This is a genomic window from Salipiger sp. PrR002 (genome assembly GCF_010500775.1).
Taxonomy (GTDB): Bacteria; Pseudomonadota; Alphaproteobacteria; order Rhodobacterales; family Rhodobacteraceae; genus Salipiger.
On the sequence record NZ_JAAGOU010000010.1, the window covers coordinates 112,599 to 168,962 of the forward strand.

Sequence of the window (56,364 nt, forward strand, 5' to 3'; positions counted from 1 at the left end):
CGATCTTGCCGAAGATCATTTCCAGAAATTCCATGCACTCCTCCTAGGTCTATGCGGTCAGTTTCACGCGGATTGGCGCGCACACTAGGCAGGCAAAAGCGGAATACCATTTCACTAGCTTGCGCCCCCCTGACGCGGGTTGATACGGGGGCGCATCAACTAGCGAAGGATGTGCGTATGTCGCGCGATCTGCCCCGGAACCTCAGGCTGCTTTGCAGTTACCATAAGTCGATTGCCGAGGTGTGCAGACAGCTTGGAGTGAATCGCTCGCAGTTCAACCGCTACCTTTCGGGCGAGACCTTTCCCTCGCTGCGGCTGATGCAGCGTATGTGCGATTTCTTTGGCGTGGACGAGAGCGAGCTGCTGCTGCCGCACGCCCAGTTCGCAGAGATGGTGCGCCTGCGCCCCGGCCATATCGCCGCCACGGTCGAGCGCAACGTGGTGGCCACCACGGCCAATGACATCAGGCTCGACTCGCAGCGCGCGCTGCAGGCCTACACGGGCACCTACCGGGTCTATTACAACTCGATGTCGCATCCGGGGCAGATCCTGCTCTCGGTCGGGCGCATCTACGCGACGCCCTTCGGGGTGAACGTGAAGACCATCGAGAACGTCGGCAAGCCGGGGCGGTCGAAATTCACCTGCAAGTACCAAGGCGCCTGCTTTGTGCTGGGCGACCGGATCTTCATGACGGTTATGGAGACGCTGACCCGCAACGAGGTGATGCAGATCATCCTCTATCCCAGCTACAACAACCGCATCCGCTATCTGACCGGCGTGGTCTCGGGCGTGGCGGCGCGGGCGCCGCGGCCTCCGGCGGCGACGCAGATCGTCTTTGAATACCTCGGCGACAAGGCGGACCTGCGGCGCGAGATCCGGCGCAGCGCACTTTACGCGCCCGACAGCCCCGACATCCCCGAAGAGGTGCGCGACATGCTGGGCTCGTGGGAGCAGCGCCGCGGCCCGCTGATCGAGGCGCCGCTGGCCTGAGGCCCAAGCGCCCTAAGGCTTAAGCCGTGCGCATCTCGCCACAGACCGGGGTTTCGAGGAAGGCGCGGCACTGGTCGAAACTGGCGTGCAGCGACAGCGCGTAGTGCAGCTTGGCATAGGCCATCTCGGGCGTCATGTCGCGCCCGTCGATCACGCCGCTCTCGCGCAGCACCCCGCCTGCCGCATAGGTGCCGAGGCTGATGCCGCCCTCGGGGCTCTGGCTGACCGCCACCACGGGCACCTGCCGCTGAGCCGCCAGCGCCAGCGCGGCGCGCAACTGCGGCGTGTCCGGCGCGGTGCCGGCGCCGTAGCAGCGCAGCACGATGCCATCGCATTGCTCTGCCGCGAAGCGCAGCACATCGGTGCAAGCGCCGGGCGCGATGGACAGCACGGCGACACGGTGTGGTAGCACCTCAACCGCCATGGGTTCCGCCGCCCGGGACAGCGGCGCTGCGGCACTCTCTGCCGCGACGAAGGCATCCAGCGCAGAGGAATGCGCCTTGCGCACGCGCGCGCCATGCAAAAGCCGTCCGGCGAATTGCACCCAGACACCCGGGGCCGCGCGCGTCGCGGCATTGAGCGCATCGGCAAGGTTGTCCCACCCGTCGCTGCCCTCCACCGTCAGCGGCAGCATCGACCCGGTCACGATCACCGGCTTTGTGAGCCCGCGCAGCGCGAGACACAGCGCAGCGGCACTGAAGGCCAGCGTGTCGGTGCCATGGGTCACGACGACGCCGTCAAACTCGGCCTGCGCGTCGGCCAAGAGGCGGCTGAGGCGGTTCCATTCGCGCGGCGTTGCCTCGGCGCTGTCGATCAGCCGATCGAGCTGGCGCAGCGTGACCTCCTGCGGAATGCGCCCCTCGGCTTGGAGCCGCTGCAGCGCGTCCTCGATCACCCCGGCCTGCGGCGCGAAGCCCTGCGGCGTCGCCGCCATGCCGATGGTGCCCCCGGTGTGAATCAGCAGAAGTCGCACGTGTCCCCTTTCGCGTTGCGCGGCGCGGCGGCCGCGGGCCTGTCTCTCGAATTTTCCGGCGCCGGGCCAGATGCCCCGGCAGAGCCGCCTGACGCGGACCATGCCCGGGGTCGCGTCAACCAGCGTCACCTTCGCCGCTACCATAGAGATTGCACGTTGCCACCGCATCCCGGCGCGGTAAACGCCGCCGCGAAGTCACCGGGAGGGAAGACGATGCGAACCGAATTCGATTCACTGGGCCACTATGAGGTGCCCGACGATGCGCTCTACGGCATTCACACCATGCGCGCCTATGACAACTTCCGGATCTCGGATGTGCCGGTTTCCGAGTTCCCCGAGCTTGTGCGCAGCCTTGCCATGGTCAAGAAAGCGGCGGCGGCGGCGAACCACCGTCTGGGCGTGCTGAGCGCCGAGAAGACCCATGCCATCGACGTCGCCTGCGACGCGCTTCTGGCGGGCGAGCACCACGAGCATTTCATCGTCGATATGATGCAGGGCGGCGCGGGCACTTCGACCAACATGAACGCCAATGAGGTGATCGCCAACCTCGGCCTGCGCCACATGGGCCATCCGCCGGGCAGCTACGCGCAACTGCACCCCAATGACGACGTGAACAAGTCGCAGTCCACCAATGACGCCTACCCCACCGCGCTTCGCCTTGCGGTGCTACAGCGGCTCGAGGGGCTCTCGGTCGAGCATCAGCGCCTGTGCGACGCCTTCGCCGCCAAGGCCGAAGAGTTCGACGCCATCCCCAAGCTGGGCCGCACCCAGTTGCAGGACGCGGTGCCGATGACACTCGGACAGGAATTCCGCTCTTTCGCCAACACTATCGAGGAAGATATCGAGCGGCTGCGCGACGTGTCGGACCTGCTGATGGAAGTGAACCTCGGCGGCACTGCCATCGGCACCGGGGTCAACGCGCCCTTGGGCTATGCCGCCGTGGCGGTGGAAGAGTTGCGCCGGGTCTCGGGGCTGCCGCTGCGGCAGGCGCGCGATCTGGTCGAAGCCTCGTCGGACCTCGGCGGCTTCGTGGCCTTCTCTGGCATCCTCAAGCGGGTGGCGGTGAAACTCTCGAAAATCTGCAACGACCTTCGTCTGCTCAGTTCGGGCCCGCGCTCGGGGTTTGGCGAGATCCGCCTGCCCGCGGTGCAGGCCGGCTCGTCGATCATGCCGGGCAAGGTAAACCCGGTGATCCCCGAGGTGGTCAATCAGGTGGCCTATCAGGTGATCGGCAACGATCTGACCGTGACCATGGCTGCCGAGGCGGGACAGCTGCAGCTCAACGCGATGGAGCCGGTGGCGATCCTCAACATTCTGCAGTCGATCCGTATCCTCAAGCGCGCCATGGCCTGCCTGACCGACCGCTGCGTGGTGGGCATCGAAGCCGACGAAGCGCGCTGCCGCGGCCTGCTGGAGAACAGCCTCGCCGTCGCGACCTCGCTGGTGCCGCAGATCGGCTATGAGAGCGCGGCGCGCGTCGCCAAACACGCGCTGAACAGCGGAATATCGGTACATGAAGCGCTGAGGGAACTGGGCATCGAGGCCGAGCCGCTGGCCTCCTGAGCCGACCTTCCGCCGATCCCAGAACGGGCGACCCTTTGGCCGCCCGCTCCAAAAGCGCGATCAGCCCGGCGCGTACCAGATCGGCGAGGTATAGGCGCGCTCGGTGGTGATCATCGGCACCTCTTCGGGCATCTCGACGCCAAAGCGTTTCGCCTCATAAGCGGTCCAGCGCGGCGTCGGGATCTCGATCACCCGCGCGTAGTAGAAGGCAGGCAACGCCGCATCGAACTCTGGATCCTGCCAGACGCCGATCAACTCGGGCGCGCCGATGGTGTTGGTCCAGCTCGCGTTGGCCACATCGACCGTATTGCCCACATCCGGCAACTTGCCGTTTTCGTCCGGCGCCCGGTCACCCGACCAGACCACGTCGAAGACCTTTTCATGGGTCTCGCCTTCGGCGTCGATCCAGCCTTTCACCACCTGAATGCGGTCAAGGTTGCCCGACAGCGGATCCTTCAGCGCAGCCATCAGAAAGCTGGGCGCGGCGCCATCCGGAGCAGACCCGAGATCGCCGCCCATGGGCACGCCCTTGGCATAGCCCGCGTCCGCCGGAAGGCGGCTGATCGTGTCGGCCTCGGAAAAGTCGTAGCCGCCGAAGAAGCGCACCGTCATGCGCGAACCGGTGGTCGCATAGGTCTCTTTGCGCATCATCGCGTCGAAGATCGCGGCGCGGGTGTTCTCGGAGGCCCAGACCGCGCCGAGGCCGCCCGCCGCCTGCTTCCAGCCGTAGATGGTCAGCGAGGGATCGGGCGCTTCGATCACCACATGCTCCCAGCGGTGCGGCTCGGGCTCGACGCCCGAATGCTTGCCAAAGAAGTTGTCCTCCTGCGCCGTGGCCATGCCGGTGTGCGAGTCCGTGGCGCCGACCATGCCGAACTTGAACGGGTTCACCCCTAGGTCGCGCTCGATGGCAAGCCCGCGCTTGAGCGCCTCGCGGGCGTATTCCCCGGCGAGCATGTCGGGCGTCTTCACCTCGGTGCCATTGAGGTTCGAGGCGTCCCAAGTATCGTGATCGGCGAACTCGTCATCCGGGCTGAGGAAAGGATGCGCCTCGCCGTCGCCCTTGATCTGGGTCGGCTCGTAAAGCGGCTCGAACCGCGCGCGCATCTGCGCGATCTCTTCGGTCAGGGCCGAGCCGTCATAGGCATTCATCGAGAACATCCGCCCGTTCGACAGGTTGCCATTGTGCGGGATGGCCAGCACCTCGGCGCCGCTGCGTGCCTCATAGTCGGCGAGATAGTTCCAGAGGTCTTCGGGGTTCTTGCTGTCATATTGCGAGAAGGGCCGGGTCTGGTTCGCGCGCGCCGCATCGTCGCGGAACAGCACGTTGCGGTGCAGGTTGTTGGCGCCCTCGGTGGTGTATTCATAGCCAATGATCGCCGAGAAGACGCCCGGCTCGTTGTAGCGGTCGGCGAGCGCGGTGTAATTCTCCCACGCGTGCTTGATGGCCTTGGGATTGTCGATCGGCGGCTCTTCCCCCGACAGCGAGGCGACGATCTCCATCGCGGTGTCGAAGGCTTTCTGCGCATCCCCGGCGGTCAGCGCCTCGTGCCAAAGCCGCCCCTGCTCGGTGGCGAGCACCTGCGCATCGCCCGACAGAAGCTGCGGCATCAGCCCGTACATCTCGGCGTGGTCGGAGATCACCAGCCAGTCGAGCGGACGCGACAGCTTGGCCCGCAGCCCGTGGGTGGTGGTCACCTCCTCACCGCGCGCGAAGCGATAGGCATCTTCCTGCGACAGCCGCGTCATGGTGCCCGCGTCGACCGAAACCATCGTGTGCAGGTGCGAGTCCCCCCAGAGCGGCATCTGCGGGAAGTTGCGCCCGGCGTAGGGCGAGAAGGCGTCGGGCGCGAGCACCACTTCGGTGTCCGCCTGCTCGGTGGAATACTCCTGCGCGGCGGCGCCCAAGGCCCCCAGACCGAGCGCGGCCGCGCTGAGCGTGAGCGCGGCGCGACTGGATAAGGTGTATATTTGATTAAAGAATATTGGCATTGAATGTTTCCTCCCCAAGACATTTTCTCAAAGGAAGCACCAAGAACCCCACACCGGGGTTTGTATCACATTTTCCCATGCCACGGGATGAATATGAGCGCGGGCGCGCCCGAGTTGGGGCCGAGACTTCCGGTCCCGGCCCTGCTCAAGCTTCGTCTTCGCTCAGCCCGCCAAAGGGCCGCCGTGCTTGTGACGCGCCGCTTGGCTTGTGCGTGGAAACCGTCAGTCGCAGCGCACCGACATGCCGCCGTCGACGACGATCTCGGTGCCGGTGACAAAGCGCGCCTCGTCGGAGGCGAGGAAGAGCGCCGCATTCGCCGTGTCGCGCCCGTCGCCCATCCAGCCCATCGGGATCCGCGCCAGCCGCTGCGCCAGCAGCGCGTCCACATCGCCGCCCGCGCGCTGGCCGGCCAGCCGCGCCTCGACCATCGGCGTGTGCAACTGCCCCGGCACCACCGTGTTCACCCGCACGCCCTTGGGCGCGTATTCCACCGCCGTGACCTTGCCGAACTGGATCACCGCCGCCTTCGACGAGGCATAGGCCACCTGCGCCGCACCGGTCCAACGGGTGCCCGAGGTCGAAGAGGTGTTGACGATCGCGCCTGAGCCCTGCGCCTCCATATGCGGCAGCACCGATTTGCAGGTCAGGAAGACGGACTTCAGGTTGAAATCCATCTGCCGATCCCAGTCGTCCTCGGAAAGCTGCGCCGCGCCGCCCTTGAACGAGCCGCCGACGTTGTTGACCAGAATGTCGACCCTGCCAAAGCGCGCGATGCAGGCCGCCACCATGGCCTCGACGCTGGCGCGGTCGGTGACGTCGCAGAGGTAGGGTTCCACTTCACCGCCCGCATCGCGGGTGCGGCTCAGGGTCTCTTCCATCGTGTCGGCGCGCAGATCGACGGCGAAGATCTTTGCGCCCTCCTCGGCAAAGCGCACGCAGGCGGCGCGGCCATTGCCCCAGCCCGGCCCGACACAGCCCGCGCCGGTGATGATGGCGACCTTGCCTTCGAGCCGCCGGGTCATGCGAGGTCTCCGAAGTCGTAGAGCCGTGCGGGGTTGTCCACGAGCAGACGCTGGAGCGCATCCGCCGTCGGGGCGATCACCTTCAGCGTATCGACCAGCACGCCATCGTCCGGCGGTGCGGCGCGGAAGTTCGGATGCGGCCAGTCGGTGCCCCAGATGGTGCGCTCGGGGTAGAGCGCGACCAGTCTGGCGGCAAAGGGCGTTGCGTCAGCATAGGGCGGTTCCTGAACCGAGCAGCGCTCGGATCCCGACACCTTGAGCCAGATATGCTCGTTCTCGCCCAGCCGGATGAGATCCTGAAACGGTGCCTGATCCATCCCGAGGCTGGCGTCGATGCGGCCCATGTGGTCAATCACCACTGGGCACGGCAGGTCGGCCAGCACTTGCGCAAGCTCGGCGATCAGCGTTGCCTCCATATGGATCAGCAGCTGCCAGCCGTGCTGCGCCAGCCGCGGTGCCAGCGCGCGCAACTGGTCGTGGGTGGCGCCGGGCGCGAGATGAGACATGTAGTTGAAGCGCACGCCGCGAAAGCCCTCCGCGTGCATCTCGGCGATCTGCGCATCGGTGATCTCGGGCGAGGCCAGCGCAATGCCGAGGTACCGCCCCGGTCGCGCTGCCATGGCGTCGGCCACCACCGAATTGTCATGGCCGTGACAGCCGGACTGGACGATCACGCAGCGGTCGATCCCCAGCATGTCATGCAGCGCGAAAAGCTCTTCCTTGGGCGCATCGCCGGGCTTGAAGCCGCTCTCGGGCGCATAGGGAAAACGGGAGGTGGGACCGAAGACATGCACATGGCAGTCGGTGGCGCCCTTGGGCAGGGTCAGCGTCGGGGCGCTGCGGTCCGGGTTCCAAGTGATCGGGGCGTCGTTCATGTCAGCTCCTTCGGCGCGTCTTGGGGCGGGGAGATGCGGAACACGTTGAGCGTGGCAGAGATCAGCGTGTAGTAGCCGATGACCCCCACCAGATCGACGAGCCGCTGCGTGCCGAGCACCGCTTCGGCTTCGGCGTAAAGCGCATCGGGCACGTTGTTGGTCGTCAGCACAGAGACGGCGACGAGGTGGGTCACGCGCTCTTCGGCGTCACCGTAGGGCGGCTCGGCGCCGGCGCGCAGCGCCTCGACCAGATCGGGCGAGAGACCGGCCTTGAGCGCCGGGGGCTTATGCGCGAACCACTCGTATTCGGCGCTCCAGTGACGGGCCATGGTGAGGATCGCCAGCTCGCTCAGCCGTGGCTCCAGCGCGCTGTCATAGCGGCAGTACCGCCCAAGCTCCTGCGCCTTGGCGGCCAGCTCGGGGCGGTGCAGCCAGACCGCGAGCGGCCCGCGCACGCCGCCGCGCGGGCCTGAGGCGATGGCCTCGTGGATCTCGCGCTGGCGGTCGGTGTAGGTTTCGGGATCGGGCGCCGCGAGGCGCTGTTTCGGCCAATCGGTCATTGCGGGGCCTCCGTTGCCTTGAATGCGGGTTCGGCGGCGGCGAAGCGCTCGAGCCAAGACGCCAGTTCGGGCCAACGGTCGCGCCACAGGACGGGCGCGCGCCAGTCGAGGTAGCCAAGCGCGCAGGCCAGCGAGATCGCCGCCGCGTCGGTACGGGCCGGGTCCGGCGGCAAGGCGGCGAGCGACGAAAGCCCGCGCTCGACCTTGCCACGCTGATGCGCCAGCCAGTCCTCCGAGATTTTCTCGGCGCTGCGGAAGCGCCCTTCGTAGACCATCAGCAGCGCCGCATCGGTGACGCCGTCGGCAAGGCACGCGCGGGTCAGGCAATGAAAGCGCGCCCGCCCCTCACGCGGGATGAGGCCGCGCCCCTCGGCGAGCGTGTCGAAGAACTCGAGGATCACCCGGCTGTCGTAGAGCGTCTCGCCATCGGTCATCAGGCAGGGCATCTTGCCCAGCGGATTCTGCTGGCGCAGGTCGTCGGCAGGGTCGCGGGTGTCGGCGGCGACCAGTTCGATCCGGTCCGAAAGCCCCAGCACCTGCGCCGCCATCCGCACCTTGCGCCCATAGGGAGAGGTCAGCGTGGTGCGCAGGATCGCCCGGCCGCCCTCCCCCGCGCCGCACAGCGCGAGGGGTTTGTCGAGGGTCATGCTCATAGCATCGTCTCCGGCAGGAAGAGCGCGATTTGCGGCACCAGACACAGCAGCACCAGCATCGCAAAGCCCGCCAGCACGAAGGGCAGCAGCCCTTTGAACACCTGCTCCAGCGACACCCGCCCGTTCGAGGCCGATTGCACCACGAAGCAGTTGATCCCCACCGGCGGCGTCACCGCGCCGATCTCGACCAGCAGCACCACGAAGATGCCGAACCAGATCGGATCGAAGCCGAGGTTCATCATCACCGGGTGGGTGATCGGCAGGGTGATGGCGAGCAGTGCGGGCGCGTCCATCATCATCCCCAGCGCGAGGTAGATCAGCGAGACCAGCAGCACGATCACCCAGCGGTTCACGTCGAGCCCGGTCAGATAGCCGCCCACCGCATTCGCGACGCCCGAGAGCGCAAGGAACTTCGAGAAGACCAGCGCGCAGATCAGGATGCCGAAGATCATCGCCGAGGTCTGGATCGTTTCCAGCAGCGTCTTGCGCAGCTCCACGCCCTTGATCCCCCGGTGCCGGATGATCGCCAGCAGGAAGGTGGCAAAGGCGCCGATGCCGCCCGCCTCGGTCGGGGTGAAGATGCCGACGTAAAGGCCCACCACGATCAGCAGGATGATCAGCACCAGCGGACCGGCCAGCTTCAGCGAGGCGAATTTCTCGCGCAGGGTGAAGCTGTAGCTCTCTTGCGGTGCCAGCGACGGGTTGCGCAGCACGGTCAGCCAGATTGCGAGGCAGAGCACGATGGCGAAGACGATGCCGGGGATGAAGCCCGCGATCAGCAGCGCGCCGATCGAACTGTCGGTGAGGATGCCATAGACCACCACCAGCGCCGAGGGTGGGATCATCACCGCCAATGTGCCCGCGATGGCAATCGAGGCCGAGGCGAGGCTCTTGTCGTAGCCCCGGTCAAGCATCTGCGGCAGCGCCAGCTTGGTGAAGACGGTCGCCGTGCCCACCGAGGAGCCCGAGGCCGCGCCGAAGGCCGCAGCGCCAAGCGTCGTCGAGATCGCCAGACCGCCGCGCAGGTTGCCGAGCCATTTGGTGGTGGCCTCGAAAAGGTCCTCGCCGAGGCCCGCGCGCATGGCGAAAAAGCCCATGAGCAGGAACAGCGGGATGACCGAGAAGTGGAAGCTGTGGGTGGTGTCGAAGAAGACGGTGCCAAGGATCGCCGTCGCGGCCTTGAAGCCGACGAGCGAGGCAAGGCCGAAAGCGCCCACGAGGCCCAGCACCACCATCACGTTGATGCCCAGCAGGATGCCGCCGAACAGTCCGGCCACGCCAATCCCGCCAATCAGGAGCGAGCTCATTCCATCACCTCATCAGAGTCATCGTCGAGAGTTCCGCCAAGCGCCACCCAGATCCCGTCGAGCAAGTACTGGATCGCCAGCAGGCCAAGGCCAAAGCAGATCGCGAATTTGATCGGCCAGATCGGGAAGCGGATCGAGCCGCGTTCAAGCTCGCCAATGGCGAAGCTCTTGGCCGCCATCAGCCAGCCCGCGTAGGCGGCCCATGCGAACAGCACAAAGCCCGCCAGCATCGCCAGCACCTTTGCAGCGCGCGCGAGGCCGTGCGGCAGGCGCTGGGTCAGCAGCACCACCTTGATGTGGCCGCCATGCATCTGGGTCAGCGCCAGCGACAGGAAGATGATCAGCGGCAGCGCGCTTTCGGTCAGCTCCAGCGTGCCGGTGACCGGCTGGTTGAAGACGTAGCGCATCACCACATTGGCCACGACGAGCAGCATGACCGCGAAGATCAGCACGCCCGAGGCGAGGCCGCATAGCGACAGGAATGCGCCGTAGCGACGGCGCAGGGTTTCTAGCGTTTGCATCTTTCGGGACTCTTTCGAGGGAGAGGTCCCGCGCCGGGGGTACGCTTTGGCGCGGGACCGGTCACGTCCGGATCAGGACGGTGTGTCGAAGTCGAAGCTCTTGGCGATCTCGTCAGCCGGAACGCCGAGGCCGTTCGCCTTGTCGATCCATTCCTGACGCACGTCCTGCACGCCAGCGTCGTCCAGAACGCCCAGCAGTTCTTCTTGCGGGAAGGGGATCACCTCGACGCCCAACTCGCCTGTCCAAAGCTCGCGCACGCGCGCCGCGTCTTCGTCGAGCACGCGGGCGTATTCCACGAGGTAGTCCTTGCCGAGCTGGTCGATGACAGCCTTGGTCTCGTCGTCCATCCCGTTGTAGCTGTCGAGGTTCATCGCCAGCAGGTGGCCAAAGGAGGCGCCCAGCGGGATCTCGATGTAGTATTTGGCAACCTCGTCGTACTTCCAACCGCGCGCCAGCGCCGGGCCGATGGGGGTGCAGTCGATGATCGAGCGCTGCAGAGCCTCATAGGCCTCGGAGGTGGCGATCGACACCGGCGACGCGCCGAGCGCCTCGATCAGCTTGGGATAGGCAAAGCCATAAGAACGGATACGCAGGCCCTTCATGTCCGCCGCGCTCTTTACCGGCTTGGTGCAGAGCAGGCCGTAATCCTCGAGCGGACGGAAGCCGAAGGCGTGCAGGTTCTGGCTTTCCAGCTCTTCGCTGAACTGCGGATAGGTGGCGTGCATCTCTTCCATGAACTGCCCCACTTCGAGGGTGTTCATCGGCTGCGGGATGAAGAAGCCGACCGCGTTGTTGAGCGGCATGAGATCGGGGAAATAGGGGGTGATGATGTCGCCGAAATCACCGACGCCCGCGGCCAGCGCCTCGGGGATCTCGCGGGTCTTGGCGACCGATCCGCCCCAGAACACCTCGATGCTGTGCGTGCCGCCGGTGCGCTCGGCGAACTGATCAACGAGCCACTGCGTGGTGATCGCCTGCGCGTCGCCCGCGCCCTGCGGCTTGAAGGTGATCCATTTGTAGGTGTCCGCCTGTGCCATGCTGGCAAGGCCGGTTGCCGTCGCGAGCGCAAGCGCCGACGACCGCAGGAATGCGTTCAGAGACATGTGTCCTCCCAAGGTTGCGGACCCTCCTCCGGGCCCGTCTGAGGCGATAGTCGGGGATCGCCAGAGATAATTCAAATACTGTAATATGATCGACGCGATACCTTTTAGGTATTGCTCAGCGCCAGATGCCGGACGCCACAAGTTCGCCGACGATGTCACGCACCAGAGCCTCGACCACCTGAATTGCCTTCTTGCCGCGCTGGTCGGCCTTGGTGGCGGTGCAGAGCGTCCATGCCATCTGCGGCTTTACGATGGGCCGCGCCTCGAGCGTGCCGTTCTGCACCTCCGAGAGCACCCCGCCATAGGTCAGGATGGTGAACCCATGGCCGTGCCGGACCAAGGATTTCAGGTGCCACACCCCATCCACCCGCTGCACGATGTTCAATTCGGCGCCGATCTCGTCGGCGTGCTTGTCGACGAGGATGCGCAGAAAGTTGGGGCGGCTCGGCATGATCAGCGGCATCGCCGCGGCCTCGGCGAGCGTATAGCTGTCCTTGTCGAGCGCGCCGCAGGGGCCGACGACATTGAGGTGCTCGACCAGAAGCTCCGTGGTGACGATGTCGTCCTGCAGCGGCGCGTCATGCATCACCGCCAGTCCGATCTCGCCTTGCGAAAGCTTGTGCTCGAGCGCGTTCGAGAACCCCTCGACGAAGCGTAGCTCGATCTCGGGATACTCGGCTTTGACCCGCGACAGCAGCGGCGGGGTGATGAACTCTCCCGGCGTCGGAGGCATCCCGACCACGACCACCCCTTGCGGGCGATCGGCATGGGCGGTGACATCGTGATGCGCCTGCGCGATCTGCGCCATGATCGCATAGGCGCGGCGCTGGAGGATCTCGCCCGCTTCGGTCAGTTCCATCCCCCGCGCCGTGCGGTTGAAGACCTTGAGCCCCAGATCGCTTTCGAGCCGGGCGATCTGGCGGCTGAGCGCGGGCTGGGCGATGCGCAGCCGCTCGGACGCGCGCGTCATGTTCTTTTCCTCCGCGACGCAGAGGAAATAGCGCAGGGTGCGCAGTTCTGGCTGCCAGTCGCGCAGCGTGCTTCCAGTCTCGACCATCTCCCCCCTTCCCCGGCTCAGTCGTCGGGCCGGATAAGCTCCCACGCCTCGGTGACGGTGGCATAGTCGCGATAGCCCATGCGCGAAATCGGCCGGGCCTTCACCGTGTCGAAGCGCCCGCCGGTGATGTATTCGTCGCGGATGTGGGTCTGCACCACTTGCCCGATGACCATGAAGCGGTTGATCGGCGTGCCGGTCCGGTCGGTGAGTTCGGTCACCGAAAGCGTCACGCATTCCAGCGCCGCCGGGCTTTCGGCGACGAAGGGCGCATTGATCTCGATGCTGGTGCCGAGGGTCAGCCCCGCCTTCTCGAACTCATTGGCGCCGTCGGGCATGGCTTCGGAGGAGATATTCATCTCCTGCGCCAGCGCCTCGGTCGCCAGCGAGAAGGTGAACTCACCCTGATCGCGCGCATTGATCACCGAGTGCTTCAGCCCGTCCGAGGTGAAGCAGAGCATATGCGGGCTGTTGCCGATGGCGTTGAAGAAGGAATAGGGCCCGAGGTTCGGCACACCTTCGGCATTGCGCGTGCCGATCCAGCCGATGGGACGCGGCGCGATGATCGCTTTGAACGGGTCAAACGTCAGGATGTCGGGGCGGGTATCGCCGTAATGCATGGGGCCTCCTCGGGAATTCACCCGCTTTTCTAGGGCGAAGCAGGACCGAAAGACCATGGCTTTCGCAGCGTCGCTGCGATTCAGGGCCGCATCGCTAAGGCCGATGCCGAAAGGTCTTGGCGCAGCAGAACAAGCGAGGCCGCACGTAATAGCTGCGGCAGAGTGCCCATTCAGACAAACTCGGGCGACGCCAACAAAGCGCCGCCCGAAGCAGCCATGACCGGGACGAGCGATCAGGCGAAGACTGCGTCGCTTGGCGTAAAGGCGAGCGTGTCGATGCGGAGCGGCTCGCTGCCGCGATCTCCGCTGCCATAGAAGATGATCTCGTCGCCCGCTTCGATATCGACATCCTTGATCATGCGGTAAGTGAGTGTCTTCGCATCGGCGTAGGCACTGCCAAGGTTCTGGTCCCAGTACCATGCGTCGAGCACTTCGTCATTGAGACGCACCTCAAGGTAGGACACCCCGTCATTCTCATCGAAGTAATCGATGCGCATGTCGTAGGTGCCCGACTCGCCGTCGAACGTGGTGGTTGCCGTCCCCTCGTCCAGCGATCTGATGACCCTGCGTCCCGAAGCATGCCCCAAGCTGGCGGTGGAGAAACCCCCGGAAAGGTCAAAGTCCTCTGCCTCGATGCTGAAGGCCGCGGCAGAGCCCGTGCTGTTGCCACTGGCGCTCTGTGTCTGCTCGCCGACGCCGGTATCCTCTGTGCTCTCTTCCGGGCTGTAACTCACGTCGACCGAGACGGTCGGTGCGGCACCAGAGCCATCGAGCAGCCCGTTGATGTAATCCTCGATATTGGCGATGCCGTTCCCATCCGCATCGGCCTGCGCGTCGGCCTTGGTGACGTCGGAGCCCAGCAGCACCTCATGGACGTCAGGGATGCCGTCGTCGTCGCTGTCGCGCAGCACCAAGGACGTGACACGGTCAAGATAACCACCGACGTCCTTTGGCGCGTCAATGAGTGTGCCGATATCCTTCAGCACCGTGTCGATGATCCGCGCGTCGATCTTGCTGCGCTCACCGCCGATCATCACCCCGGCGTGCGACAGCACCCAATCGAGAACCTCGCTTGTCGGCAAGACCTCCTCTGTCGCAGCATCGAACACGAGGCCGCTCTTGATCTTGCCGGTCGCATTGCCACCGATTTCAGAGATATTGTTCGAAATATAGAAGGCGTTGTCGCCCGAACCGGTGTTGAACCGGATCGCCGCACGTCCGTTTGAATCTTCCCCGGAAATCATCACGTTACCGATGGCGTGAAGGCTGCCGCCATAGACCTCGAGCCCCTGCCGACCGTAGTTGTAGACGACGTTGTTGATGAATTCGATGTTCTCGGAGGCGTCTTTGACGATCGCGTTGCGCTGATCATTGCTGGCCAGCAGGTTGCCGATGATGCTGATATTCGTGCTGCCATCGCCGATCAGCATTCCCATGCTGTGATCGCCCTTCGAGTGCGAGGAATTCACCAGACCTTCGGCGATGATGTTGTTGGACCAAGTGACATTGCTGGGGGCACCCCAGGTCGCTGTGTTCTCGTCGATCGCCCAAGAGATCGAGTTGCTGTCAATGATGACATTCTCGACCACATTCCCCCGCTTGCCGACGGAAATACCATCGCGGTTGTCCGGATCGTGCCCGTCGTCCGAGTCGCCCGGCCGCACGTTCATGCCGCGGATGATCACATTGCTTTCGACAACCCGAAGCCGTGCCCCGGTGACGGTGATCCCACCCGGCGCGGTTTGCCCGGCCAAAGTGACATCGCCGTTAATTTGAATCTCGTCCTTGAGGTCGATTTGTCCACCGACTTCGAACACCACGATCCGCGGCCCGTCGAGGTCCTCGAGGGCCCACCGCAGCGAGCCCGTACCGGAGTCATTCAAATTTGTAACCTTAACAACCTCTCCGCCACGCCCCCCGGTCGTGTCCGCACCAAATCCTTGCGCTCCCTCGAACGCCAAAGCTTTATTGTTTTCAATGCCCATCTGAAACTTAATCCCGAATTTCATCCTAAGGTTGCAAGCTCTTGGTCCAACGTGTAAATTGGCCCCAGCCGACATCCGCCCAGACACGTCTTTCAATGGGAAGCTTTGCGGGTTTTTCCGGGTGATTTACCGCCGACACAAAGCGGGCGGTTCTGCGCTCAATTGCAGAATTTCGAGCGATCGGGCGATAATTTCGGCCTGCGGCTGGCGTGGCCCAGGCAGTCACATCGCGGCCTTTGAATTTCCCGAAGTGAAACAATTAGGTATTTTCGCACTATGTACGGAAACGGTAAAAATGCGGCTGAAACCGGCTCAGCGAAGGCTCGCCGAGCGGCTCTGAGCGAAGTTTCGCGCTAGCACTGGTCACAAAATAGGCATTGGCGCAATTATTGGCGTTCTGCGCATGACCCCCGAGCAGCTTTGTCCGCGTTGATCAATGCACAGGCGCAGATGACGGGGCCGTCGACGCGCGGCCCAATGTTCGGAACATTTGCAGCAAAGCGAACCCATGCCGCGCGCGCCGGAGCCAAATGATATAAGCGCTCGCAGATTTTGAAGCTGGAAGGCCCCGGACCCGGAGGGAAACCGGTTCGGGGCCTTCTCGCTGTCCGCACCACCATGGCAGGCGTGCCTGCCCTGCCATAGCGACGGGTCTCAGAACGTCATTGCGGACGCCCCTCTGAAGGCGTGCGCAGCGGCGTTACGGGACAGATACCGCCGATACTCCCGGTTGAAGCGGTTCTCCAGCCCCAATCGTCGTTCCGTCCCGTCTTCGACAGTTTTACTTGTCTGCGCGCTCGCCTTCAAGTTGCAAGAACCCGCCTCACGCGGGAACGCGGCACGTTCCGAGGGCCCAGAGGCAGAGCGCCCGGCTCAGCGCCGGCGGAAGGTCATGTAGTGGGGCGTACGGCCTTCGCGCAGGGCCTTCTGCTCGTAGCGGGTCGAGATCCAGTCGCCCCAAGGCTCGCGCCAGTCGGCGGGGCCTTCGGCGAGCCATTCGAACCCTGCTTTCGGCACTTCGACCATGGTCTGGCGCACGTAGTCGGGGATGTCGGTGGCAACGCGGAAGATCGCGCCCGGCTTCATCGCCTTCGCCAGCGGCTCAAGGTGCTCTTGCGTGACGAAGCGGCGGCGGTGGTGCTTCTTCTTCGGCCAAGGGTCGGGATAGAGAAGGAATGCCCGGTCGAGGCACCCATCTGGCAGCACGTCGAAGAGGTTGCGCGCATCGCCCGGATAGACCTTGAGGTTGTCCACCTTCGCGTCGCGGATCTTGCCCAGCAGCATGGCGACGCCATTGATGTAGGGCTCGCAGCCGATGATCCCCACGTCGCGATTGCTGGCGGCCTGATGCACCAGATGCTCGCCGCCGCCAAAGCCGACCTCGAGCCATACCGGCTTGCCGCCGAACATGGCGTCCATGTCGAGGGCGTCGCGCTCGGGGTTCACCTCCCAATCCACCGGCCCCGGCGACAGCGCCGCCAGATCCTCTTCGAGGTAGGTCTCTTGGCTCGGACGCAGGGTCTTGCCCTTCACGCGGCCATAGAAATTGCGCCAAGGGGCGCCGGGATGCTTGTTCGAGGTGGTCATGCGCCGCGATTTAACGGCGAAGCGGGCGCGGAGCAATCCTCTCCGCGCCCTTTTGTGCTGGGGCATGCGCGTCCCGCTGCCGCGATGGCTTTGGTTGGCCCGCGCGATGCCGCCCCTCAGTAGGGGAACGGATGCGCCTTATGGGTGGCGTCGATACGTTCGAGCAGCTCGTCGGACAGTGTGACCTCCGCCGCGCCGAGCAGATGCTCGAGCTGGCCGAGGGTGGTCGCGCCGAAGATCGACGAGGCCACGAAGGGCCGCCGCGCCGACCACGCCAGCGCCATATGCACCGGGTCGATGTCGAACTCGCGGGCAAGCTCGAGATAGGCCGCCACCGCCGGGAAGACACGCTCGGAGGCGCGTCCGCCCAGATCGCCGTTGATCGACATGCGCGAGGCTTCGGGCACCGCGCCATCCTGATATTTGCCGGTCAACAGCCCGGCCCCGAGCGGCGAATAAGGCAGCAGGCCCACGTCTTCGTTGACCATCAGCTCGCCAAGATCGGTGTCGGCCATCCGGTAGAGCAGAGAATATTCGTTCTGCACCGAGGCGACACGCGGGCCGCCCACCTCATCAGCCATGCGCAGCCATTCCGCGGTGCCCCAAGCGCTGTCGTTCGACAGACCGAAGGCGCGGATCGTACCACGTTCGACCTCGCGCTGCAGCGCACCGAGCGCGTCAGCCATATGCTGGCGCGTCGCCTCGCGGTCCTGTTTCCACGGTGCGAAGGTCCAGTTCTGGCGGAAGGCATAGCTGCCGCGGTTCGGCCAGTGGAACTGATAAAGGTCGATATAGTCGGTCTTCAGCCGCTTCAGCGAGGATTCGACCGCCACCGGGATCGTCTCGGAACTGATCGGGGCCTCATCGCGGACCAACTTGGACGGCCCGGTGTGCTTGCTGGCGAGGATCCATTCACCGCGGCGACCGCTCTTCTCGAACCAGTCGCCGAGGATTTCCTCGGTCCGGCCCACGGTCTCGGCGCGCACCGGGTTCACCGGGTACATCTCGGCGGTGTCCATGAAATTGATGCCCGCGTCGAGCGCGCGCTCGATCTGCGCAAAGGCGTCCTCGGGCGGCGTCTGGTTGCCATAGGTCATCGTCCCGAGGCAGAGCTCGGTCACCGACATGCCGGTACGGCCCAGCGGATTTTTCTTCATTGGGAGTCTCCTGTTAGCGCAGGGGCGGACACTAGTGGCCTTTGCCGCTTTGCCAAGCCCCCGAGATGCACAGTGACTCTGCGGCAATGCGCTTTGCACAGACCGCAGGCACTCGATAAGTCCTGAATAAGTCCGGACAAGCCCGGCAGTTCAAGGAGAACATCTCATGCCTTCCATGCGTTTCGACCGTCAGACCGCCATCGTCACCGGCGCGGCCTCCGGCATCGGTGCTGCCATCGCCGAGCGGCTTGCCGCCGAAGGGGCCACCGTCATCATCGCCGATCTCAAGCTGGACGCAGCCGAAGCCATGGCCAAGACCCTGCCCCGCGCCATCGGCATTGCCGTGGATGTCTCGGACGAGGCATCGGTGGCCGCGCTGATCGAGAAGACCGTGAAGCATACCGGGCGGCTCGACCTGCTGGTCAACAACGCCGGGATCGGCGGCCCCGCCGCCACGGTCGGCGACTACCCCACGGACGCTTGGCGCAAGGTGATCGACGTGAACCTCAGCGGTGTCTTCTACGGCATGCATTTCGCCATCCCCGAGATGAAGAAGACCGGCGGCGGCGCAATCGTCAACATCGCCTCGATCCTCGGCTCGGTCGGCATCCCCATGTCGCCCGCCTATGTCGCCGCGAAACACGGCGTGGTCGGGCTGACCAAAGGCGCGGCGCTGGAGCACGCGAGCGACAAGATCCGGGTCAATTCCGTTGGGCCCGCATTCATCCACACGCCGCTGCTGGACCAAACGCTGGACGCGGCGACGCAGGATCACCTTGCCGGGCTGCACGCGATGAAACGCATGGGCACCCCCGAGGAAGTGGCCGCGCTGGTCGCCTTCCTGCTCTCGGACGAGGCGAGCTTCATCACCGGCTCTTACCATCTGGCCGACGGCGGCTACACGGCGCAGTAATTGCGCCTGCCTCGCGGCCTTTTCGCCTGTGAGATAAACCTGTGAGATAAAAACGACTCCGCCCTGTCGCCTTCGGTCGCGACAGGGCGGCGCGGGCATGGCCCTAAGCCCCTATGCGCCTGCCACTTTCCTTTGCCGCCCTCTTCCTCTCCGTTATCCTGCAGCAGCTCTCGTCCGGCGGCGTCGGTCCGCTGGATGCGCTCTCGGGGTTCGCGCTGAATTTCACCACCGCGCAGATCGGCTTTCTCGGCTCGGCGCATTTCATCGGCTTCTTCATCGGCTGCTGGTGGGCGCCGCGACTGATGGGCTCGGTAGGCCATTCGCGCGCCTATGCCGCCTTCACCGCTGCCGGGGTGATCGGTCTTGTGGCGCACCCGCTGCTGACCACCGCCGAGGCATGGGCCGTCTTCCGCATCGCCACGGGCCTGTCGGTGGCCGGAGCCTATACGGTGATCGAAGCGTGGCTGCAGGCCGAGGTCACCAACCAGACCCGCGGCCGCGCCATGGCCGCCTACCGCATGGCCGACATGGGCGCGGCGCTGGTGGCGCAGATGCTGATCGGCGTGCTCGAGCCCGCGCATTACGTCAGCTACAACCTGCTGGCGCTGCTGTGCTGCACCGCGATGCTGCCGATCACCCTGACCCGCCGCGCGCAGCCCGCCACGCCCTCGGCCCCCCGCCTGCGGCCCGGCCTTGCCGGCGCGCGCTCGCCGCTGGCGGTGGCGGGTGTCATCGTCTCGGCGCTTTCGGGCGCGAGCTTTCGGATGGTCGGCCCGATCTACGGCGCGGGTGTCGGGCTGCGGGCCGATCAGATCGGCCTGTTCCTTGCCGCCTACATCGCGGGCGGCGCGGCGGCGCAATACCCGGTGGGCTGGCTCGCCGACCGTGTGGATCGGCGCACGGTGCTGATATGGCTGTCGGTCGCCTCGATCCTTGTCGCGCTGGCGACGGCGAGCCTGCCCGCCCTGCCCGCGCCAGCGGTGATGGCCATGGCCGCGCTCTTTGGCGTCGTCACCTACCCGATCTATTCGGTCTCTGCCGCCCACGCCCATGACTTCGCCGACAGTTCCGAGCGGGTCGAGCTCTCGGCGGCGCTGATGTTCTGGTACGCGGTGGGCGCCATTGCCGCCCCCTATGGCGCCGCGCTGCTGATGGCCGCATACGGCCCGTCGTCGCTGTTTCTGCTGATCGCCGCCGGGCATCTCATGCTGGTGGTCTTCGGCCTGATCCGCATGCGCGCCCGCCCTGCCGAGCGCCGCACTCCATATGTCTACGCGCCGCGCACCAGCTTCCTCATCGGTCGCCTGCTGTCGCGCCAGCGTGACGACAGAGGATAGAACCTCCACTTCGTCTAGAGGCAAATATCCTCGGGGTAGCGCGAGGGGGCAGACAGCCCCTTCGCTCCCGCACTGGCAAGCCCGCGCAACATCCGCTAAGGACGCGACAACTCCAGATTCATTCGCGGGACGAACATGGCACGTCATCTGATCACCTCGGCGATCCCCTATATCAACGGGATCAAGCATCTCGGAAACCTCGTGGGCAGCCAGCTGCCGGCCGATCTCTTCGCCCGTTACCAGCGCGCCCGCGGCAATGAGGTGCTGTTCCTCTGCGCCACCGACGAGCATGGCACCCCCGCCGAGCTCGCCGCCGCCAAGGCTGGCAAGCCGGTGGCCGAATATTGCGCCGAGATGCACGAGACGCAGTCGAAGATCGCCGACGGCTTCCGCCTCAGCTTTGATCACTTCGGCCGCTCGTCGAGCCCGCAGAACCATAAGCTGACCCAGCATTTCGCCGGGGTGCTGGCCGAGCGCGGACTGATCCGCGAAGTGTCGGAGACGCAGATGTATTCGCCCACCGACGGGCGCTACCTGCCGGACCGCTACATCGAGGGCACCTGCCCCAACTGCGGCTTCGAGGATGCGCGCGGCGACCAATGCGACAATTGCACCAAGCAGCTCGATCCGGTGGATCTGATCAACCCGCGCTCGGTGATCTCTGGCGCCACCGATCTGCAGATGCGCGAGACCAAGCACCTCTACCTCTGCCAGAGCCAGATGAAAGACGAGCTTGAGGCGTGGATCGACAGCAAGACCGACTGGCCAGTGCTGACCACCTCGATCGCCAAGAAATGGCTGAACGATGGTGACGGCCTGCAGGACCGCGGCATCACCCGTGATCTCGACTGGGGCATCCCGGTCAAGAAGGGCGACGAAAACTGGCCGGGCATGGAAGGCAAAGTCTTCTACGTCTGGTTCGACGCGCCCATCGAATATATCGCCTGCTCGCAGGAGTGGGTCGACGCCGGCAAAGGCGACGATTGGGAGCGCTGGTGGCGCACCGACAAGGGCGCGGAAGACGTGACCTACACCCAGTTCATGGGCAAGGACAACGTGCCCTTCCACACGCTCTCGTTCCCGGCCACGATCCTGGGCAGCGGCGAGCCGTGGAAGCTGGTCGACTACATCAAGTCGTTCAACTACCTCAACTACGACGGCGGCCAGTTCAGCACCTCGCGCGGGCGCGGCGTGTTCATGGATCAGGCGCTGGAGATCCTCCCGGCGGACTATTGGCGCTGGTGGCTGCTCAGCCACGCCCCGGAAAGCTCGGACTCCGAGTTCACATGGGAGAACTTCCAGTCCTCGGTGAACAAGGACCTCGCCGACGTGCTGGGCAACTTCGCCTCGCGCGTGACCAAGTTCTGCCGTTCGAAGTTCGGCGAAGTGGTGCCCGAAGGTGGCACCATGGGCGATCTGGAGGCCAAGCTGATCGCCGATCTGGCGGAGAAGATCCGCGAGTATGAGACGCAGATGGAAGCGCATGAGGTGCGCAAGGCCGCCGGCGCGCTGCGCGCCGCATGGGTTCTTGGCAACGAGTACCTGCAAGAAGCCGCGCCCTGGTCGACCTTCAAGACCGATCCCGAGGCTGCGGCGATGCAGATCCGCCTCGCGCTCAACATGATCCGGCTCTACGCGGTGATCTCCTCGCCCTTCATCCCCGACGCCTCGGCGCAGCTTCTGGCGGCGCTGAAGACCGAGGACGACAGCTGGCCGGGCGATCTGGATGCGGCGCTGAGCACCCTGCCCGCGGGCCATGCCTTCGAGGTCCCCGACGTGACCTTCCGCAAGATCACCGACGCCGAGCGCGACGACTGGCAGGAGCGCTTTGCCGGGACGCGCTGAGACGCCTCCGGCGGGCGTATTTGAAGAAAGATGAAAGGGGGCGCGGTCCGGTCGGGGCCGCGCCCTATCTGCTTTCACAATGTCGCCAGAGCCATTAGGCAACGCTATCTCTGCCAGTGAGGGACCTGTCATGGCGCAAAAATCCACAATCTATAAAGTTGAACTGTCCGTCTCCGATATGGACCGTCACTACTATGAGACCCACAAGCTGACCGTGGCGAAACATCCCTCTGAGACCGACGAGAGATTGATGCTGCGCCTGCTGGCGTTTGCCCTGAATGCCGATGAGCAACTGGAACTGACCAAGGGCCTTTCTACCGACGACGAGCCGGACATCTGGCGAAAGAGCCTCAGCGGCGAGCTTGAACTGTGGGTGGCGCTAGGGCTTCCGAGCGACAAGGTCATTCGGCAATCCTGTGGCAAGGCTGACAAGGTGATCATCTATGCCTACGGCGGAAAGCCCGCAGAGGTGTGGTGGGATAAAGTCCAAGGCAGCACGACCCGGTTTGACAACCTGCGGGTCGTGAACCTCTCGGAGCAGGCAAGCGGTGATCTGGCGGCGCTGGCAAGCCGCTCGATGAAATTGCAGGTCAACATCCAAGACGGCGACGTCATGGTCAGTGCCGATGACAGCATTGCCTATCTGTCGCCGGTCACATGGAAGGACATGGCCTAGCCTTGGGTGCGCCCGTTCCCAAGGCTTTGCGCCAGCGCGGCGGACGCGCTGGCCGCACCAGATCCGGCATCACGCCAAGCTGCGCATCGGAGCGCGCCAGACCGATGTCTCTGGCATATTCGCGGCAAGGTCTTTCATCAGCGCGGGCGCAAGGCCCAGCAGGGGCGCGGCTCTAACCCAATCGCTTTGCGTGGCATAGGGCGTCAGCACACCGCCAGCCTCGCGCACAAGGGCGATGCCCGCGGCCACATCCCAAGGGTAGATCTGTGCCTCCCAGAACCCGTCGATCCGGCCCGCCGCGAGATGCGCGAGGGTCAGCGCCCCCGCTCCCGGCATGCGGTAGCTGCCGCCTGCCCCGAGGATGTCGCCGATCAGCCCCGCGTGCGTGGCCACTTCCGACTTGAAGCTGAAGCCGAGCCCGAAGACCGCCCGCGAGACCTGCGAGGTCTCCGAGACATGCATGGCCGTACCGTTCAGAGTTGCCCCGCCGCCCTTGTGGGCCGAGAACATCTCGTCATTGCAGGGGTCATAGATCACGCCCAGCACCGCCTCGCCCTCGACCACCAGCCCAGCCGAAAGGCACCAGTAGGGAAAACCGCGCAGGAAATTGCTCGTGCCGTCGATGGGATCGAGGATCCAAGTGACGGACGCAATCTGCCCGCCGCCCTCTTCGCCAAGGATCGCATCTTTGGGAAAGGCCGCGGCGAGCCGCGCGCGCAGCAGGTCTTCGGTCTGGCGGTCGATCTCGGTGACAAAATCCTGTTGCCCCTTCGTTTCGACCGTAAAGCTGCGGTTGCGGCAGGCCTCAAGAGCCAGCAGCCCGGCCTCGCGCAGCAGACCCTCCGCCATCGTGCGGCGGTGTTTCAATTCGGCATCGGAGAGCATCGGAACCTCAGAAGAAAATATGCTTTAGGGGCGTGATTGCCGCGCCAAGCGCGGCGGGATCGGTCTCGGTCTGTCCGGTCAGCAGCACCGGACCGGGCATGGGAACATCGTAGCGGTGGCTCTGCAGCGGCACGATGCGGGCGATCATCATCTCTGCCAAAGCCGGCGGCAGCTGCCCGCCAAAGACGATGGCGTCGGGATCAAGCACGCCGTGCAACGCGCGGACCACACGGTGCACCTGCGGCATGACGGTTTCGAGCCAGTTCTCCACGCCGGGCCAGAGCGGATCGAAGCGCGCGACAAGGTCCGGCAAGCTCGCCACCTCGACCCCGGAGCGGCGCAGTTCCGCCATCAGCAGACGCAGCGCCGGACGGTTCTCGATCTCATCGCCAAGGAACATATGCGAGAGTTCCCCGGCGTTGCCGCGGGGGCCGCGAAAGACCTCACCGTCAAAAACCAGCCCGCCCCCAAATCCGTAGTCAAAGCCCAGATAGGCAAAGGAGCGGTATCTGCGCCCCGCGCCGATGAGGCTCTCGCCGATGGCCCCGGCGGTGGCGCTGTTTTCCAGCAGCACGCTCAGACCGAAGGCCGCCTCCAGCTCTGGGCGAAAGTCGACCAGCGACCAGTCCTCGAGCGGCTCGGGCGAGTTCATATGCCCAGGGGTGCCGGTGAAATAGCCCGGCAGGGCAACGCCGAGCCCGCAGACCCGTTCGCGCGGCACCCCGGCCTCGGCCAGCAGCGCGTCGAACTCTGACTTGAGGCGAGCGATCCCCGCCGCGCGGTCCGGCAGGCCTTCTTCGATCCGGCGCAGCGCCACGCGGGCGCAGGTCAGATCGACGAGGCAGAGCACCGCGCTGTCGGTGTTGACCAGCACGCCCGCGCCATAGGCCGCTTCGGGGCGCAGGCTCAGAAGCGGGCTCGGCTTGCCCGGCAGGCTGCGCTCCGGCGCGCGGGTCTGCACCAGTCCGAGGTCGAGAAGACCCGAAACGATTCTATGGATCGACTGCTGCGTGAGCCCTGTCTGCGCCGTCAGAGACGCACGTTCCACCGGCGACAGGCGGCGGATCAGGTCAAGAAGAACCCTCTGGTTCGGGCTTAGGTCTGCAAGGTCCAAAGCTCTGGCAACTCCTGATTTTTCCGTTGTTCCGTCCGGGCTGCAACGAAGCGTTCAGTGAAGAGTTACGAGAAATTTGTGCCCCTGTCACATGAATTACACATGACAGTCGTTAAACGCACTCAAAGTGTAATACCTCCCCAAAAGAAGCCGGAGCGACAATCATGGCGACCCTCAGAGCCACCGACATCGCGGTGACATTCGACAGCTTTCACGCCCTGAGAGGGGTCACGCTCTCTGTCGAGGCGGGCCGGTTCGTCACGCTTTTGGGGCCGTCGGGCTGCGGCAAGACCACGCTGCTCAATGTCATCGCCGGGTTTCAGACGCCGACGCGCGGGCGCGTCGAGATCGCCGGGCGGGATGTCACTTTGCGCAGCCCCGAGCGCCGGGAGACCGCGATGTGCTTTCAGTCCTACGCGCTCTTTCCGCATCTCGATGTGGCGGGCAACATTGCCTTCGGCCCTCGGCAAAAGCGCCATGGCCGGGACGCGACAGCCGCGCGCGTGGCGGATTTGATCGAACAACTCGGGCTGACCGGCCACGCCGAGAAGCTGCCCAACGCATTGTCGGGCGGTCAACAGCAGCGGGTGGCGCTGGCACGCGCATTGGCCGTGGCACCGGGCATCGTGCTGTTCGATGAGCCGCTCTCGAACCTCGACGCCAAGCTGCGCGATCAGGTCCGGGCAGAAATCCGGGCGCTGCAGCGCGAGATCGGCTTCACTGCGGTCTACGTCACCCATGATCAGTCCGAGGCGCTGGCGCTGTCGGACGAGGTGTTCTTGCTGAACCGCGGCGTGGTCGAGCAGCAGGGCGCGCCCCGCGACATCTACTTCAACCCGCGCACCCGTTTCGCCGCCGATTTCATCGGCGCTGCCAATATTCACGATGGCGCGCTGCGTGGCGGGCGGATGGAGACACCCTTCGGCGCGATCCCCGCGCCCGGGCCAGACACCGAAAACGCGACGATCTGCTGGCGTCCAGAAATGGCGCAGGCCGAAGGCCCCCTCTCGGGCCGGGTCGCCGCGGTGGCCTTTCAGGGCGGCTGGACCGATGTGACGGTAGAAGAAGGCGGCCAGAGCCTGCGCGTGCAACTGCCGGGCCACGCCCAGCCGACGCTTGGCGCGCCATTGCACTTCGGATTGAGACCAGAGCACATCACCCGGCTGGAGGCCGCGTGATGCCCAAGGCGCTCAAGGTCTCCCTCCTGCTGCTGCCCGGCCCCGGCCTCGTGGCCGTGGTCATGGCGATGGTGCTCTACCGGGCCTTCGCGCAGTCTTTCGGTCTCTACGATTTCGGCGGTGAGGACACACTGACCCTCGCCCATTGGCAGGAGGTGCTCGGCAATCGCCGGTTCTGGAGCGCGCTGCGCTGGTCGGCCTATATCGCCACTGCCTCGGCGCTTCTGTCCGTGGCGCTGGCCTATCCGCTGGCCCTTTGGCTGCGGCGGCCGTTTCGCGGTTCGATCATGCTGTCGGCGCTGATCAAGGCCCCCTACTTCGTGCCCGGGCTGGTCGCGGCCTTCCTGCTGATCAACGTCATCTCCTACCACGGTTTCGTTAACGAGGTGCTGGTGGGGCTCGGCATCTGGGACGCGCCCAAGCGCCTGCAGAACGACCGGCAGGGCTATGCGGTGATCGGGCTGCAGGTCTGGAAGCAACTGCCCATGGCCTTCCTGCTGCTCTCGGGTGCCGTGGCCGCGATCCCTGATCCGGTGCTGCACGCGGCGAAGGATCTGGGCGCCGGTCCGATGGCGCGGTTCCGCAAAGTGGTGCTGCCGCTGACCGCCAAGGCCATGCAGGCCGCGCTCATCCTGATCTTCATCGGGGCGGCGGGCGACTTCAGCTTTCAGTCCGTGGCCGGCCCGATGCGGCAGAACTCCATGGCCACGCTCATGGTCCAACTGCAGGGCGCCAGCTTCAACGACTGGAACGGCTCGGCGGTGGTCGCCGTCGCGCTGATGGTCCTCTCGCTCGCCGGGGCGTTGGCGCTGACCGCCCTCGTCCAGATCGCCACCCGCCTCGCCGCAAGGATCCGCTGATGACCCGCCCGCTGCAAACCACGCTCGCCATTGCGAACTCGGTCCTGTTGATCCTCTGGCTCGCCGTCCCATTTGCCATGGCGGTGCTTTGGAGCCTTGTCGACCCCGGCACCCCTTGGGGCTATCCCGACATCCTGCCGCCGAAGCTTTCCTTCGGACGCTGGGTGCAGATGTGGCAGACCACCGGGCTCGCGCAGGCCATGCTCAACAGCTACCTGCTGGCTCCGGTTGCTGGCCTGCTGGCGGTGATGCTGGCGCTGCCGGTCGCCTATGCCTTTGGCCGGATGGAGTTCCCCGGCAAGGGCGCGGCGCAGATCGTCATGCTGCTTCCGATCGTGCTGCCCGGCTTTGTCACCGCGATCTTCCTGTCGTCCATCCTGCTCTCGATGGGGTTCTACGACCGCTACAGCGCCATCCTCTTCGGCCATGTGATCCTTTTCATGCCCTATGCGGTGCGCATCCTGTCGGTGTCTTTCGGGCAGGTGAGAGAGGACGTCATTCGCGCCGCCCGCGACCTTGGCGCCTCCCCGCTGAATGTGGCGCGCGCCGCCTTCCTGCCAGTGCTCAAGCCCGGGCTCTCGGCGGCCTTCCTCATCGTCTTCGTGCTGTCGATCGAAGAATTTGCGCTGAGCTTCGTCATCGGCTCGCCGGATTTCATCACCATCCCGACCATCCTCTATTCCTATCTGGGCTACGACTTCATTCGGCCCAACGCCGCCGTCGTCGCCCTGATCCTCGTCGTTCCCAACGTGGCACTGATGCTGGTGCTGGAACGGCTGCTGCAATCGGCCAACCCCGCGAATGTTTCGGGCAAGGGCTGACCTCCTCCCATCATCCTCTCACCGGAGTTTTCCAATGATCCGCACTCTTGCCACCGCAACGGCGCTTTGCGCCGCGCTGAGCGGGCCTGCCCTCGCGCAGGATCTTACCGACATGTCCTGGGACCAGATCGTCGAGCAGGCCAAGGCCGAAGGCGAAGTGACCTGGTACAACTGGTACTTTGAACCCGAGCTGCGCACCTACGCCAAGGCCTTCGAGGAGACCTATGGCATCACCGTCACACTGCCCGACGTCAGCTCCGGCGATGACGCGCTGAACAAGGCCATCGCCGAGCAGGGTCGCGACAGCACCGACATCGACGTGATCTCGATGCCGGGCCAATGGGCCGGTCGCGTGAGCCTCGACGAGCTGCTGCTCGGCCCGATCCAGCCCATGCTGCCCGAAGCGGACGCGGTGACCAGCCTTGCCGAGGGGCAGGACTGGCAGGGCTATGCGGTGAAGTTCTGGGGCAACCAGACCGGCATCATCTACGACAGCAACCGCATCGAAGCCGCAGAACTGCCGCAGACCCTGGCCGACTTCGAGACCTTCATCGCCGAGCGCCCCGGCCAACTGGGTTTCAACCTCGAGAACGGCGGCTCTGGCCCGTCCTTCATCGGAAATATCTCCCGCAACGTATTGGGTCTTGGCCCCGACAGCGACGCCGCCGGGATGCCCGACATGGCCCCGGTCTACGAATGGTTCACTGAACGTGACGGCGAATACATCCTGACCGCCTCGAATGCCGACAGCCTCAGCCGCCTGAACGCCGGTGAGTTCCTGCTGGTCCCGGGCTGGGAGGACATGCTGGCCGGCATGATCAAGCGCGGCGAGATCGGCGAGAACATCAAGATTTACGTCCCCACGCTCGGCATGAACGGCGGCGGCAATGTGGTCGGCATCCCAAAGAACGCCGGACACCCCGCCGCGGCACTGCTGTTCATCTCTTGGCTGACCTCGGCAGAGGCGCAGACCGCGCAGAACATCGACTTCGGCACCGCCCCCGCGAATACCGGCGCCGATGACAGCCGCTCGCTGATCTCGAACGACCAGCGCGCCAACTCGCGCAGCTGGATCGCACCGCTGAACAATGACGAGATCGTCAAGGACGTGATCGAAAACGCCTTCATGTACTGATCACGGCGCACTGCCGCTGCGGCGCCCGGATGGGCCGGGTGCCGCCTCCTCCACATGACACCAAGAAGATAACGCCAATGCCGCTCTCCCTTTCCGCCTTTCTGGCCCGCGCCGACGCGGCGCCGCTGATCATCTCGCACCGTGGCGACTGGCTCAGCCACCCCGAGAACTCGCTAGACGCCATCACCTCTGCCACTGCGCGCGGCGCGGACATGGTCGAAATCGACGTGCAGACCACCCGCGACGGGCATCTTGTGCTGCTGCACGACGAGACGCTGGACCGCACCACCGAGGGCAGCGGATTGCTGGCCGACCACGATCTCGACACGGTCACAAGGCTCCGTCTGCGCGAGGGCATGGGCGACGGCAGCGCGCTGACCGAGATCACCCTGCCGACACTTGGTCAGGCGTTGGACACGGCGCAGGACCGCGTCATGCTCAACATAGACACCAAGACGCAGGCCGATCTGGACCGTGTCTGCGCAGAGGTTCTGGCCCGTGGCATGGGCGATCAGGTGCTGGTGAAGGGGCCGGTTGATCAACCCTCAGATATGATGCGCTTTCTGGATGCGCCATGGTGGGGCAAGATCGCCTTCATGCCGGTGATGCTGCGGGTTCCGCGCGGCGGGCTGATCGAGACCGTCCTGACCACCGCCCGCGCGATGAACCTGCGCATGGTGGAACTCTCCTTCGACGACGAAGAAGAACTGCGCGCGCTGTCCGGGCACCTTAGGTCCGAAAACGTCTGGATCTGGACCAACACGCTCGATCCCGTCCACAGCCTGCACTATCGCGACAGTTCGGCGCTCGAAGACCCCAAGGCGATCTGGGGCGAGCTTCTGGCCATGGGCGTGCGGGCGATCCAGACCGACCACAGCGCCGCTCTCGCGCGGTTCCGCGGCCGGATGTGACCCCCTGCGGCGGGCGGCGCCGCCCGCCAAGATCGTCTTGCCAAGATCGCGGGACCGCCAAGCGCGCGCGCGTTCGGCACAGGCCAAGTCAGGCAGGGAGCCGCGCGTGTATTTCGATCGGGGCAATCAGCCCGTTGGTGATGTTGCGCACCATGTGCTGAACTTTCAGCGCGGTATTTTCGCCCATGATCAGATGCAGGCCCAGTGGTGGAGGGCCGCCCGCCTGGCTTTGGGCTGCCGCAAGATCGGCGAAGAATTTCTCCGCAAAAGCGCGGCGATCGATCCAGTCCGTCACCTCGAAGCCGACGGATTTCAGCGCAGCTTCGTAGGTCTCCGGCGGCACGAGCGCGCTTTGTTCCGGCGAAGACGCCCATGGAACTGGGTAGTCCATCTGGCCCTCGCCAACCTGCATCACATCGTAGATCGCAAAGACACCGCCGGGCTTGAGGACCCGTTTCGCCTCTCGCGCGATACCCGCTTTGTCGGCGATATTCATGCCGACATGGATCATATACGCAGCGTCCATCGAGCCGCTCTCGAGCGGCAAGTCGAGCACGCTGCCTTCGATGAGATGCACCCGGTCCGAAAGGCCGCTCCAGTCTGTCAGAACGCGGCCCGTGTCCACAAACTCCGCCGTCAGATCGACGCCTGTAACATGCGCCCCTGTGTTCGCCGCGACATACCGCGCCGGCCCGCCAAGGCCACATCCAAGATCGACAACTTTGCTTTCAGGCGAAAGGTTTAGGGCCTCTACGAACGGCTTGGTGGCGAGCCGCCCGCCGATATGAAATTCGTCCACAGGAGCCAAGGCATCGTGAGCTATGGGCGGCGTCAAGCCGAGCGCTGCGCAGCCATCCGAAATCCGCTCTAGCAAGTGTCCGGAATGGTAGTGGCGCGCGACAGTATCAGGGTTGGTCATTTCAATGCACCTCTGTCTAATTCCGGCAGGCTACACAGGGTGATCGGAAAAGTCAGCTTTGCTCATTTATACGGGCCCGCGCACACGCGAAAATGCGCGCGGGCCATTGGCCGTGGCTTATGGAATGCGAACCATCATCGGCGTGATCTGCCGGATACCGCCAAAGCCGATCATGCGAGGCGCGGTTTCGATCTCGATCCCCGGCGCCGCCTCAAGGAGGGCCTTCAGGCTCTCCTCCATCTCGATCCGCGCCAGCATCTCGCCGATGCACCGATGCGGCCCCTGCCCGAAGACGAGGTGCAGACGGGGATGATCGCTGCGCCGCATGATGAACTCTTCCGGATCGGCGTAAAGCTCTGGGTCGCGCATCGCGGACATGGTGCTGAGCTGCAGCAGAACGCCCGCAGGCACCGTCGCCTCTCCGATCCGCATCTCCGCCACAGTGAAACGCGGCACGTTGCCGACCGAAGGCTCGAACCGCAGGCACTCTGAGATCGCAGCGGGAATAAGATCGGGATCGGCCTGCAGCGCCGCCCAATCTTCGGGGCGCTGGCGCAGCAAGGAAATGGCGATAGCCAGCGCCGCGCGCGTGGTGTCGCTGCCGCCCAGCATGAAGGCGAGCACCTGATTGACGAGGCTGCTGAATGGAATGCCCCGGGCCTCGTCCCAATCGGCGACCAGATCCGAAAGCAGATCGTCCTGCGGCATCGCGAGCCGCGACAACATGTGCTTTTCCACATAGCCAAAGACCTCGCGCGCAGCCGCCTCGACCCGGCTATGTTTTTCCATCGGGTAGATCGGCCCGATAGCGCTGGCCATCTCATAGATGCATGGCGCAAACTCTGGGGCCTCGGTGACAGGCAGGCCAAGGATCGCGGCAATCGTCTCGGAAGGCACCCGCGCGGTCATGCGCGCGACAAGGTCAAAGCTTTCGCCGCGCGGCAGTTCGGCGACGATCTTGCGGGCGACCGCCTGAATATCGTCCCGCGACGCAAGAATGGCCTGATGCGAGAAGGCACGCGCAAAGGGTCCGCGCTTTGCCCTGTGGTCCGCGCCATTGGCAAAAAGCAGGATGTCGCGCAGGAATTGCGCCATTGCCCCGTCCGGAATTTGGTGGAGCGCGACGTAATCGCTGCCCTCAACCTGAACGGTCCGATCATCTTTCAGCAGCGGAAAGACGTCATTTGCACGAAGCGCGTAGTAGTTGTGATCGCTGACCCTGATAACCGCGTGGTCGCGCCGAAGCTGCGCGAACCTCGCATGGGGGTCCTCCAGCAGCCAGTCCGGGTCGATCAGGGGCGCTTCGATAGAAATAGAGGCAGTGTGGTTCATTTTGAAATCCTTCGTCATCTTGGGTGAGTTTGGCAGCCCGGTGCCGGAGCGCGTGGAGAGGGACCCTCCACGCCAAAGCCCGTTTCAGTGGGCAGGACTGCGATCGCGTCAGCTCCAGAAATCTCGGCGGCGGGCGCGCGCGATGTCGCCGCGGGTCAGTCCGATATCGTCGAGCAGGTAATCCGGCAGCTCTTCGAGGTACTGATACTGCCGCCGCCTGCCCCGGGCATGGCGAAGCGCCCTGAGCCAGCCCAGAAGGCCGATGAAAGCCGGAACACCATGCGGTTTGCGCGCGCCGCGCTGCTGTTTCTGCGTGAAGGCGGTGTAGAAATATGTGGTCATCATTTCGAATAATCCGTTGAAAAAATTGTTCTTCTGCGCAGTCTCTAGGTCGCCGCGATCTGCACCAAGGCTGCGTCACGGTCGGGCGCGAAACGCAGCAGATGGCAAAAGCTTTCGCGTCTGACGAAGGCTTCGGTTTCTGGCGAGGCGCCGCAGATACGCATCTGGCCCCGTCGCGCCAGCAGCAGCTTTTCGGCGACCACGAGGCCCCGCAGCCCGGGCCGGGTGAGCACCGCCTGCGCTGAAAGCTCGACAACCATGTGCCGCCAGCCAGCGCGGATATGAGCCACCAGCGCATCGCACAGCGCACCGGTCGCAGAGGCGTCGATACACCCGCTCAGGCGCAGGATGATCACCTCTCCAGCGGACTGGACGGTCATCTGCATCGGTTGCGGGCGCGTCGGCGCGGCAGCCGAATGAAAATCGAGGCTCATGACAGGCGCACCCGCATCGGCGTGGCGCGGCGCAATCCGCCAAAGCCCTCGAGCCGGGGGCTGAGAAGCAACTCGGGAAAGCCCGTCTCTTGCAACAGCGCCGCGAGGCTCTCTTCCAGTTCGATCCGCGCCAGTTTCTCGCCAAGGCAGCGGTGCGGCCCGTGGCCAAACACGGGATGCAGCCGGGCGTTGTCGCGGCGGCGGATGTCGAAGAGATCGGGCGCATAATGCAGCGCGGGATCCCGCAGCGCCGACAGCAGGGAAAGCCGCAGGGCGCTGCCCTCGGCGATCAGCACGTCGCCGACCTCCAGCGGTTCCGCAGCAATGCGGGTGACCGAACCGACCGGCGGATCGAAGCGCAGCGCCTCGGCCACCGCACCGGGGATCAGCGCCGGGTCATCGCGCAGATCGGCCCAGTCCCGCGGTCGCTCGAGCAGGATCGCCGTGCTGCGCGCCAGCGCGGTGCTTGTGGTGCCGATGCCAGCGACCAGCACGCCGATGATCTGAAGGATCAGGCTCCCAGCCGAGATGTCCGGCTCGGAACGCCAGGCTTTCACCAGCTTGCTCAGAGGATCCTCGCGGGGCCGGATCAGCCGCTCCTGAAGCTGCCGCTCGACGTAGACATAAAGCGCCTCGGTCGCCTCTTCGATCTGGGAATGCTCGTGGCGCGGATAGATCGGCCCAACAGCCCGCGCGACTTGTTTGACCAGCCCCGCCAGATGCGGTGCGTCCTCTTCCGGCAAGCCAAATACGGCAGCCACGGATTGCGCCGACATCCGTGCCGCGAAAGCCATGCTGAAATCCAGGCTCTCGCCGCGCGGCAGTCCCGCCAGAATGCGCGCCGCAGCGGCACGGACCAAAGCACGGCGCGTCTCAATTTCGCTATAGGCAAAAACGCGGGCGAAAAGCGCGCGCTTGTGGCGATGCTCTGCCGCATTGGCAAAAGGAAAAAATTCCGCCTGCAACTGCGACGTCAGCCCCTCGGGAACCTGATTCAGCGCGATATATTCCGGCCCTTCAAGCTGGCGGGCCCGCGGGTCGTGCAGCAAGGGCAGCACATCGTCCGCACGCAGCACGAGAAATTGCCCCTCACCGATCTGGACAATGGGATGTTTCTCCCGCAGTTCCGCCAGCCGCGTGTGGCTGTCGCGCTGCAGGCTGCGCGGGTCGATGACAGGGCAGCCGCTCAAGTGTAAGGTCTTGTCTTCAAACATCAAGTCACTCCAATGCAGTAAACCCGCCGATGAAATTTCGCTCCGAGAGCCGCGGCAGGTGCCCTTGGGGTATCGCAGAGGGGCGTTGTCACCAGCGTTGTAACCGGAGTGGAAATGGCCTGCGGGCAGCGTTGTATTTGCCCATTCAGCGGGTCTGACAGCTCTTCGCCGCGCGCTTTGACGGCGCTGGACAGACCGCGGGGCATTTGCTCAAGATGAATCTGAATTTCGAATTTCTCTTTCCAATTGCATTTTTCTGGAGACAGCATGGGATTGCACGACCGTCCCACTCAGGCCTTGGCCCGAAGCGACCGATTGCAGGTCTCTTTGCTTGGCGAGTTGCGGGTGCGGCGCGGCGGGCAGGACGTGCCGCTGCCCGCATCACGCAAGGCCCGGGCGCTGCTCGGCTTTCTGGTGGCCACCGGACGCCCGCACCGGCGCGAACGTCTGTGCGAGTTGCTGTGGGACATGCCTGACGATCCCAAGGCGGCCCTGCGCTGGTCGCTCACCAAGCTGCGCCCTGTAGTGGACACGCCCGAGCAGCGGCGCATCCTGTCAGACCGCGAGCGGGTGCGCTTTGACACCGAAGCCGCCGAGATCGACCTGCACGACATCTACAACCGACTTCGCGGCTCCGCAGACCTTACGGTGGCCGAGCTTGAGCAGATGGCGCAGGCACTGTCTCCGGTTCTGCTCGACGGGCTTGACGGTGCGGGCGATGCGGCCTTCCTGTCGTGGCTGGAAGCCGAACGCGAGGACGCGCGGATTGCCCGCGTCGCGGTGTTGCGGCAACTGGTGAACCATCCAGAGCTTCCGGCCCTGTCCGCGCAGAAATGGCAGCGCCTGTGGCGCGACGCCGATCCCGACGCCGAAGAACTGCTTGCACCGGCGGCACAGGAGGCTCTTCCGCCCGCGGAACGCCAACCGCGAACCGACCGCGCGTCGGGCCTGCGCAGCCAGCGTATCGCATTCTGCGAGGCACCGGACGGCACCAAGATCGCCTTTGCCACGCTTGGGTCCGGCCCGCCGCTTTTAAAAGCGGCAAACTGGCTGACCCATCTCGAGTTCGACTGGACGAGCCCGATCTGGGGCGAATGCTTTGCCGAGATCGCCCGGCAGCGCAGGTTCATCCGCTACGACGAACGTGGCTGCGGCCTGTCGGACTGGGACGTGGCAGACCTTGGCTTTGACGCGTTTGTCGAGGACCTCGAAGTCGTTGCCGACAAGCTGGGCCTTGAACGGTTTCCCCTGCTCGGGATCTCTCAGGGTGCTGCCGTGTGCGTCGAATACGCGGTGCGGCACCCGGAACGCGTCTCGGGGCTGATCTTGGTGGGCGGTTATGCTGCGGGCTGGCGGCACATGGTCAGCGACGAGGAAAAGGCCCGTCGCGAGGCGGTGCGGGCGCTGACCGAACTGGGCTGGGGTACGGACAATCCCGCCTACCGGCACATCTTTTCGCAGACATTCATGCCCGACGCCGGGCCGGACGAGCTGACATGGTTCGACGAGTTTCAGCGGCTGACCACATCGCCGGGCAACGCCGCCCGCTTTCAGGATGCCTTTGGTGAGATTGACGTGCGCCACAGGCTCGGGTCGGTGCGTGCCCCAACCATCGTTCTGCACTCAAAAGACGACATGCGCATTCCCCTCGACATGGGCCGTGCGCTTGCCTCGGGGATTCCAGACGCACATTTCGTTCCGCTCGACAGCCGCAATCACGTGCTGGTCGATTATGAGCCCGCTTGGCGGACATGCATGCAGACGGTGCGAGATTTCCTTAAACACTACGACATCTGAACACGGCCCGGGCCAAGACCTTCGGTTTCGCGTGATCCGCGCTCCGATGGCCTTGACTGCGGACAATACATGCGCGAATTTTGAAGCGTTTAATACCTCGGAATTCCTATGAACCTGTCAAAGTTTACGGACTACGCGCTGCGCGTCTGCCTCTATCTTGGGGCACATCAGGATCGCGTGGTGCCGATTTCCGAGATGTCCCGAGCCCATGGCCTGTCGCAAAGCAACCTGATGAAGGTGGTGAACCAACTGGTCGACGGCGGGTTCCTGCAAAGCACGCGGGGCCGCTCTGGCGGCGTGGCGCTTGCGCGTCCGGCGGCAGAGATCCGCATCGGTGAAGTGGCGCGCTTTATGGAAGGCGACCACGCACTAGTCGATTGCTCGAGTTGCATCTTGCGAGGATCATGCGGCCTTGTCCGCGGGCTGAAAGAGGCGAAAACAGCTTTTTATCAGTCCCTTGATAGGCTCAGCTTGGCCGACGCAGTATTGGCGCACCCGCGAACCCTGTCGATCCTTATGGGTGCGACGCATGCGCAAGACAACCAAGTTCCCGTCAAGTGACACGACTCAGTGCTGGCCAATCTGCTCTCACGTTCGATGGCAGGCCTGCGCACAGCCATAAAGCGCCGGATCACCTTTGACGAGGTTCGGATCAATCGATTCAAATGTTGCCCACCCGGCATGCAAACGGCCGGTGCCGACGCTCAAAACTGCTCACGCGATAGGCGCAACATGTCCGACGCCCGCAAAAATGCCGGTTCTCAGAAAAAACGATTGCGCCGATAATACATTCTAACTTACTGCATGTTTAAGCGAGGCCGAAACGCCTCCACCCTGCCGCAACGGCGCGGCGATTTCAGTCAAATCGGCCCAAGGTCCTTCGGATCAATGGCCACGCAGCAACGGCGCTGCTCGACGCTCTGATCTTCAGATCGCGGGATGCGCCTTGCCATCGGCTTCACGCCTTCCCTGACAGAAACCGCCGCGGCCCGGATTTCCCCGGTTCCGCAAGAATGAACCGGAGGACATCATGTCCAGGCAGAAGCTTGTCATCATCGGAAACGGCATGGCCCCTGGCCGCATGCTGGAACACCTGTTCGAGGCTGAAGGCGCCTACGACGTCACCATCTTCAACGCCGAGCCGCGGGTGAACTACGACCGCATCATGCTGTCGCCGGTCCTGTCCGGCGAGAAGAGCTTTGACGACATCATCATTCACGACGACGCTTGGTATGCGGACAACGGCATCACCCTGCACCGGGGCGAGAAAGTCACTGCGATCGACCGCGACGCAAAGACTGTGACCTCCGAAGGCGGGATCACCGCGGCCTATGACAAGCTGGTGATCGCAACCGGCTCTGCCCCCTTCATCATCCCGGTTCCGGGGCATCAGCTGCCGGGCGTGGTCGCCTATCGCGACCTCGACGATGTGGAAAAGATGAAATCTGCTGCCGACCTCGGTGGTCGCGCGGTGGTGATCGGCGGCGGTCTTCTTGGTCTCGAGGCTGCCGCCGGTCTTAAGGCGCAGGGCATGGAGGTCACCGTTCTGCACCTGATGCCTACCCTGCTGGAACGCCAGCTGGACCCCGCCGCGGGCTATCTGCTGCAGCAGGAACTCGAGGGGCGCGGGATCGACATTCGCTGCGGCGCAAACACCAAGCAGATCCTCGGCTCGGACAAAGTTGAAGGCGTCGAGTTGGAAGACGGCAGCGTGATCAACGCCACGCTGGTCGTGATGGCTGTCGGGATCCGCCCGAACACCTCGCTCGCAGCCGAGGCTGGTCTGGAGGTCGGGCGCGGGATCGTGACGGACGCGCAAATGCACACATCCGATCCCGACATCCTGTCGGTCGGCGAGTGCACCGAGGTCGGCGGGCTGGTCTATGGGCTCGTTGCGCCGCTTTACCAAATGGCCAAGGTGGCCGCCGCGACCCTGACCGGTGAGGCCGCCGCCTTCGCCCATACCGAAACGCCCACCAAGCTTAAGGTCACCGGCATCAACCTCTATTCCGTCGGCGATTTTGGCGACGGGCCGGACCGCGAGGACGTTGTGCTGCGCGATGCCGCGCGCGGCAGCTACAAGAGATTGATCCTGAAAGACAATCGTGTGATCGGTGCTGTGCTCTACGGCGATGTTGCCGACGGCATGTGGTTCAACGAGCTGCTGAAGTCGGGCGAGGATGTCACGGAGATGCGGGACACGCTGATCTTCGGGCAGGCGCATCAGGGTGGCGGCGTCGCAGCCGACCCGCTGGCCGCCGTGGCCAACCTCTCGGACGACGCGGAAATCTGCGGCTGCAACGGCATCTGCAAAGGCAAGATCGTCAATGCGATCAACGAGAAGGGGCTGACGTCGCTCGCAGAAGTGCGCGCCCACACCAAGGCGTCGGCATCCTGCGGGACCTGCACCGGCCTTGTGGAATCCGTGATCGCGCTCACCCTCGGGGACAGTTTCGAAAAGACGGCTGAAGGCATGTGTGGCTGCACGCCGCTCGGCCATGGCGAAGTGCGCCGGCTGATCGTCGCGAAGGGGCTGAAATCCATTCCGGCGGTGATGCAAGAGCTCGAGTGGTCCACCGCAAACGGCTGCGCCAAGTGCCGACCCGCGCTGAACTACTACCTGCTGAGCGACTGGCCGGGCGAGTATAAAGACGACCAGCAGAGCCGCTTCATCAACGAGCGCGTGCACGCCAACATCCAGAAGGACGGCACCTATTCCGTCGTGCCGCGGATGTGGGGCGGGATGACCTCCTCGGACGAACTGCGCGCCATCGCCGATGTGGTGGATAAGTTCAACATCCCCGACGTGAAGGTCACCGGCGGCCAGCGCATCGACCTGCTGGGCGTGAAGAAGGAAGACCTTCCCGCCGTCTGGTCGGACCTCAATGACGCTGGCCTCGTCTCGGGGCACGCCTATGCCAAGGGGCTGCGCACGGTGAAGACCTGCGTCGGCAGCACGTGGTGCCGCTTCGGCACGCAGGACTCCACTGGCCTTGGCATCAAGCTCGAAAAATTCCTCTGGGGGTCATGGACACCGGCCAAGGTCAAGCTTGCCGTCACCGGTTGCCCCCGCAACTGCGCCGAAGCCACCTGCAAGGACATCGGGGTGATCTGCGTCGAGAGCGGCTACCAGATCGTCTATGGCGGCGCTGCGGGTCTGCACATCCAAGGCACCACCGAGCTTGGCTCCGTCGCCACCGAGGAGGAGGTCCTCGAGATCGCGGGCGCCATGACCCAGATGTATCGCGAGCAGGGCTTCTACCTTGAACGCATCTACAAGTGGGCAGAGCGGGTCGGCTACGACACCGTCAGGGCCGCCATCTTCGACGATCTCGCGTCCCGCCGCGGCTACTATGACCGTTTCGTCTTCAGCCAGAAACACTCGCAGACCGACCCGTGGTCCGAGCGCGTCTCGGGCGTGGACAAACACGAGTTCAACCCGCTGGCCGTCTTTAGCCCCTCCGATGTCACCCCCAAGATGGAGCCCGCAGAATGAACGCCTCTCTGCATCAGACCGATCTCGACTGGCGCCTGATCGGCACCATCGACGACATCCCGCAACAGGGCGCGCGTTGCGTCGAGAATGGCGAGACCAAGATCGCCGTCTTCCGCACCGCCGCCGACGAAATCTTCGCTCTCGAAGACAACTGCCCGCACAAGAACGGGCCGCTTAGCCAGGGGATCGTGCACGACGGTTGCGTGACCTGCCCCCTGCACAATTGGGTCATCTCGCTCTCCACAGGCTCGGCGCAGGGCGCCGATGAGGGCCGGTCCGCAACCTTCCCCGTCCGTCTGGACGGTCGGGACATCTACCTGAACCTGAACCCCGGCGCCTGATCATCAGGCCCTTAAACCTCTGAGAAGGATACGAGAATGTCGTATGTCACTCCCAAGGAATTCGCGGTCAAAATGGTCGACGCTGGCGAATCCAAAATCTTCATGTCCACCAAAGACACCCTCATCCGCGCCTTCATGGCCGGTGCCATCCTCGCCCTCGCTGCGGCCTTCGCCGTGACCATCGCGGTCAACACCGGCAACTTCCTGGTGGCCTCGCTGCTGTTCCCGGTCGGCTTCTGCCTGCTCTACCTCATGGGCTTCGATCTGCTGACCGGCGTCTTCACGCTGGCACCGCTGGCGGTTATCGCCAAGCGCCCGGGCTGCACCTGGGGCGGCGTGTTCCGCAACTGGGGTCTGGTGTTCTGCGGCAACTTCGCCGGTGCCATGACCACCGCGATCCTGATGGCCGTTGTCTTCACCACCGGCTTCTCGGCAGAACCGAATGCCGTCGGCCAGAAGATCGGCCATATCGGTGAAGCCCGGACGCTCGGCTATGCCGCTGCCGGCGGCGCTGGCCTGCTGACCGTCTTCGTCCGCGCGATCCTCTGCAACTGGATGGTTTCGACTGGCGTCGTCGCCGCAATGATGTCGACCTCCACCTCGGGCAAGATCATGGCCATGTGGATGCCGATCCTCGTGTTCTTCTACCTCGGCTTCGAGCATTCGATCGTGAACATGTTCCTCTTCCCCTCGGGCATCATGCTGGGCGGCCAGTTCACCTGGGCTGACTACTTCATCTACAATGAAATCCCGGTCGTTCTGGGCAACCTCGTCGGTGGTCTGACCTTCGTGGGCGGCATGATCTACGCAACCCACTTCCGTGAATCGCCGAAGCGCAACGCGGGCCGCAACGACGACGTCGCAGGCATCCCGGCGGAATAAGTCTCCCTGTCTTGGCCCCGCGAAAGCGGGGTCATTTTTCTGTTCCGGAGAGCACCATGCCCAAGGATTCCGCTGCCCCCGCGACGCTTTCGGTCACGCTTGGCCAGTATTCGAACGCCGGAGCCAAGCCGGAAAACCAGGATTTTCATGGCGCGCTGATCCCGGAGGGATCAAGTCTTGCTCTCAAGGGCATCGCCCTCGCGATTGCCGACGGGATTTCCTCGTCAAAGGTCAGCCGTGAAGCGGCTGAAACCGCCGTCAAATCTCTTCTCACAGATTACTACGCGACCCCGGACGCCTGGACGGTCAAAACCTCTGCAACCCGGGTCATTGCTGCCACCAACGCTTGGCTTCATGGCCAGAATACCGCGATCGAGGATGTGAACGCGGGACGCGTGTGCACCCTGTCGGCCCTGATCCTAAAGGGGCGCGAGGGCCACATCCTGCACGTCGGGGACAGTCGCGTCAGCCGCTTGTCCGGTGCGAGCTTGGAGCCACTGACCACAGATCACCGCGTGACGCTGTCGGCAGAGGAAAGCTATCTGGGCCGCGCTATGGGCATGGGCGATCGCGTCGACATCGACTATCGCCGCGTGTCGCTGAAAGAGGGCGACATCTTTCTGCTGACCACCGATGGCGTGCATGAGTTCATCACCGCTGCAAGCCTGCGCGACGCACTCGGCGCTCCGAACCTCGATGCCGCCGCCCGCGCGCTCGCAGATGCGGCGCAGGTCGCCGGAAGTCAGGACAACCTGACGGTTCAGATCGTCCGGATCGACAGGCTGCCGGACACTCCGGCCGATCTGGACATCGACGCCCCGCGCCTCCCGGTGCCGCCGTTGCCCAAATCCGGCGACGTGATCGATGGCTTCCGCATCGAACGCCAGATCCACGCCACCTCCCGCAGCCATGTCTTTCTCGCAACCGCGCCCGACGGCCACCGCGTCGCGCTGAAGATCCCCGCCACCGACACCGCCCTAGACGCCGACTACCTGCGCCGCTTCGTGCTCGAGGAATGGATCGCCCGGCGGCTCAGGTCCTCGCATGTCCTTCGGGCTGCCAAGGCACCGGACAGACGCACCGCGCTCTATGTCGTGACAGAGTTCGTCGAGGGTGTGACCCTGCGCCAGTGGATGACCGACCATCCCAGTCCGACCCTAGATCAGATACGCGACATCACCGGCCAGATCGCCGCCGGGCTGCGTGCGTTTCACCGCCGAGAGATGGTGCATCAGGATCTCCGCCCCGAGAACATCATGATCGACGAAAGCGGGACGGCAAAGATCATCGACCTCGGCTCGACCTCTGTCGCCGGCGTGGAAGAGGCGATGCCGGGCATGCTCGGAGAGCTCCCCGGCACCTACCAATACACCGCACCCGAGTATTTCTCGGGCGATCCGATCAGCTGGCGCTCGGATCAATATGCACTGGGCGCAATAGCCTATGAGATGCTGACCGGACGGCTGCCCTATGGCCCAAAGGTTGCCCGGATCAGCAATCGCCGTGACCAGATGCGACTGTCCTATGCGCCTGCGCGCGACGACGACAATGCAGTACCCGGCTGGATGGACGAGGCTCTGCGCCGCGCCACCCATCCCGATCCGCTCCGCCGCTATGACGCGCTGTCAGAGTTCGTCACCGACCTGTCCCGTCCGGGGGCCACCTGGAGCGCCACGCGTCATGTGCCCTTGGCCGAACGAAACCCCGTCCGTTTCTGGCAGTCCGTCGCGGCGATCCTTGCCGTGCTCTGCCTCATCCTCGCCGCCCAACTAGTCGGCTGACCCAACCCCGGAGGACCACCATGAAAGACCTTGCGCCGATCGAAGATCTTACCAAAGAAGACGTCACCGTCCTGATCATCCGCGCCAAGAAGAAGGCCGGACTGACTTGGGAAGCCATCGCGGAAAAGATCGACATGTCGCCGGTCTGGACACATTCCGCCGCCATGGGCATGAACGCCTTCACCGAAGAAAAGGCCAAGGCGCTCGCGGCTCTGCTGGACCTGCCCGAAGAGGTCGTCGGCGTCATGGTCGAAAGCCCCACCAAGGTCTGGGAGCAGACCGTTCCGACCGACCCCAGCATCTACCGCCTGTACGAAATCGTTGGCGTCTACGGCCCGACCATCAAGGCGCTGATCCACGAGAAGTTCGGTGACGGCATCATGTCGGCCATCGACTTCGACATGACCGTCGAGCGGGTCGAGAACCCCAAAGGTGATCGGGTAAAGATTGAGATGTCCGGGAAATACCTCGGTTACAACGCTTGGTGACGCAAAATGCAGGCCGCCCCCGCGGCCTGCCCTTGCACGCCATCATGCAAAGACCGGCCAGCTCATGCGCCGCAGATTGGGTCGGCATCCGCCGCGTCCGATGATGCGCAGTTGCGCAAGCCTCCGTTCCGACACGACAAGGTGCAACTCATCGCGCACCGGACATCGGGCGCTTCTGCGGCGGGTCACGCCGTCCGCTTGCCGATGAGGGCCAGCACCGCGCCCTGCGGATCTCGGGCGTTCAAGATATATTCCCCACCCGGAATCTCCTGCGGGCCCATCAGCATCTCGCCGCCGTTGTGATCAATGTAGGCTGCGGCCTTGTCGATGTCGGCGACGCGGAAATAGAACAGCCACTGGGGCGGCATATCGCCAGAGGACATCACCGCACCGAGGAGCGAGGCATGCGGCGGGTTCCGGAGCATGTCGTAGGAACCGGCAGGCCCCATATCCATGCTGTCGGCTTTCTCCCATCCGAAGCAGGCCGCATAGACCTCGAGCGCCGCCGAGGGATCGGACGTACGCAGCTCATTCCAAGCGCAATGGCCCTCTCGCGGGGCGTCTTGCGCGAAGGCTTGGCTGGGCTCATCCGAGGCTCCATGCATGAGGTAAATCGGCGCGCCCTGCGGGTCGTGCAGCAAGGCCATCCGTCCGACGCCTTGCAGGGTGGTCGGCTCCATGATCACCCGGCTGCCGCGGTCTGCCATCTGCTGCACCGAGGCATCCACGTCGTCGACGCCGATATAGCCGGCCCACATGGTCTGCGCCCCGGCGTCACAGGCTTCTGCGGGCAGTTTGAGCAGTCCACCCGCCGGTGGCCCGTCCTTGGAAAACAGGCGGTAGTCGATATCTCCGCTGGGATCCGCCGGTTCGAAGGACCAGCCGAGGAGACCGGCGTAGAACGCCTCGGAGGCGTCCGGCTCGCGGCTCATCAGTTCATACCAGATGAAATCGCCATGATGGTTGGGCATCTCGGGGCTCCATTTTGCATCTCTGTCGTCATGCGTTAGCGCGGGTTGGGCCGCATGGCCCGCGCTGCGCCTTGGTGGTCAGTCCGCTTCGGACATGGCGGCCGGGCCCTCGGCAATGGCTTCGGCACTCATCCACATCGGCTCCCAGATGTGCCCATCGGGATCGGCGAAGCTGCGTCCGTACATAAAGCCGTGATCCTGTTTCGGGCAGGGATCGAGCGTGCCACCAGCGCGCCCCGCAGCCTCGGTGATCGCATCCACAGCCTCTGCGCTCTCGCGGCTGATGCAGAGCAGAACCTGCGCTTCGGTTCGGGCATCCACCCGCCGTTTGTCGGTGAAGGTCGCCCAGAACTCATGGGTGAGCAGCATCACGTGGATCGTCTCCGACAGGGTCATCGCCGCGGCCTTGTCATTGGTGAACCGCGGATCGTTGCGGAACCCGATCGCCTCGTAGAACTGCGTGGCGCGATCAAGGTCGGCAACTGGCAGGTTGATGAAGATCATCTGTGACATCTGGCTTCCTCCCTAAGCTGAGTCTGATATGGACAGGCTAGGGCTGCGGGGTTACAAATAGCAACCATGAAGTTACAAAAAGAAACCAATGAGCGGAAAAGCCCGCATGGCAGATGGTATGCGGACGCTTGCGGCACCGCCTTTGGGCTGGAGATCCTTGGCGAACGCTGGGCCCTGCTGATCGTGCGCGAGCTCATGTTCGGGCCGCGCCGCTTCTCTGACCTGCGCGCAGCTCTGCCGGGGATCAGCGCCAAGGTCCTGACCGAGCGGCTGGCGGGGCTGGAGGCCAGCGGTGTGCTGCGGCGCGAGACGGCGCCCGAGCCCGCGCCTGCGCAGCTTTACGGCCTGACGGGCTGGGGCTACGCCGCCGAGCCGATCATCCAAGAACTCGGCCGTTGGGCCGCCGCCTCGCCGCTGCATGACCCGACCCTGCCGCTGTCGCCGGTGTCCTTCATGCTTTCGCTGCGCACCATGTTCGACGCCGGGGCCGCAGAGGGGCTCGCGGTGACTGCGGTATTTGCGATCGGATCAGCCCGCTTTACCGCGCGCCTCGAAGACGGGGCTCTGCCGGTCACGCGCGGAGAGACGGACAATTGCGATCTGCATTTCGAGGCCGACAGCGCCCCTGCGCTTGCCGCCATGTTCTACGGCGGCGTCTCGCCCGAAGATGCAGGCGTCGCGATCCGCGGAGACCGAAGGCTGGCAGACCGTTTCATCCGTCTATTCACGCTGCCGGAGCCGTTTTCGGACTAGGGTCGGATCTTGTTCTCGTTCAGGGCCAAAAGGTTACGGTCGCAGCGAATGCGCTCCGAAAAGACCGTTTGTGGGCAGCCGCCCCACGTTGAGCAAGCAGCAATTGCCCCCGGGTGTCCGCATTTTCGAGTGTCTATCGCGTGGCGCCGCATCGGGCGGTTCGATTGCAGCCCTCGAGGTAGTCATGGCCCTTGGAAGCCAAGTCCAACAAGTCTGGCGGCAGCCGTTCTCCGGCCTTGTCGAGTTCTATGGCGAGGGTCAGCAGGCGCCGCCCCCACAACTCCTTCCATCGCTTATGAGCCCTCTGGCTCGAGTGCTCGGACAAGCCGCGCAAGTCCCGTTCGAGAAGGCTTCGGCAGCGGGCAGCCAGATGCTGCCCCGGGCGCGGAACCACCATGTAGACGGCGACCATTGCGAGGGTCCCGGCGGCCATACAGAAAGCTGAAGCAAGCACCTCCGAGCTTGGCGCGGCTGCAGCGCCAGCCTGACTGGCGAGCATGAAACACATGTTGGCATCCAGTGCATAAGGTGCGCTGCGAGACGTCGCGCGGGCCAGCGCGCCGACAGCAATAAACGGAAGAATGGTGATGATCAGGCTTAGCCAGCCTCCGACGTATGGCTGAACTCCGAGGCGGTAGGCGGCGCCCGCAGCGCACCCAAGCAGGACGCCCACAGCAAGTTTGGGCGCAACCACATGCGGCAGGGGCGCCGATCCCAGAACCAGCGCGAAGATCGCCATCGAGAATGCGGTGAGTTCCGCCGCGAAGCTGCCGCTGAGGATCAGCAGAACGGACCCGGCAAAGCTCGCGATGGCTGCAAGAAGTGCCGCCCGTGCTGCCATCGCGGCGTTTCCGGGAGGAGCGATACGCGAGAAGGGACGGGCCGAGGGAGCGACAGTCTGCAGGGAGGCACCTGCTTCGGCCAACGCGCGCCGTGCTTCTATGAAACGGGCGAGCGGGCCGGTTGAAGGGCCCGGCCCCGGCGCATCCTGCAAAGCCAGCTGGCGGTTCACTGGGTCCTTGGCCAGTGCGGTTGCCGCCTCGATCAGCGCGAGCCCCGCGGCAAGGATTCCGTCGAGCGCAGCCATCCGGCGATAGCCGTCACGCGATCCGGCGGCGATCATGCGTGCCTTGGTTTCCAGTGCGGCACCAACGTGAATGAGCTCGGAGACGCTGGCGTTGCGCTGCGTCGAGGTGGTTTCATGCGCCAGGAGCAGGGCCGCGGTCTCCTCAAAACCGCGCACCAGCGCAGCCCCTTCAGAGCGAAATCCCGCCATGTCCGCGCGGGGGGTGAACAAGCCGACGATGACGGCCACCGCCACGCCACCGATCAACGTGCAGGTAAGTCGGTCGAACGCGAGGTGAACGCTTCCGGTGGTGTCAGTCAGACTCGGAATGACCACGACGGCGACGGTAATCGCACTCATCAGCGGCAGGTAGCTGGAAACACTCTGCCGCAAGTGCATCAAAGCTGCGCCGAGCGACAGGAGCAGCGCCATTCCCAACGCCGTCACCCAAGGGCCCGGAGACAGCAGGAGAAGCGCGAGCCCCGCAGCGCCCCCGATCACGGTCCCGAGCAGCCGCCAAAGGGCGCGTTCGAAGATCACGCCGCGCCAAGGCTGCGCGACGACCCAGACAGGCATAGCGGCCCAGAAGGCATGTTCGATGCCAAGAGCCGTGGCAACGGCGAAGGCTGTCCATGCGGCCACGCCCAGTCGGAGCGCGAGCCCGAGATCCATGCCTGACATCTTCTGCGTCTTCCTTTCGCTGTTGTCTCCTCCCCTTTCTAATTTCGGCGTGTCATTCGCTGCGGATGACGCGCTCCATATTCGCATCGAGTTTCGACAGCAGGCTCAGCGTCGCGTCTATGTCTCGCTGCGGGATCCCCGAGAAAATCTGGCTCCGAAGAGCGTCCAACCGGTCTGCGAGCGCCTCGATATATGCATGCCCCTCATCCGTGACGGTGACGAGTTTTGCGCGCCTGTCTCCGGGGTCCTCCGCGCGTTTCAAGAGGCCTTGGGCAACGAGTGTGTCGAGTACGCGAACGAGTGTCGGGCCCTCGATGTCCAGTTCTTCGGCAAGGTCCTTCTGCCTGTAGGGCCGTCCCTGGCGAATGAGAAAGCGAAGCGGCAAAGTCGACGCATCGCTCAGCCCGTTTTCGGCAAAGATCGCATCCATCGCCCTGCGGTAACGCCTGGATACCGTGATGAGCTGGAGACCCACGTCCTCCTGTTTTCCCGGGCGGGGCATAGGCATTCTCCCATTTTGATAGGTCACCTACCTAAAGTCGTTCTCGCGCGCCGACAAGGCTTACAGGTCGGGCCGGTCGTTCAACGCAGCGCGTTTTGATTATTTTATACGAAATATCAATTGCTTGACTTCCAAATTCCGAGATCTGCAATTTTGCACATAGTCGTGTATATAAATAGCCTTGCAAATAGTTAGCCTGCCTACTTAGTTGGAGACATACGGTATGCATCGGAGTACAAACCGGCAGGTCCCGGTCTCCGTCTTAGCAAGTTAGGAGAAATCCATGTCCCAGGACGCATTCGACTACATCATCATAGGGGCCGGTTCGGCGGGCTGCGTTATCGCCTACAACATTCTCAGTCGGAATCGGGGGAGTGTGCTTCTTCTGGAAGCGGGTGGTGACGACAACAACCTGTTCATCAAGGCCCCCGGCGGCATGGCAAAGGTCATCCCGACCAAATCCTGGGCCTACATGTCTGAGCCAGAGGGCCCGACCGGCAACCGGGCCATGACCGTGTTGCAGGGCAAGGTGCTCGGCGGCTCTTCCTCGATCAACGGCATGGTCTACGTCCGCGGGCACAAGTCTGACTACGATGCCTGGGAAGCCGAGTTCGGCGCGACCGGCTGGAACAGCACGGAGATGCTCCGTTACTTCCGCAAAGCCGAAAACAACGAAGCCATGGCCGACGAGTACCACGGCACCGAGGGCAAGCTGCACGTCAGCGAGAACCGCTATCGCCACCCGCTGAGCGACGCTTTCGTGCGCGCGGGCCAGCAGGCCGGCTACGAGTACATCACCGACCACAATGGCGCGAAGATGGAAGGCGTCGGTTTCTACCAGACGACGACCCACAAGGGCGAGCGCGCCTCGACCTCGCGCACCTATCTCGCCGATGTCCGGAAGCACCCGAGCCTGAAGCTCGAACTGAACGCGACTGTCGAGCGTATCGAGATCGAGAATGGGCGGGCGACGGGTGTGACCTACACCAAAGGCAGCAGACGGACCGTGACCGCACGCAAAGAGGTGATCGTGACCGCAGGGGCGATCGGCTCGGCAAAACTGCTGCAGCTGTCCGGTGTCGGTCCGGGGGCGGTCTTGCAGCGCGCGGGCGTCGCACAGAAAGCCGAGCTGCCGGTCGGGCGGAATTTCCACGACCACCTGCACCTGTCGATAAATGCCGCCATCAAGGAGCCCATCTCGCTGTATGGCGAGGACAGCGGACTGAAGGCCCTGCGGCATGGGATAGAGTGGACGCTCAATCGGACGGGTGTGCTGACCTCGCCAATCCTCGAAGCCTTCGCCTTCGCGGACACCTGCGGGCAGGGCTATCCGGACGTGCAGTTCCACTTCCTGCCGATCCTCGACACCTGGGATGACCCGGATCTCGTTCAGCAGGGCCAGCGTCACGGCATCACCATCAAAGCTGGGCACCTCCAGCCGAAGTCGCGCGGCGAGGTTGAAATCCGCTCGGCCGACCCGAACGCGCTGCCGAAAGTTCGTGCCGCCTACCTCGAAGACGAGCGGGACGTGCAGGGCCAAATCCGTGCGGCGCAACTGGCGCTGAAGTTCTTCGATCAGCCGGCGCTGAAGGCCCATGTCGCAGAACTCTTCTCGCCCGCCGTCCCGGCCGACGATCTGGCCGGGCTCGAGGCCTTCGTTCGCGGTGGTGTGAAGACGGTCTATCACCCGGTCGGCACCTGCCGCATCGGCCAGGACCCGGCTACCTCGGTCGTCGATCCCGAACTCCGGGTTCACGGCATCGATGGGCTGCGCGTCGCGGACAGCTCGGTGATGCCGCAAATCCCGTCGGGCAACACGAACGCCCCCACGATCGCTCTCGCCGAGAAGGCGAGCGATCTGATCTGCGGCCTGCAAAACGCCGCCGCAGCCTAAAACTAGCAAGTCTGAAGGACCCATCCCCATGGCCAAAGTAGAACTCCTCCCCGAGGTTCAGGCCTTTCTTGCCCGCCAGCAAGGCCATTTCATCAATGGCCGTGCTCTTCCGGGCTCTGCCACGGATCGCGAAGAAATCAGAAACCCCGCCACCGGCGACATGGTTGGCAGCGTCGCACGCGCCACTCCAGAAGAGGTCGAAGACGCGATCGCAACCGCCCACGCCGCCTTCAAAGGGAGCTGGGCAGAGACCTCTCCGGCAGAGCGTGAACGCATCCTGTTCCGCTTCGCCGACCTAATCGAAGCGCACGGCGAAGAGATCGCCCAGCTCGAGACGCTGCAGTCGGGCAAGCTGATCGGATTGTCGCGCATGATCGAGGTTGGTTGGGCGGCGCAGTTCCTGCGCTTCTATGCCGGTTGGGCGACCAAGATCTCGGGCGAGACCCTTCAGCCGTCCCTGCCGTCGATGGGCGGTGAGCGCTACACGGCGATGACCCGCCGCGAACCCCTAGGCGTTGTGTTCGGAATCATTCCCTGGAACTTCCCGGTGATGATCCCGGTCTGGAAACTGGGCGCGGCGCTGGCCACCGGCAACACGGTGCTGCTGAAATCCGCGTCTCCGACGCCGTTTTCGCTGCTGCGCGTCGCCGAGCTGGGCAAGGAAGCCGGTCTGCCGGACGGGGCCCTGAACGTGGTCAACGGACCGGGCAAGCTTGGTGCACAGATCATTCCCGACCCGCGTGTCGCCAAAGTGTCGCTGACCGGCTCGGTGCAGACCGGCCGTGTCATCGCCCGGGAGGCGATGGAGGCCAACCTAAAGCACGTCACGCTGGAGCTTGGCGGCAAGAACGCGGCTGGCTTCCTGCCGGATATGTCGGTGGAAGAGATTGTCGACGGCATCTTCGAGGCGGGCTTTCTGCACACCGGACAAATCTGCGCCTCGGCGGAGCGCTTCTTGGTCCATCGCAGCCAGATCGACGCGGTGTCCGACGCCCTGCGCGCGCGCCTCGGCGGGATGCAGCCGGGCGATCCGATGGACGATGCCTCTGCCTTCGGCCCGGTTGCCACGGAGCCGCAATACAAGAAGTGCCTGGAGGCCTTCGAGACCGCACGCGCCGAGGGTGACGAAATTGTCGTCGGTGGCGAGGCCTTCGATGTCCCCGGCTTCTTCGTCAAACCGACGATCATCCGCCCGAAATCGCTCGACAGCACCTCGTGGCGCGAAGAGGTGTTCGGCCCGGTCGGCACGCTGGTGGCCTATGACACGGAAGACGAGATGGTCGCCGAGATGAACGACACGCCTTATGGCCTCACCGCATCGGTCTGGACCCATGACCTGTCGAAGGCGCTGCGGCTGTCCGAGAAGGTCGAGGCAGGCACGGTCTGGATCAACATGCACACGGTCGTCGACCCGGCGGTGCCCTTCGGCGGTGCCAAGGGCTCGGGCATCGGTCGCGAGTATGGCTCGGCCTTCATCGGCGATTACACCGAGCTCAAGTCCATCATGATCCGCTACTGACGACCTCCGGCGGGGCCTTCCGAAAGGCAGGCCCCGTCTTTCTTTTCAGGGTGTCCCGATTGGTCGGCCTCCTCGGCATCGCAGTAGCCGACGGCGGCTTGGGCTGCCTCGCCCGAGTGCGCGCGACCCGGTGCTCACTCGTCGCCAGCAGAGGCCGAAGACCTGCGTGCCTTGCTCGGGCTGCGCCCCGTCCAGCTCTTGAAAGCGCGCCAGAAAGACGTGCCGTCGGCGTAGCCCAAGGTCGAGGCGACCGCCTCAACTGAAACCCCCATTTGCGTCAGAAGGATTTCGGCGCGCTCTTGACGATAGGAGCGCAGAAGCTCTTTCAGCGTGGTGCCTTCTTCGGCGAGGCGCCGCTGCAGCGACCGTCGGGAGGTCTGCATGACAGGCGCGATCGTCTCAAGCGTGATGGGCTTTGCCCCGAGATAGAGCGCGATCAGCGCGCGCACCTGTTCCGATGCCGACTGCCCCTCCCCCGCCCTTTCCAGCATGCTCGCCAGATGCCGGTCGATCAGGTCGAGCATGTCCGGGTCCTCTTCCCTGTAGACCCGATGCGCATCCTTTGGATCGATGACCAGCATGTTGGTGGCCTGAGAAAACAAGACCGGCGCATCGAACCAGCGTTCGACCCTGCCGGGGGCATCGGGCGGAGGGTGAGAAAAATGCACCTCCAGAGGACGCCAGCGCAGATCGTAGCCCTTGCGGATCAAGCTGCACATGCCCGCGAGGGTGAACTCATTGTCCTGACGGCTCGGGCCGACCTGCGATGCGGTGATCATATACCGCAAGATCACATGCTCGGCCTCCTCTTCCAAGGTCACCTGTGTCCCACTCTGAAGCGCTGACGTGAAGCGGACGAGGCTTTCGAGGCCGCGGTAGATCGTGGCGCATTGCGTCGCGCGCAGCCCCATCGGACCAAAGCCGCCCGGCCTGACACTCGCGCCGAGACGGAGACCGAGGTTCGGATCGTCCAGAGAAACAGCCGCATCTTCGAAGAAGCCGAGGTAAGTCTGCAGCGGGACCGGGGCGTAATCGTCCTCGAGGACGCGCGAATCGAGTCCATGGCGCGCAAGCAGTTTTCGCAATGTGCCCGAATTTCCATCAAACATATCGAAAATGGGCCTAAGAATTATGGCCCTGACAGACAGCAAGTGCGGCAGTGGTCTGACCTCAGTCGTCATTTTGCGCGCCTTCCCGTTGCCAGATGCCACTTGGCGCAGAGTATCGGATTTCTGGCGCGCGCTGCAATGGCCTGAGTAGCCCCTCCTAATCCTAACAAGGGTCCAACCAAGACCAACATGTAACAGGGATGCACCTCATGACTGACGTGACTGGCAATGGCCGACTTCAGGGCAACTCCATAAGTCTTGCCCACATCGTTTTCTTCGTCGTGGCCGCAGCCGCTCCGATGACGGCGGTTGTCGGTGCGACACCACCCGCCTTCGCCTTCGGCAACGGCGCAGGCGTTCCGGGCGCATTCGTTCTGGCGGGGCTGCTCTATCTTCTGTTCTCCGTGGGCTACACGGCGATGACCCCCTACATCACCGGGGCGGGCGGGTTCTTCAGCTACATCTCCAAGGGCCTCGGCGGGGCGGCGGGGATCGGCGGCGCGCTGATGGCGTTGATGGCCTATTTCGCCATCCAGATCGGGATCTACGCGCTCTTCGCGGTCTTCATGCAGGCCACGCTGGCACCGCTCGGCATCGAGCTTCCCTGGTGGGTCTGGGCCTTGGCGGCGCTGGTGGTGATCGTTTTCTTCGGCCGCCGGAACATCGCGATCTCGGGGCGGATCCTTGGCGCCTGCATGATCGCCGAGCTGCTGATCCTGTTGCTTCTGGATGTCGCCATCGTTCTGCAGGGTGGCGGCCCCGAGGGCATGACCCTGTCGGGCTTCCGTCCCTCCGAGGTCTTCGGGCCCGGGCTGGGTGTCAGCATGGTCTTTGTGCTGGGCGCTTACATCGGCTTCGAGGCGACGGCGATCTTCGCCGAGGAAGCGCATCAACCGGAACGCACCATCCCGCGCGCAACCTATGTGGCCGTCTTCCTGATCACCGTCTTCTACGCGTTCTCGACCTGGGCGATCTCGCAGTACTACGGCCCCTCCTCTGTCCGCGCCTCGGCTGAGGCCGCGCTGGAAGGTTTCTACTTCGACGCGGCGGCCGACCTGCTGGGTCCGTGGTCGGTGCAGGCGATGAACCTTCTGCTGCTGACCAGCCTCTTTGCGTGCCTGCTGTCGTTCCACAACACGCTGAACCGCTATTTCTACACGCTGGCAAGCGAGAGCCTCGTCTGGCGCAAGATGGCGCATGTGCATCCCGATCATGGCTCGCCCCATGTCGCGGGACTGGTCCAAGCTGGCCTTGTGGCGCTGATCATCGCGGCCTTCGCTTTCGGAGCCGCCGATCCCTACACGGTCGTCTTCAGCTGGATGGCGGGCCTCGCGGTGCTGGCGATCCTCGGGACGCAAATCCTCGTCTCTGTCTCCGTCATCCGGTTTTTCCACCGCGAACAGCACAGACGCTCCGCGCTCGTGGTGCTCGTGGCACCGGCGCTGGCAACCCTTGGTCTGCTCGGTGCCTTCGCGCTGGTGGGAAGCAACATCTCCCTGCTGACCGGCAGCGAAAGCCCCATCGTCCTGGCCTTCCCGATCCTCGTCATTGCGACCGGCGCCTTCGGCGCAGTGATCGCCCTGACCATCAAGGCACGCAACCCGGCGCTCTATGCCGGACTGGGCCGTGGGCTCGACTGAGCCCGCCCTGATCCCCCGAAACGACATCCCATGAAAGGACCGCATTCGATGAATGACCTGAGCAACCTTCCGAAGATCGATTTCATTTACCTGTCGGAAGAGGACATGATCAAAGCCGGCGTCACCGACATGCCCGCCTGCGTCGACTGTATGGAGGAAATGTTCGCGCTGCTGCACCACGGCGACTACCGCATGGCCGGGCCGAACAGCGACAGCCATGGCGCGATGATCACCTTCCCCGAGAATTCTCCGTTCGAGACCATGCCGAAGCCCACCGCCGACCGTCGCTTCATGGCCATGCCGGCCTACCTGGGCGGAAATTTCGGCACCGCAGGCGTCAAGTGGTACGGCTCCAACATCGCGAACCGCGACAAGGAACTGCCGCGCTCGATCCTGATGTTCACGCTGAACGACGCCGACACCGGCGCGCCCCTCGCCTATATGTCTGCCAACCTGCTGTCGGCCTACCGCACCGGCGCGGTGCCGGGGGTTGGCGCACGCCACTTGGCGCGCAAGGACTCCCGCGTTGTCGGCATCTTCGGTCCCGGCGTCATGGCCCGCACCGCGCTGGCGGCCTTCGTCGCGGCCTGCCCGCAGATCGACACGGTGAAGGTGAAGGGCCGCGGGCAAAAGAGCCTCGACGTCTTCACCGCTTGGGTGAAGGCCAAGTATCCGCAGATCACCACCATCGAGATCGTGGATGACATCGAGGCCGTGGTCCGCGACAGCGACATCGTCACCTACTGCGCCTCGGGCGAGGTCGGGAACCCCGACGACTACCCGATGGTGAAACGCGAGTGGGTCAAGCCGGGCACTTTCCTGGCGATGCCCGCGCCCTGCAACTTCGACGCCGGCATGGAAGCGCCCGAGATCCGCAAGGTGCTCGACAACACCGGCCTCTACGAAGCCTGGTACGAAGAGGTCCCGAAGCCCGCGCACAATGTGATCCCGCTGGTCGGCGTCAAGTTCATGGACATGATCGCCGCCGGAACCATGGACCCGAACTCGCTCGAGGATCTCGGCGCCATCGTCGCGGGCGACGCGCCCGGCCGCCGGAACGACGAGGAAATCGTTCTGATGTCCGTCGGCGGCATGCCGGTCGAGGACGTGGCCTGGGGCACCGTCGTCTATCGCCGTGCGATCGAGCAAGGCATCGGCGTCAAGCTGAACCTCTGGAACGAACCCGAACTGCGCTGATCGCGCGGCCGAGGCCTCCCATGCTCCCGGCCATGGCCGGGAGCCTTCCATTCTGAAGGACCCTTCCACATGACCACGATCACCAAGATCAAAACCGGCTCGAAATTCGAGGATCACGCCAGCTACTCCCGCATCGTCGCGGTAGACGACTGGATCTTCGTGTCCAACACCGCAGGGCGGAATCCCGAGACCAAGGAAATCCCCGAGGACGTGACCGAGCAGACAGAGCAGGTCTTCGCCAATATCGAGCGCGCGCTTGCCGCCGTCGACAGCTGTCTCGCCGATGTCGTGGCCAGCCGCGTCTTCATCCAGGACCCGGCGGATACCGAGACGGTCATGACCCGCATCGGCGAGAAGTTCCGCGGCATCGACCCGACCACCACGGTGACCTGCCCGCCGCTTGGCTCCACCGTCTACAAGGTCGAGCTGGAAGTCACCGCCTATCGCGGAGCTTCGAAGGCCGAGATCACCTACAAGACCGTCGCGATCTGATCGCGGAAAGGAGGACCATCATGGCACCACGTATTGCGCCTGTCGCAACCTCGACAGAAATGCCCTCCCGGACCGAGGTCGTCATCATCGGCGGCGGCATCGTCGGCCTGTCCGCGGCGCTGACGCTGGCAGAGCGTGGCGTGCCCGTGGTGGTTCTCGAAAAGGGCCGGATCGCTGCGGAGCAAAGCTCGCGCAACCTTGGCTGGGTGCGCAAGACCTCGCGCGCGGCCCCCGACGTGCCGCTGGCGCTGGCGGCGGACCGGCTTTGGGCCGGGCTGCCCGAGCGGACCGGGCACGACGTGGGCTACCGGCAGGCGGGGATCATGTTCCTCGCCCGCACCGCGGCTGAACTGACCGCGCACGAGGCGTGGCTGCAATCGGTTGAAGGCCTCGACCTCGGGGCGCGGATGCTGAGCCCGGCAGAGATCGCGGCACAGGTTCCCGGTGGGCAAGGCAACTGGCTGGGCGGCGTCACCACACCGTCAGACGGCCGGGCCGAGCCGACGCTAGCCTCGAGCGCGATCGCCGCGGCGGCCATCGCCAAGGGCGCGCATATCGTCGAGGGCTGCGCGGTGCGCTGCCTGCAGACCAGCGGCGGACGGGTGAGCGGTGTCGTCACCGAGCGTGGCGAGATCGCCTGTTCCGAGGTTCTGCTGGCGGGGGGCCTCTGGTCGCGGCGTTTTCTGGGAAATCACGGCATCAGCCTGCCGACGCTGCCCCTGACCCTGTCGGCCTTCAGGACGGCACCGATGGAGGGGCCGACCGAAGCCGCCGTGGGCGGGCCGGACTTTTCGTTCCGCAAGCATCAGGATGGCGGCTTCATCATCACGCAGCGCGGGGCCCTGTCCTGCCCACTGGTGCTGGACCACCTGCTCATCGGCACCCGCTACATGCATCTGCTGAAAGACCAGCGCGCCCTGCTGCGCATCACGCTGAACGAGCAGACATGCCAGGACCTAAAGCTGGCCAGGCGCTGGAAGACACATAGCACGAGCCCGTTCGAAAAGGTCCGCGTGATGGACCCGCCGACCATCCCTGCCCTGAACGAAGAGGCGCTGACCAACCTCAAGGCAGCCTGGCCGGTCTTTGCCGAGGCGCAAATCGTCGAAGCCTGGGCTGGCACGATGGATATCACGCCGGATTCAAAACCTGTCATCGACCGAGCCGAGAAGATCCCCGGCCTGACACTTGCCACCGGCTTCTCTGGTCACGGGTTCGGCACCGGACCAGCGGCTGGACAGTTGGCGGCCGATCTGGTGACCGGCGCCGCGCCTCTCGTGGACCCAGCGCCCTACAGGTTCGACCGTTTCTAGGCCGGGGTTGCCTCGCAGGCGCAGACCAACGAAAGCTTGGCGCGCCCGC

General features: G+C 64.5%; 52 protein-coding genes (1 of these 52 cut by a window edge). 25 read left to right on the top strand and 27 right to left on the bottom strand.

The window, feature by feature from the left end; all coding sequences use genetic code 11:
• On the bottom strand, window positions 1-34 hold the start of the coding sequence (locus G0A00_RS12625) for a sodium:alanine symporter family protein (protein ID WP_164181364.1). The gene continues 1,394 nt to the left of window position 1, outside the view; the window shows 34 of its 1,428 coding nt (coding positions 1-34); its start codon is at window positions 32-34; its stop codon lies off the left edge, out of view.
• Between the two features lie 143 nt (window positions 35-177).
• Here G0A00_RS12625 and G0A00_RS12630 point away from each other — a divergent pair, with 143 nt between their 5' ends.
• Window positions 178-990, top strand: a complete 813-nt coding sequence (locus G0A00_RS12630) for a helix-turn-helix transcriptional regulator (RefSeq protein ID WP_164214205.1) — start codon at window positions 178-180, stop codon at window positions 988-990.
• A gap of 19 nt (window positions 991-1,009) precedes the next feature.
• Here G0A00_RS12630 and G0A00_RS12635 read toward each other — a convergent pair whose 3' ends face one another.
• Entirely contained in the window at window positions 1,010-1,963 is a 954-nt protein-coding gene (locus tag G0A00_RS12635) for an asparaginase (protein WP_368667697.1), read from the bottom strand.
• Window positions 1,964-2,176: 213 nt separating this feature from the next.
• Here G0A00_RS12635 and G0A00_RS12640 point away from each other — a divergent pair, with 213 nt between their 5' ends.
• A complete protein-coding gene (locus G0A00_RS12640; RefSeq protein ID WP_164181360.1) occupies window positions 2,177-3,526 on the top strand; it encodes an aspartate ammonia-lyase in 1,350 nt (449 codons plus the stop codon).
• Between the two features lie 60 nt (window positions 3,527-3,586).
• Here G0A00_RS12640 and G0A00_RS12645 read toward each other — a convergent pair whose 3' ends face one another.
• The 13 genes from G0A00_RS12645 to G0A00_RS12705 form a co-directional block, all read right to left on the bottom strand.
• Complete coding sequence (locus tag G0A00_RS12645) at window positions 3,587-5,518, bottom strand: DUF3604 domain-containing protein (protein ID WP_164181358.1); 1,932 nt, start codon at window positions 5,516-5,518, stop codon at window positions 3,587-3,589.
• A 222-nt stretch (window positions 5,519-5,740) separates the two neighbouring features.
• A complete protein-coding gene (locus tag G0A00_RS12650; protein ID WP_164181356.1) occupies window positions 5,741-6,541 on the bottom strand; it encodes an SDR family NAD(P)-dependent oxidoreductase in 801 nt (266 codons plus the stop codon).
• Window positions 6,538-7,416, bottom strand: coding sequence for an amidohydrolase (locus tag G0A00_RS12655; protein ID WP_164181354.1), 879 nt, complete (start codon window positions 7,414-7,416; stop codon window positions 6,538-6,540). Before G0A00_RS12655 ends, G0A00_RS12650 begins: the two co-directional genes overlap by 4 nt.
• Complete coding sequence (locus G0A00_RS12660) at window positions 7,413-7,976, bottom strand: carboxymuconolactone decarboxylase family protein (RefSeq protein WP_164181352.1); 564 nt, start codon at window positions 7,974-7,976, stop codon at window positions 7,413-7,415. The genes G0A00_RS12655 and G0A00_RS12660 overlap by 4 nt, the downstream gene beginning before the upstream one ends.
• Window positions 7,973-8,629, bottom strand: coding sequence for a glutathione S-transferase N-terminal domain-containing protein (locus tag G0A00_RS12665; protein ID WP_235953029.1), 657 nt, complete (start codon window positions 8,627-8,629; stop codon window positions 7,973-7,975). Before G0A00_RS12665 ends, G0A00_RS12660 begins: the two co-directional genes overlap by 4 nt.
• The gene (locus tag G0A00_RS12670) at window positions 8,626-9,936 is read right to left on the bottom strand and encodes a TRAP transporter large permease (protein WP_066107242.1); all 1,311 of its coding nucleotides are present in this window, start codon (window positions 9,934-9,936) and stop codon (window positions 8,626-8,628) included. The genes G0A00_RS12665 and G0A00_RS12670 overlap by 4 nt, the downstream gene beginning before the upstream one ends.
• Window positions 9,933-10,457 (bottom strand): TRAP transporter small permease subunit, encoded by a 525-nt coding sequence (locus tag G0A00_RS12675; protein WP_066107245.1) that lies wholly within the window; start codon window positions 10,455-10,457, stop codon window positions 9,933-9,935. Before G0A00_RS12675 ends, G0A00_RS12670 begins: the two co-directional genes overlap by 4 nt.
• 72 nt (window positions 10,458-10,529) lie before the next feature.
• Window positions 10,530-11,561 carry a C4-dicarboxylate TRAP transporter substrate-binding protein gene (locus G0A00_RS12680; RefSeq protein ID WP_164181350.1) on the bottom strand — a complete coding sequence of 344 codons (1,032 nt, stop codon included), beginning with the start codon at window positions 11,559-11,561 and terminating at the stop codon, window positions 10,530-10,532.
• Window positions 11,562-11,676: 115 nt separating this feature from the next.
• Window positions 11,677-12,618: a LysR family transcriptional regulator gene (locus G0A00_RS12685; protein WP_164181349.1), complete on the bottom strand. Its 942-nt coding sequence runs from the start codon at window positions 12,616-12,618 to the stop codon at window positions 11,677-11,679.
• Window positions 12,619-12,635: 17 nt separating this feature from the next.
• On the bottom strand, window positions 12,636-13,235 hold the full coding sequence (locus G0A00_RS12690) for a flavin reductase family protein (RefSeq protein WP_164181347.1): 600 nt from the start codon (window positions 13,233-13,235) through the stop codon (window positions 12,636-12,638).
• A gap of 233 nt (window positions 13,236-13,468) precedes the next feature.
• Window positions 13,469-15,118: a hypothetical protein gene (locus G0A00_RS12695; RefSeq protein WP_164181345.1), complete on the bottom strand. Its 1,650-nt coding sequence runs from the start codon at window positions 15,116-15,118 to the stop codon at window positions 13,469-13,471.
• Window positions 15,119-16,093: 975 nt separating this feature from the next.
• Entirely contained in the window at window positions 16,094-16,807 is a 714-nt protein-coding gene (locus G0A00_RS12700; protein WP_164181343.1) for a tRNA (guanosine(46)-N(7))-methyltransferase TrmB, read from the bottom strand.
• A gap of 116 nt (window positions 16,808-16,923) precedes the next feature.
• Window positions 16,924-17,964, bottom strand: coding sequence for an aldo/keto reductase (locus G0A00_RS12705; protein WP_164181341.1), 1,041 nt, complete (start codon window positions 17,962-17,964; stop codon window positions 16,924-16,926).
• 166 nt (window positions 17,965-18,130) lie between these two features.
• Here G0A00_RS12705 and G0A00_RS12710 point away from each other — a divergent pair, with 166 nt between their 5' ends.
• The 4 genes from G0A00_RS12710 (at window position 18,131) to G0A00_RS12725 (ending at window position 22,735) form a co-directional block, all read left to right on the top strand.
• Window positions 18,131-18,877 carry an SDR family NAD(P)-dependent oxidoreductase gene (locus G0A00_RS12710; protein ID WP_164181339.1) on the top strand — a complete coding sequence of 249 codons (747 nt, stop codon included), beginning with the start codon at window positions 18,131-18,133 and terminating at the stop codon, window positions 18,875-18,877.
• A gap of 113 nt (window positions 18,878-18,990) precedes the next feature.
• On the top strand, window positions 18,991-20,214 hold the full coding sequence (locus G0A00_RS12715; RefSeq protein WP_164181337.1) for an MFS transporter: 1,224 nt from the start codon (window positions 18,991-18,993) through the stop codon (window positions 20,212-20,214).
• 135 nt (window positions 20,215-20,349) lie between these two features.
• The gene (gene metG / locus G0A00_RS12720; RefSeq protein ID WP_164181335.1) at window positions 20,350-22,059 is read left to right on the top strand and encodes a methionine--tRNA ligase; all 1,710 of its coding nucleotides are present in this window, start codon (window positions 20,350-20,352) and stop codon (window positions 22,057-22,059) included.
• Window positions 22,060-22,189: 130 nt separating this feature from the next.
• Window positions 22,190-22,735, top strand: coding sequence for a YaeQ family protein (locus G0A00_RS12725; protein WP_164181333.1), 546 nt, complete (start codon window positions 22,190-22,192; stop codon window positions 22,733-22,735).
• A 69-nt stretch (window positions 22,736-22,804) separates the two neighbouring features.
• On the opposite strand, the gene G0A00_RS12730 is transcribed toward G0A00_RS12725, so the two are convergent.
• Together G0A00_RS12730 and G0A00_RS12735 are read right to left on the bottom strand one after the other, a co-directional pair.
• The gene (locus G0A00_RS12730) at window positions 22,805-23,620 is read right to left on the bottom strand and encodes an inositol monophosphatase family protein (protein ID WP_164181330.1); all 816 of its coding nucleotides are present in this window, start codon (window positions 23,618-23,620) and stop codon (window positions 22,805-22,807) included.
• Window positions 23,621-23,627: 7 nt separating this feature from the next.
• Window positions 23,628-24,734 carry an ROK family transcriptional regulator gene (locus G0A00_RS12735; RefSeq protein WP_164181328.1) on the bottom strand — a complete coding sequence of 369 codons (1,107 nt, stop codon included), beginning with the start codon at window positions 24,732-24,734 and terminating at the stop codon, window positions 23,628-23,630.
• Window positions 24,735-24,898: 164 nt separating this feature from the next.
• On the opposite strand from G0A00_RS12735, the gene G0A00_RS12740 reads away from it, so the two are divergent.
• The 5 genes from G0A00_RS12740 (at window position 24,899) to G0A00_RS12760 (ending at window position 29,639) form a co-directional block, all read left to right on the top strand.
• Window positions 24,899-25,912, top strand: a complete 1,014-nt coding sequence (locus G0A00_RS12740; protein WP_164181326.1) for an ABC transporter ATP-binding protein — start codon at window positions 24,899-24,901, stop codon at window positions 25,910-25,912.
• Entirely contained in the window at window positions 25,912-26,772 is an 861-nt protein-coding gene (locus G0A00_RS12745) for an ABC transporter permease (protein WP_164181324.1), read from the top strand. Before G0A00_RS12740 ends, G0A00_RS12745 begins: the two co-directional genes overlap by 1 nt.
• A complete protein-coding gene (locus tag G0A00_RS12750; protein WP_164181322.1) occupies window positions 26,772-27,593 on the top strand; it encodes an ABC transporter permease in 822 nt (273 codons plus the stop codon). The genes G0A00_RS12745 and G0A00_RS12750 overlap by 1 nt, the downstream gene beginning before the upstream one ends.
• A gap of 34 nt (window positions 27,594-27,627) precedes the next feature.
• Window positions 27,628-28,728, top strand: a complete 1,101-nt coding sequence (locus G0A00_RS12755; protein WP_164181320.1) for an extracellular solute-binding protein — start codon at window positions 27,628-27,630, stop codon at window positions 28,726-28,728.
• A 77-nt stretch (window positions 28,729-28,805) separates the two neighbouring features.
• A complete protein-coding gene (locus tag G0A00_RS12760; RefSeq protein ID WP_164181318.1) occupies window positions 28,806-29,639 on the top strand; it encodes a glycerophosphodiester phosphodiesterase family protein in 834 nt (277 codons plus the stop codon).
• Window positions 29,640-29,727: 88 nt separating this feature from the next.
• Here the strand turns inward: G0A00_RS12760 and G0A00_RS12765 are convergent, their stop codons facing one another.
• From G0A00_RS12765 to G0A00_RS12785, 5 genes are all read right to left on the bottom strand, one after another.
• Complete coding sequence (locus tag G0A00_RS12765; RefSeq protein WP_164181316.1) at window positions 29,728-30,558, bottom strand: class I SAM-dependent methyltransferase; 831 nt, start codon at window positions 30,556-30,558, stop codon at window positions 29,728-29,730.
• A gap of 117 nt (window positions 30,559-30,675) precedes the next feature.
• Complete coding sequence (locus G0A00_RS12770) at window positions 30,676-31,890, bottom strand: cytochrome P450 (RefSeq protein ID WP_164181314.1); 1,215 nt, start codon at window positions 31,888-31,890, stop codon at window positions 30,676-30,678.
• A 108-nt stretch (window positions 31,891-31,998) separates the two neighbouring features.
• Window positions 31,999-32,235: a DUF1127 domain-containing protein gene (locus tag G0A00_RS12775; protein WP_164181312.1), complete on the bottom strand. Its 237-nt coding sequence runs from the start codon at window positions 32,233-32,235 to the stop codon at window positions 31,999-32,001.
• Window positions 32,236-32,276: 41 nt separating this feature from the next.
• On the bottom strand, window positions 32,277-32,666 hold the full coding sequence (locus G0A00_RS12780; protein WP_164181310.1) for an STAS domain-containing protein: 390 nt from the start codon (window positions 32,664-32,666) through the stop codon (window positions 32,277-32,279).
• On the bottom strand, window positions 32,663-33,880 hold the full coding sequence (locus G0A00_RS12785) for a cytochrome P450 (RefSeq protein ID WP_164214206.1): 1,218 nt from the start codon (window positions 33,878-33,880) through the stop codon (window positions 32,663-32,665). Before G0A00_RS12785 ends, G0A00_RS12780 begins: the two co-directional genes overlap by 4 nt.
• 267 nt (window positions 33,881-34,147) lie before the next feature.
• Here G0A00_RS12785 and G0A00_RS12790 point away from each other — a divergent pair, with 267 nt between their 5' ends.
• The 7 genes from G0A00_RS12790 to cynS all read left to right on the top strand — a co-directional run bounded on the left by G0A00_RS12790 (window position 34,148) and on the right by cynS (window position 42,665).
• Window positions 34,148-35,677, top strand: coding sequence for an alpha/beta fold hydrolase (locus G0A00_RS12790; RefSeq protein WP_164181307.1), 1,530 nt, complete (start codon window positions 34,148-34,150; stop codon window positions 35,675-35,677).
• A 108-nt stretch (window positions 35,678-35,785) separates the two neighbouring features.
• Window positions 35,786-36,238, top strand: coding sequence for an Rrf2 family transcriptional regulator (locus G0A00_RS12795; RefSeq protein WP_164181305.1), 453 nt, complete (start codon window positions 35,786-35,788; stop codon window positions 36,236-36,238).
• 469 nt (window positions 36,239-36,707) lie between these two features.
• A complete protein-coding gene (gene nirB, locus G0A00_RS12800) occupies window positions 36,708-39,173 on the top strand; it encodes a nitrite reductase large subunit NirB (protein ID WP_164181303.1) in 2,466 nt (821 codons plus the stop codon).
• Complete coding sequence (nirD, locus tag G0A00_RS12805) at window positions 39,170-39,514, top strand: nitrite reductase small subunit NirD (protein WP_164181301.1); 345 nt, start codon at window positions 39,170-39,172, stop codon at window positions 39,512-39,514. The genes nirB and nirD overlap by 4 nt, the downstream gene beginning before the upstream one ends.
• 36 nt (window positions 39,515-39,550) lie before the next feature.
• Window positions 39,551-40,396 carry a formate/nitrite transporter family protein gene (locus G0A00_RS12810; RefSeq protein ID WP_164181299.1) on the top strand — a complete coding sequence of 282 codons (846 nt, stop codon included), beginning with the start codon at window positions 39,551-39,553 and terminating at the stop codon, window positions 40,394-40,396.
• Between the two features lie 56 nt (window positions 40,397-40,452).
• Entirely contained in the window at window positions 40,453-42,177 is a 1,725-nt protein-coding gene (locus tag G0A00_RS12815) for a bifunctional protein-serine/threonine kinase/phosphatase (RefSeq protein ID WP_164181297.1), read from the top strand.
• Window positions 42,178-42,197: 20 nt separating this feature from the next.
• Window positions 42,198-42,665 carry a cyanase gene (cynS, locus tag G0A00_RS12820; RefSeq protein ID WP_164181296.1) on the top strand — a complete coding sequence of 156 codons (468 nt, stop codon included), beginning with the start codon at window positions 42,198-42,200 and terminating at the stop codon, window positions 42,663-42,665.
• Window positions 42,666-42,850: 185 nt separating this feature from the next.
• On the opposite strand, the gene G0A00_RS12825 is transcribed toward cynS, so the two are convergent.
• On the bottom strand, window positions 42,851-43,636 hold the full coding sequence (locus G0A00_RS12825) for a VOC family protein (RefSeq protein WP_164181294.1): 786 nt from the start codon (window positions 43,634-43,636) through the stop codon (window positions 42,851-42,853).
• A 78-nt stretch (window positions 43,637-43,714) separates the two neighbouring features.
• Window positions 43,715-44,149: a VOC family protein gene (locus G0A00_RS12830; RefSeq protein ID WP_164181292.1), complete on the bottom strand. Its 435-nt coding sequence runs from the start codon at window positions 44,147-44,149 to the stop codon at window positions 43,715-43,717.
• A 66-nt stretch (window positions 44,150-44,215) separates the two neighbouring features.
• On the opposite strand from G0A00_RS12830, the gene G0A00_RS12835 reads away from it, so the two are divergent.
• Window positions 44,216-44,902 (top strand): helix-turn-helix domain-containing protein, encoded by a 687-nt coding sequence (locus tag G0A00_RS12835; RefSeq protein WP_164181290.1) that lies wholly within the window; start codon window positions 44,216-44,218, stop codon window positions 44,900-44,902.
• Window positions 44,903-45,035: 133 nt separating this feature from the next.
• Here the strand turns inward: G0A00_RS12835 and G0A00_RS12840 are convergent, their stop codons facing one another.
• Both G0A00_RS12840 and G0A00_RS12845 read right to left on the bottom strand, forming a co-directional pair.
• A complete protein-coding gene (locus G0A00_RS12840; protein WP_164181288.1) occupies window positions 45,036-46,640 on the bottom strand; it encodes an FUSC family protein in 1,605 nt (534 codons plus the stop codon).
• A 61-nt stretch (window positions 46,641-46,701) separates the two neighbouring features.
• A complete protein-coding gene (locus G0A00_RS12845; protein ID WP_164181281.1) occupies window positions 46,702-47,151 on the bottom strand; it encodes a MarR family winged helix-turn-helix transcriptional regulator in 450 nt (149 codons plus the stop codon).
• 283 nt (window positions 47,152-47,434) lie between these two features.
• Between G0A00_RS12845 and G0A00_RS12850 the strand changes: the two genes are divergently transcribed.
• Both G0A00_RS12850 and G0A00_RS12855 read left to right on the top strand, forming a co-directional pair.
• Window positions 47,435-49,045, top strand: coding sequence for a GMC family oxidoreductase (locus tag G0A00_RS12850; RefSeq protein ID WP_164181279.1), 1,611 nt, complete (start codon window positions 47,435-47,437; stop codon window positions 49,043-49,045).
• A gap of 28 nt (window positions 49,046-49,073) precedes the next feature.
• A complete protein-coding gene (locus tag G0A00_RS12855; protein WP_164181277.1) occupies window positions 49,074-50,564 on the top strand; it encodes an aldehyde dehydrogenase family protein in 1,491 nt (496 codons plus the stop codon).
• A gap of 134 nt (window positions 50,565-50,698) precedes the next feature.
• Here G0A00_RS12855 and G0A00_RS12860 read toward each other — a convergent pair whose 3' ends face one another.
• Complete coding sequence (locus G0A00_RS12860; RefSeq protein ID WP_164181275.1) at window positions 50,699-51,745, bottom strand: AraC family transcriptional regulator; 1,047 nt, start codon at window positions 51,743-51,745, stop codon at window positions 50,699-50,701.
• Between the two features lie 137 nt (window positions 51,746-51,882).
• Here G0A00_RS12860 and G0A00_RS12865 point away from each other — a divergent pair, with 137 nt between their 5' ends.
• The 4 genes from G0A00_RS12865 (at window position 51,883) to G0A00_RS12880 (ending at window position 56,315) form a co-directional block, all read left to right on the top strand.
• Window positions 51,883-53,313 (top strand): APC family permease, encoded by a 1,431-nt coding sequence (locus G0A00_RS12865; RefSeq protein WP_203595366.1) that lies wholly within the window; start codon window positions 51,883-51,885, stop codon window positions 53,311-53,313.
• A 48-nt stretch (window positions 53,314-53,361) separates the two neighbouring features.
• On the top strand, window positions 53,362-54,510 hold the full coding sequence (locus tag G0A00_RS12870) for a tyramine oxidase subunit B (protein ID WP_235953028.1): 1,149 nt from the start codon (window positions 53,362-53,364) through the stop codon (window positions 54,508-54,510).
• A gap of 69 nt (window positions 54,511-54,579) precedes the next feature.
• Window positions 54,580-55,002 carry a RidA family protein gene (locus G0A00_RS12875; protein WP_164181271.1) on the top strand — a complete coding sequence of 141 codons (423 nt, stop codon included), beginning with the start codon at window positions 54,580-54,582 and terminating at the stop codon, window positions 55,000-55,002.
• A gap of 20 nt (window positions 55,003-55,022) precedes the next feature.
• Window positions 55,023-56,315 carry an FAD-binding oxidoreductase gene (locus G0A00_RS12880; RefSeq protein ID WP_164181269.1) on the top strand — a complete coding sequence of 431 codons (1,293 nt, stop codon included), beginning with the start codon at window positions 55,023-55,025 and terminating at the stop codon, window positions 56,313-56,315.
• The last annotated feature ends 49 nt before the right edge of the window (window positions 56,316-56,364 follow it).

Bases quoted from the DNA above. Each gene is read 5' to 3' on its own strand.
- G0A00_RS12630 (WP_164214205.1), top strand. From the start codon at position 178: ATGTCGCGCGATCTGCCCCGGAACCTCAGGCTGCTTTGCAGTTACCAT.
- G0A00_RS12640 (WP_164181360.1), top strand. From the start codon at position 2,177: ATGCGAACCGAATTCGATTCACTGGGCCACTATGAGGTGCCCGACGAT.
- G0A00_RS12645 (WP_164181358.1), bottom strand. From the start codon at position 5,518: ATGCCAATATTCTTTAATCAAATATACACCTTATCCAGTCGCGCCGCG.
- G0A00_RS12650 (WP_164181356.1), bottom strand. From the start codon at position 6,541: ATGACCCGGCGGCTCGAAGGCAAGGTCGCCATCATCACCGGCGCGGGC.
- G0A00_RS12655 (WP_164181354.1), bottom strand. From the start codon at position 7,416: ATGAACGACGCCCCGATCACTTGGAACCCGGACCGCAGCGCCCCGACG.
- G0A00_RS12660 (WP_164181352.1), bottom strand. From the start codon at position 7,976: ATGACCGATTGGCCGAAACAGCGCCTCGCGGCGCCCGATCCCGAAACC.
- G0A00_RS12665 (WP_235953029.1), bottom strand. From the start codon at position 8,629: ATGAGCATGACCCTCGACAAACCCCTCGCGCTGTGCGGCGCGGGGGAG.
- G0A00_RS12670 (WP_066107242.1), bottom strand. From the start codon at position 9,936: ATGAGCTCGCTCCTGATTGGCGGGATTGGCGTGGCCGGACTGTTCGGC.
- G0A00_RS12675 (WP_066107245.1), bottom strand. From the start codon at position 10,457: ATGCAAACGCTAGAAACCCTGCGCCGTCGCTACGGCGCATTCCTGTCG.
- G0A00_RS12680 (WP_164181350.1), bottom strand. From the start codon at position 11,561: ATGTCTCTGAACGCATTCCTGCGGTCGTCGGCGCTTGCGCTCGCGACG.
- G0A00_RS12685 (WP_164181349.1), bottom strand. From the start codon at position 12,618: ATGGTCGAGACTGGAAGCACGCTGCGCGACTGGCAGCCAGAACTGCGC.
- G0A00_RS12690 (WP_164181347.1), bottom strand. From the start codon at position 13,235: ATGCATTACGGCGATACCCGCCCCGACATCCTGACGTTTGACCCGTTC.
- G0A00_RS12700 (WP_164181343.1), bottom strand. From the start codon at position 16,807: ATGACCACCTCGAACAAGCATCCCGGCGCCCCTTGGCGCAATTTCTAT.
- G0A00_RS12705 (WP_164181341.1), bottom strand. From the start codon at position 17,964: ATGAAGAAAAATCCGCTGGGCCGTACCGGCATGTCGGTGACCGAGCTC.
- G0A00_RS12710 (WP_164181339.1), top strand. From the start codon at position 18,131: ATGCCTTCCATGCGTTTCGACCGTCAGACCGCCATCGTCACCGGCGCG.
- G0A00_RS12715 (WP_164181337.1), top strand. From the start codon at position 18,991: ATGCGCCTGCCACTTTCCTTTGCCGCCCTCTTCCTCTCCGTTATCCTG.
- metG (WP_164181335.1), top strand. From the start codon at position 20,350: ATGGCACGTCATCTGATCACCTCGGCGATCCCCTATATCAACGGGATC.
- G0A00_RS12725 (WP_164181333.1), top strand. From the start codon at position 22,190: ATGGCGCAAAAATCCACAATCTATAAAGTTGAACTGTCCGTCTCCGAT.
- G0A00_RS12730 (WP_164181330.1), bottom strand. From the start codon at position 23,620: ATGCTCTCCGATGCCGAATTGAAACACCGCCGCACGATGGCGGAGGGT.
- G0A00_RS12740 (WP_164181326.1), top strand. From the start codon at position 24,899: ATGGCGACCCTCAGAGCCACCGACATCGCGGTGACATTCGACAGCTTT.
- G0A00_RS12745 (WP_164181324.1), top strand. From the start codon at position 25,912: ATGCCCAAGGCGCTCAAGGTCTCCCTCCTGCTGCTGCCCGGCCCCGGC.
- G0A00_RS12750 (WP_164181322.1), top strand. From the start codon at position 26,772: ATGACCCGCCCGCTGCAAACCACGCTCGCCATTGCGAACTCGGTCCTG.
- G0A00_RS12755 (WP_164181320.1), top strand. From the start codon at position 27,628: ATGATCCGCACTCTTGCCACCGCAACGGCGCTTTGCGCCGCGCTGAGC.
- G0A00_RS12760 (WP_164181318.1), top strand. From the start codon at position 28,806: ATGCCGCTCTCCCTTTCCGCCTTTCTGGCCCGCGCCGACGCGGCGCCG.
- G0A00_RS12765 (WP_164181316.1), bottom strand. From the start codon at position 30,558: ATGACCAACCCTGATACTGTCGCGCGCCACTACCATTCCGGACACTTG.
- G0A00_RS12770 (WP_164181314.1), bottom strand. From the start codon at position 31,890: ATGAACCACACTGCCTCTATTTCTATCGAAGCGCCCCTGATCGACCCG.
- G0A00_RS12775 (WP_164181312.1), bottom strand. From the start codon at position 32,235: ATGATGACCACATATTTCTACACCGCCTTCACGCAGAAACAGCAGCGC.
- G0A00_RS12780 (WP_164181310.1), bottom strand. From the start codon at position 32,666: ATGAGCCTCGATTTTCATTCGGCTGCCGCGCCGACGCGCCCGCAACCG.
- G0A00_RS12785 (WP_164214206.1), bottom strand. From the start codon at position 33,880: ATGTTTGAAGACAAGACCTTACACTTGAGCGGCTGCCCTGTCATCGAC.
- G0A00_RS12790 (WP_164181307.1), top strand. From the start codon at position 34,148: ATGGGATTGCACGACCGTCCCACTCAGGCCTTGGCCCGAAGCGACCGA.
- G0A00_RS12795 (WP_164181305.1), top strand. From the start codon at position 35,786: ATGAACCTGTCAAAGTTTACGGACTACGCGCTGCGCGTCTGCCTCTAT.
- nirB (WP_164181303.1), top strand. From the start codon at position 36,708: ATGTCCAGGCAGAAGCTTGTCATCATCGGAAACGGCATGGCCCCTGGC.
- nirD (WP_164181301.1), top strand. From the start codon at position 39,170: ATGAACGCCTCTCTGCATCAGACCGATCTCGACTGGCGCCTGATCGGC.
- G0A00_RS12810 (WP_164181299.1), top strand. From the start codon at position 39,551: ATGTCGTATGTCACTCCCAAGGAATTCGCGGTCAAAATGGTCGACGCT.
- G0A00_RS12815 (WP_164181297.1), top strand. From the start codon at position 40,453: ATGCCCAAGGATTCCGCTGCCCCCGCGACGCTTTCGGTCACGCTTGGC.
- cynS (WP_164181296.1), top strand. From the start codon at position 42,198: ATGAAAGACCTTGCGCCGATCGAAGATCTTACCAAAGAAGACGTCACC.
- G0A00_RS12825 (WP_164181294.1), bottom strand. From the start codon at position 43,636: ATGCCCAACCATCATGGCGATTTCATCTGGTATGAACTGATGAGCCGC.
- G0A00_RS12830 (WP_164181292.1), bottom strand. From the start codon at position 44,149: ATGTCACAGATGATCTTCATCAACCTGCCAGTTGCCGACCTTGATCGC.
- G0A00_RS12835 (WP_164181290.1), top strand. From the start codon at position 44,216: ATGAAGTTACAAAAAGAAACCAATGAGCGGAAAAGCCCGCATGGCAGA.
- G0A00_RS12840 (WP_164181288.1), bottom strand. From the start codon at position 46,640: ATGGATCTCGGGCTCGCGCTCCGACTGGGCGTGGCCGCATGGACAGCC.
- G0A00_RS12845 (WP_164181281.1), bottom strand. From the start codon at position 47,151: ATGCCCCGCCCGGGAAAACAGGAGGACGTGGGTCTCCAGCTCATCACG.
- G0A00_RS12850 (WP_164181279.1), top strand. From the start codon at position 47,435: ATGTCCCAGGACGCATTCGACTACATCATCATAGGGGCCGGTTCGGCG.
- G0A00_RS12855 (WP_164181277.1), top strand. From the start codon at position 49,074: ATGGCCAAAGTAGAACTCCTCCCCGAGGTTCAGGCCTTTCTTGCCCGC.
- G0A00_RS12860 (WP_164181275.1), bottom strand. From the start codon at position 51,745: ATGACGACTGAGGTCAGACCACTGCCGCACTTGCTGTCTGTCAGGGCC.
- G0A00_RS12865 (WP_203595366.1), top strand. From the start codon at position 51,883: ATGACTGACGTGACTGGCAATGGCCGACTTCAGGGCAACTCCATAAGT.
- G0A00_RS12870 (WP_235953028.1), top strand. From the start codon at position 53,362: ATGAATGACCTGAGCAACCTTCCGAAGATCGATTTCATTTACCTGTCG.
- G0A00_RS12875 (WP_164181271.1), top strand. From the start codon at position 54,580: ATGACCACGATCACCAAGATCAAAACCGGCTCGAAATTCGAGGATCAC.
- G0A00_RS12880 (WP_164181269.1), top strand. From the start codon at position 55,023: ATGGCACCACGTATTGCGCCTGTCGCAACCTCGACAGAAATGCCCTCC.